The sequence below is a fragment of the Mesorhizobium sp. M0159 genome (assembly GCF_040322295.1).
GTDB lineage: Bacteria > Pseudomonadota > Alphaproteobacteria > Rhizobiales > Rhizobiaceae > Mesorhizobium.
This window is the reverse complement of the sequence record NZ_JAMYTF010000009.1, coordinates 109,577-164,840: the sequence shown is the minus strand read 5'-3', so window position 1 is coordinate 164,840 and position 55,264 is coordinate 109,577. Positions and strand designations below refer to the sequence as shown.

Below are 55,264 nucleotides of genomic sequence, written 5' to 3'. Positions count from 1 at the left end.
GCCAGCGACAGGATGGCGAGGCCGGATACAATCTCACTGATGCCGAGCCTGCCGTCGCGCGTCTCCGGCGAGGCGATCTCATGTCCGAGCGCCGGCGGAATCGGTGCTGAAGCGGGATCGAACAGGCCGAGCGTGAAGGGCGACGCCACGAGCCACAGCCCGATCGCAACGTTGGTCAGCGGCGCCCAGAGCGTTGCGGCCCGGTGGCGTTCGGTTTCCGCCTCGACCTCGTCGTCCGAGCGCTCGAGCGGGCGCTGCAGCCGTTCGGCGGCCTGGTCGAGCTCGGGCGCGGAAGCGGCGACCGCCGACGGTTCAAGCTTGTTCTTCTTGTACCAGTCGGTAGGATCCGCCTTCAGCCGCCGGATCATTTCCGGCAAGGTAGCGGTCAGGCTGTGTCGCGGGTTCCAGCCAAGCAGGCGCCTGGCGCGGGAGATGTCGATCTCGTAGTGATCGTCAGCGTTCTCGATCATCCATGGCTTGATGTCGGTCTCCTGGTCGAGAACCTTCTCCTGCATCCAGGCGCCGAGCTTCGTCACCTCTTTCGGCAGGGACAGGGTCCGCCAGGTCTCGCCGTGCAGGAGCTGCCCGATCTGCTTCTGCATCTCGTCGTAGGACGGCGTCTCTTCTTCGCCGATCAGCAGTACGGTCTCGTTGGGAAGCGCGCTGCGCCGGTCGACGGTGCGGACCACGGCGTCGACGAGATCGTCCAGATGCAGGTAGGGCTGGCCGGTGGTGATGTCGCCGGTGAAAAGATAGGCGGTCGGCATGCGCTCGAAAATGCGGGCGATCTGCTGGGCGATAAAGGCCGCGTGACAATTCTCGTCATAGACGCCCGCCAGTCGCAGGATCGCAACCTTGACGTGGCCGTGCTCTTTCAGGATCAGCGTCTCGGTCTCAGCCTTCGATCTCGGATAGGCCCAGGCCGGATCGATCGGCGATCGCTCGTCGATCCTGGCGCCCTTTGCCGGGCTCGGCGCATGCACCAGCAACGTGCTCGAAAACACGAACTGCTCCGTCTCGAGCCCTCTCAGCGCGTTCAGCAGCCGGCGCGTTCCCTCGACGGTCACCGCGCCGTATTTCGGATTATCCTCGCCGGTCGTGTCGTAATAAGCCGCGAGATGGATCACCGAGGCAACGCGGCCGCCGCTCCGCTCGCGCACCTCGGCCAGTGCCTTCGCCACGCTCGCGTCCGAGGTAAGGTCGATCTCGATCGTCTCGACGCCGGGCAAGGATCGTCTGGCAACATCAAGGCCGATGATGTCGTAGCGCTCCATCAAGCCGCGAGCGATGGCTTGGCCCAGAAACCCGCTGCTGCCTGTGATCAGGACGGTGGGACGGGTTTTGCCGGTCATGGCGAATCTCCTTGGCGATAGCCGGGTAGAAGAAGCCGAATGCTTCGGTCGCACACTCGGAACCATGTTCGTTGAGAACGGTTCCCGATGAGGTAGCACCACAGAATGGGTGCGCGCGGCGATCCGTCAGACCGACGGCCATTCGTGCCGGCGGATTGCGTTCGTGCACAAGTGCAGGACTCCCATTGGTCTACCGGCCGCGAAGGGAAGCGACCAGAATGTCGATCAGCAGCTTGCCGCAGCGACGATCCGGATCGCGGTCGGGATCATAGATCGTCACCTCCATCCCAATCACGCGTGGATCGTTGCACCATGTGCGAAGGGCTTCGACAGCTTCGTCGGGCAAGACACCGCCGGCCTCCGGCGAATCGACAGCCGACATGATCTCGCTGTCCAGCACGTCGACGTCGAAGTGAACGAATACACCCTCGACGTCCTGCCCTGCGACCGCGTCAAGCGCTATGCGTGCCGCATCGGCGAAGCCGCGCCGCCGCACTTCAGCCAAATCCATCCGGTGAACATCGGTGTCGAAGACGGCCTTGGACGTGTAAGTCGCGGGGTCCTGCACATCGCGATAGCCAAACGCGACTACGTCGGCCTCACGGACCAAAGGAGTGTGCTCGCCGAAATCGGTCAGGAGCGTCGGGCCATGGCCGGTCACGAAGGCCAAATCCATGCCCGCGGCTCCCTTTGACGGCGAGGTATCCGGCAATTTGAAATCGGTGTGCCCATCGACGAAGATAAGGCCGTAGCGGCCACGACGCCGTAGCGCGAGCGCAGGGCCAAGCAACACACTGCAATCGCCGCCGAGCATGAGCAGGAACCCTCCCGAGTTCAGCTCCTCGTCGACCGCTTCGGCAAGCGTCTTGGAATACTGGCGCAGGGCCTGGGCATTGCGCACGCCCGTCGCAGGATCCACCTCAGGCCGATAAAGCGGAGCCCGAACCGAGCGCAACGGACCGGCGCCCAAACGGTCGGCGAGACCAAGCGATTGAAGTGCCTCCGGCGCCTTCCACACGCCGGGCTCCGGCTCACCCTCCTGCGGCATCAGCCCAAGATTAGAGGGCGCGCCGAGCAAAGCGATATGTCTCGTCTGCGTGGTGGCTCGCGGCATTGTCGTGCTGGCAGTTGAGGTCATGATCAGAGTTCCCCGCGTTATGGGCGATACGCATCATGCTCAAGAAGCAGGCTGCGCTTTCCTGACCGGTCTCCCGCTGCCCTTGCCGCCGAGTATCTCCGGTCGGTGTCACGCGTCGGGCAGCATTGCGAGCGACGAGTATTGCTCGTTCAGCGCCACCGTGTCGTCAGCGGTGATTTCGAAGTCGATGTTGTCCCGCGGATGCAGGCTCTGGTTCGCCTTGGGCAGCGGCGTTGTCCCGCGCTGCCGGGGCAGAGCTCGATACCGGTCGTTTGGGCCATATCGGATTTCCAGGAGGCGAACTGCCGTCTTTGAACTATGCGTGGTGCGCGCGCGTTCTGGCGGCCTTCTGCGCCGCCGCCTTCCTTCCGCTGGCGCCTTTCGTCTCGGCGGCCTTCTTGGCGGCGGCCGAGCGCTCCTCAGCCGTCCGGCGCGAGGCCGCACGCTTCGCCTGCTGCGCCAGCGCCGCGTGCGACGCCGTGCTCTTCGGCTCGTGCTCGAGCACCTTGGAGACGGCTTTCGAGACCCGCGGGCGGCGTTTCGGCGTGCGTTCACCCTGGCCGGCCTCATAGGCGTATTCGGCGCTTTTGCGCGTGCTCTCCTTCACCTTGCCCTTTTTGGGCGGGGGCAGGTCTACGCCTGCGCGTCTTGCCTCGGAAAGCCCGATGGCGATGGCCTGCTGGGTCGAGCGCGCGCCGTGCTCGCCGCGGCGGATTTTATCGATCTCCTCGTGCACGAACTCGCCGGCCTGTGTGCTCGGCGATTTGCCCTCGCGCTTGTCCTTTCGGGCCTTCTCGATGGTTTTCTTGTCCGGCATTGTCTTTCTCCCACATGCGGGTTGCGACAGCCATTCGGGTTGCAGCTGCGCGCGGTCTTATGAGGATCATAACGCGTTGAGGACGCAAATGATCCCGGCACTGATGATCCAAGCCCCAGCTGTCAGGACGTCGACGCCGATCTGTCCGAAATCAGATGGCGCAAGAACCATCGGCTCGCCAGACCCGCGACTTCGTCCAGGGCGCCGGGCTCCTCGAACAGGTGCGTCGCGCCAGGGACGATGGCGAGCTCCTTCTCGCAGTGGAGCGCCGCCAGCGCCGAGCGGTTGAGCGCGATCACCTGCTTGTCCGCGCCTCCGACGACGAGCAAGGTCGCCGCCCGGACGCGCGGCAGGGCGAGCGCTGCAAGATCGGGCCGGCCACCACGCGAAACTACGGCCGCGGCCTGGTCGGGCCGCTCGGCCGCCGCCACCAGGGCGGCACCGGCGCCCGTGCTCGCGCCGAAATAGCCAAGACGCAACCCCGACGTGTCCGGCGAGGCGCCGAGCCAATCCGTGACGCCGACCAGCCGGTCGGCGAGCAGTCCGATATTGAAGCGCAACTCGGCCGTGACCTGGTCGATCCGCTCCTCTTCGGCCGTCAACAGGTCGATGAGGAAGGTGGCGAGGTTCGCCTCGTTCAGCCTTTCGGCCACGTGGCGGTTGCGCGGGCTGTGGCGGCTGCTTCCGCTGCCGTGGGCGAAGAGCACAAGGCCGCGAGCATCCGGGGGCAACGAAAGATTGCCCTCAAGCGTGACAAGCCCCGCGGGAACATGCACGACGTGCTCGCTATCCCGGTCCATATCCACCTCCGCTATGTCGATCTGGTGCCAGGCGCGGGACCCGCGCTCGCGCGCCCAGCCAATTCCTCTTCGCAAGCGGCAGGCTTGTGGGAAGCCGCAGGCTTGGGCACGGACCTGGCGAGGAGCGCGCGGACCTCTTCATCGCTCGTCTGCGAGAAATCCACGTACCAGCGCCCGACACCCAGCAATGGCTCTGGTGTCGTCGCGCAAACGACCTCGTCGGCGTCCGCCCGCATCGCGTCGCAAGTGTCGGGGCTACCGACGGGAACGGCCGCGACAATATGGGCGGCGTGGTTTTTTCGCAGCGCCTTGATCCCGGCCCGCATGGTCGATCCGGTCGCAAGCCCGTCATCCACGAGGATAATGGTTCGTCCATTCAACTGCGGTGGGGGTCGCCCGTCCCTATAGAGGTGCTCGCGGCGCAGAAGCTCTTTTTCCTCCTTTGCAGCGACCGCGTCGATGACATGTGGCGGGATCGCGAGACCGTTGACGATTTCGTCGTTCAGGACACGTACACCTGAGGGCGCGATCGCCCCCATGGCCAGTTCCTCGTGACCGGGGACGCCGAGCTTGCGCACGACGAAGACGTCGAGCGGTGCCTTGAGTGCCTGCGCGACCTCGTAGCCGACCGGCACGCCGCCTCGGGGCAGCGCCAATACGATCACATCGTCGCGGCCGGCAAAGCGAACGAGTTCCCCGGCGAGTTGCCGCCCGGCCTCGCGGCGATCTGAAAAGATGATAGCCATGACCTTCAATCCGCGTGCATCTGTTTCCCGGTGGATGTTTTTTCACCAGCCTGCGGCCACATTCCGTGGGATGGCTGCGGCACCGGTACCATTTTGGAACTCGCTCGCTGCCTGGACGTTCCAAGAATAGTTTCGATCGCGAGGTGCCGGCACCGGCACGCGGCTCAGCGCGGATCGGGAAGATCGAAGATAGTGATCCGTACATGCCTCGTCCGGCCAGCTGGCAATCTAGCGATGCGTGGCAGCAGGCGCGTTTGGCGGCTTGTTGCCTCAGCAATCAGGGAAAGGAATATCCCATGCAAGTTCAGGAGATCATGAGCCGTCGGACCGAACTGGTCGGCCCGAACACGACAATCAGGGATGCCGCCCGGAAAATGCGGGCCGACAATCTCGGCGCCCTTCCGGTCGGCGAGAATGACAGGCTGGTCGGCATGGTGACGGACCGCGACATCGTGATGCGCGGCGTCGCCGAGGAGCGCTCAGCCGGCAACACGACCGTTCGCGAGGTCATGTCCGAGCATGTCTATTGGTGCTTCGACGACGCCGATATCACCGATGCGGCGAAGATCATGGCCAAGCATCAGGTGCGTCGTCTTCCGGTGATCAATCACGACAAGCGCCTCGTCGGCGTCATTGCCCTGGCCGACCTCGGGCGGACCGATGAGGAAGCCGCCAAGATCGCTCTCGAAGGCGTTTCCGAGGCGACGGACGATCCCCGGCGCTAGACGCTCGCCTGGGCGGTTGCCGCCGTGCTCGCCGTTCTTCTCCATCTGGGCTGAACGCCGCCTGCTCAGGCAGCCTTCAGTTTGGCAACTATCGCGCTTTCACTTCTATGCGGCGTGTCTTGTCCTTTGCAGCGGGGTTCTTCGGAAGCTCGACAACCAAAACGCCGTTCCTGAAAGTGGCCTGCACCTTGTCGGCATCGATCTCCGCTTCCAGTGGGATGGTCCGCTGAAACCGGCCATAACTGCGTTCGCTGTAGGTGCGGCCGCCTTCGCCTTCCTTGTGCTCCGAACGCTTCTCGCCCGTAATAAAGAGGGTGTTTTCGCGCAGCTTGAGCTCAACGTCCTTCTGCTCGAGCCCCGGCAATTCGGCGGTGACCTTATAGGCTTGGTCTGTTTCATGTACGTCGACGCTCGGCCAAAGATCGCCGGCCGTAGTCGCTTCGGCCATCGGCGCGAAGAAGTCGTCGAACAGGCGGTCAATCTGCCGGTGGAATGACGTGAGCGGGTCGCGCGCGGATGGATAGAGGCTGCGCGATGGCGTCCGGGGCGCCAAATCGTGATGTGCCATGGTTCTTCTCCTGTTTTTTGTGTCTGCATCACTCGTCACCATGTGATCGGCGACGGCAAACAAAACTCGTCCACCCATGAGGATGTTCCGAGTGCCGGCCAAGAAAGGTGGTCGAAAAACAGCGGCAAAAGCCGGCCCGAATTCCCTCATGACGGGACCTCCGACAATAAATGCGCATCAGGACATGCGCGTCGGGGAACAACGGGCAGGTACGGCTGTTTGGTCACATCACCTAGTCGGATTTGAACGGAAGGAGGATTTCGATGAATGCCACCGGACTCGACGTATTCGACAAGACACTGCAGACCACGAACATCTGGCTCGACGAGATCATGGACGAGATTGGACCGGATCGGCAGGTCGCCTGGCACGTTCTCGGAGCGGTGCTGCACGCCCTGCGCGACCGTATGCAGCCGGATCTTGCAGCCCACCTCGGCTCGCAGCTGCCGATCCTGGTGCGCGGCGCCTTCTATGACCAATATCAGCCTTCCAAAGCTCCCGAGAAGATGCGGTCGCTCGACGAGTTTCTGGCCAAGATCAAGGCGGAGCTGGAATTTACCCGTCCGGTCGATTCCAAGGATGCATTCAGGGTCGTGTCCAAGGTGCTCGCCCATCACGTCGGAGAAGGACAGATGCACAAGGTCTGGGAATCCCTGCCAGGCGAGATAAGACGAGTCGCCGAAGCTCAGCAAGCGGCGTGAACGGCGCAGGCGCGGGCTTCTCGGTCGCAACCTCCTTGGGGAAATAGCAATGCCACTCACCCTTATCAGCCCGGCGTTCCGGGCAGGCGGAAGACTTCCCGAAAAATATGCGCGTGACGGCCAGAACGTCTCGCCGCCGCTGAAGTGGTCCGGTGTCCCGGATGGTACCAAGAGCCTTGTTCTTGTCGTGCGGGATCCCGATGCACCAAGCGGGATTTTCGGGCACTGGGCGGTGTTCAACATCCCGCCGGATGCCGGGGGACTAGCCGAGGCCGAAGACGGCAAGCCCGGCCCGTCGGCACTCAGGCAAGGCACCAACGATTTCGGCAATGCGTATTACGATGGTCCGCAGCCGCCTGCAGGGCACGGCGTCCACCATTACCACTTCCTGCTGGCCGCGCTCGATGTGCCGAGCCTCAGCGTACCAGGAAAGGCGGGCGTGCATCAGGTCTGGAAGCAAGCCCAGAAACACGCATTGGAGGAGACGGAGCTGGTCGGAACCTACGAACGGCCGGCGTGACGCGGGCCGTGTCGGTCGCCGCCTTCACAATGTAATCTGGGCAAGCGGTTTTCGGGCAGGGCCGTGGATGACCGAACCGTCGGCGGCGAAGATCGAGCCGTGGCAGGGACAATCCCAGGTGTGGTCCGCATTGTTCCAGGTTACGGTGCAGCCCTTGTGGGTGCAAATCGCCGAAACCGCCTGGAGTGCGCCTTCGGTGTCTCTCCACGCCGCAATCTTTTCGTCTCCCCTGACGATCACGCCACCCATGCCAGGCGCAATGTCGTGGGTGCTCGAGACGATCGATTGACTGCGGCCGTTCTTGTGGAAGTCCTCGGGATAGGGCCGGGCCGGATCGTAGAGTTTTTGCCATGGGCTTGGGCGGCCGCAGATCAGGTCGGCGATCATCGCGCCCACGGCCGTCCCGTTGGTGATGCCCCAGGCGTTGAAGCCCGTGGCAATGTGGAAGCCGGCGGCCTTGGCGGGATCGGGCTCGCCGGCATATGGAATCCTGTCGGCCGTATCATAATCCTCATTGCACCAGCGCCACGCGACGTCGCCGACCGGAAGGTTCTTTCTCGCCCATTTTTCCAGTTCGACAAACCGCCTCGCCACGTCGCCGTCCCAGCCGGTGTTGAACTTGGGGCCGAGCGTGACCAGCAGTGGACCTTCGGCATCACGGCCCGTCCGGATGGAATGCGTCGGGTCGTCGATGCCGATGAACATGCCGTCGACAGTAAGGGGATCATCGATCCGAAAGGCCATGGCGGTGTGGCAGCGCGGTTGCGTCCGGTTCGCCATGCCGACGGGGCTCTTCACCGTCATGTTGGTGGCGACGACGACGTGCCCGGCATCAACGGCGCCGCCATCGGTGACGACGCGCCAGCGGCTTGCCTCGTCGATCGAGGTGGCGCGGCTGTTTTCGAAGATCCGACCGCCACGGGCCGTCACCGCTTCCGCCAGGCCAACCAGATACATCGCCGGGTTGAACTGCGCCTGGTCGGGGAACCGTAATGCCGCGGCCGTTTCGAAAGGCAGCGGCGCGCGGTCGAGGAGATCGGCCTCCAGCCCGACATGGCGCGCGGCCTCCGCCTCGGCCGCGACCTCCGCGCGCCGGCTTTCATCGCAGGTGTAGCTATAGGCGTCCTTGCTCTCGAGATCGCAGGCGATGGCGTACTCGCGAACCCAATCGCGGATCTGTTTGGCGCCGGCGGAATTCGCATCGGCATAGGTCCGCGCCAGGTCCCGGCCGAAGGTGTCGATGAGATGACGATAGATCAGTGCATGCTGCGTGGTGATCTTGGCCGTCGAGCGGCCGGTTACCTGTCCGCCCGTGCGCAGGCCTTCGAGGACGACCACCGACCGGCCCGCCTCGCAAAGCCGAAGCGCCGTCGTTAGCCCGACAATTCCAGCACCCACGACTACGGCGTCCGCACGGATTGGACCTTCGAGCTGGGGATAGTTCGTGGAGGCGGCTGCCGCCACCCAACAGCTTCCCGGTTTTCCCAAGAGAATGGCCATTTCAACCGCGCCCCTTGCGTCTCCATGCACTTCCATCGACAACCGCGCCGGCGGAGGAACGTTCCCGAGCTTGGTCGCTTTCAATCATTGTCTCGCCACCCCGGGTTAGAAAAGCACCGGGAAGGTGCGAGGTGCAGGCCATCACCCAGGTGATCGCCTCGCGGTCGTATTCGTCGCCGGAGCGCCAGTCCTCGAAGAAGGCGTTCAGCCTATCGACACGCCCCGGCCAGATACCGGCGGCCTGCAGGCCGAGCGAAACGCCGTAATTGGTGAAGGCGAACTTGGTATCGCGCAGCCATGGCGCGCGGCTGAAATAACCGGGCGGGTCGACCCACATCGTTTCCAGAGTTCGCAGCGAACGCCTCGTCTGGGCCTCGGCCCACGGCTCGTCGGGAAAGAAATGGGCGAGCCACAGCATCATGCCGAGGCCGAGGTCCTGGTCGATGTCGAGGCTGCGCCAATCGCGCTCCATCAGGTCACGCATCTGCGCGATCTCGGGCGCCAGTTCCTCGTCGTCGAGCATTCGGTAAGAGACGTAGCCGTCATAGGCATCCATGCTGCCGAGGCCGTAGCCGGGGTAAGGACCGCTCAAATCCTCCTGCATCTTCCAGATCACGCCGCGGCCGGGGACCACAAACGCCGGGTGAATGTCCCGCGCCAGCGTAATGCCGCGCTTGCGGTATTCCGGCTTCAGATCGCCGAGACGCGCCAGGGCGAACAGCCACATCGCCAGATAGTGGAAATACTGGCCGTCGCGATCCGCCGCTTCGCCGATCCTCAGTCCGCGCCGGCGGCCGAGCATACGCTCGACATCGGCCACCAGCCGCTCGGCTTCGCCCAGCCAGCGCTCTTCGCCAGTTTCCGCATAAAGCGAGACGTAGAGCACGACCCCGAATGCATCGGTCCACAGATATCGCAAGCCGTTGGGCCAGATGCCTTCGCCGCGCATCCAGTCAGTTTTTGCAGGACATAATCGACGTCACGCAGCATCGTCACGCAGCATCGCGCCAAGCCCCGAACTGGCAGAGCCGGCCCGTGTTCGGTGTCCCGCGATTGTGAGCATGCAGAATTTCGAGCATGTCTCTCCTCGTCCGGTTGATCTATCGCGAAACGATCTGATCGGCGGCGGGTTCCTTGGCCATCTCGGCAAGGACAGATGGCGCGGCATTCCCGGGGCGGCGTAGGCGAGATAACCAAGACTGGTCGAGTGCGATACACCCGCACTCGCAGCCAGGATTGTTTCAAGAAGCGATCTCATGACGACGCGCAAAGGAAGGCAAAAAGGTGACGCCGTTCAAGCGAAAAGCTATCAAATTCGACTGATCCTCGGTGTCGGCAAGCCGCAAATGTGGTCAATTGCCTCCGTACATGACCTTCGGGAGCCAGACGACGATTGAGGGGAACACGATGCACAGTCCCACTCCGATCGCCTGCAGGCACAAGAAGGGGACTGCGGATCGAAAGATCGTCGCCATCGAGATCTCCGGCGGCGCAACGCTCTTCAGATAGAACAGCGAATAGCCGAAAGGCGGGCTAAGGAACGCCATCTGCATGTTGACCATGAAAATGACACCATACCACAGTGGCACGTCTTCAGGAGCCACACCGGCCAGCCCAAACGTGCCGCCGAATTCGAGTGTCTTTAGGATGGGCAGAAATATCGGTACGGTGAGAAGGAGAATGCCCACCCAGTCCAGAAACATGCCCAGGACGAACAGAATGATCATCATCAGAACAAGAACGCCGTAAGGCGCCAAGCCTGTTCCGAGTATCGATTCGGCTACGAAGTTCTGCCCACCTTTCAGGATAAAGAAACCGACGAACATGGTGGCGCCGAAGAATATCCACATGACCATCGCCGTGGCCTTGAGCGTCGCGACACAGGCCTCCCGGATCGTGTCCCAGGTCAGGCGCCGATGTGCGGCGCAGACGATGAAAGCCCCGAACGTACCGATGCCGGCGGCTTCGACCGGCGTGGCAATGCCCACGAAGATGACCCCGAGCACAAGCAGGATCAGCAGTATCGGCATGAACGTCCGGCGCAAAAGCTTGAGTTTTTGGGCGAAGTCAATGCGCTCGTTCGGCGGCAACGCCGGGCCGAGTTTGGGGTCGATGTAACAGCGCGCCGTCACGTAGGCGACATACATCCCGGACAGCAGCAGCCCGGGAAATACCGACCCGATCAAAAGCTCGCCCAGCGACTGCTGCGCCACGACGGCATAGACGATCGCCATGACGGAAGGGGGTATGAGAATGCCAAGGGTCCCGCCAGCAAGAAGCGAGCCGCAGGCGAGCTTGGCGTCGTAGTTGCGGCGCAGCATGGCCGGGAGCGCGATCATGCCCATCGTCACTTCCGTCGCCCCGACGACACCGACCATCGCGGCCAGCAGCGTGCAGGAGATCACCGTGGCCGATGCGAGCCCGCCTTTGAGTCCGCCCAGCCATTTGTAGACGACATCGAACAGCTCCTCGATGATGCCCGCCTTCTCGAGAATCGCGGCCATGAAGATGAAAAGCGGCACCGCCGAGAGCTGATAATCCGTCATGAACGGGAAGACCCGAGACGGCAGCATGTTCAGCATGGCCGAATTGCCGAACAGAAAGAGGAAAAGCACGGCAAGGCTGCCGGTGCAAAAGGCCATCGGTAATCCGAGCAGCAAAAGTACGCCCAGACCCCCGAACATCAATATGCTGAGCCACAGGATCGGAAGCTCGAGGCCCATCGCTCAGCCGACCCTTCCAAATGCAGTGGCGATGTCTCGCATCAGCCGGGATAGGCCCTGAAGCAACAGGAGCGCTGCCCCGATGGGGATCGCGAGCTTTACCGGCCAGTATTGGATGCCCCATTCGGTGAATGAGCGTTCGCCAACAGCCGTGGCATCGCTCGCAAATCGCCATCCTGTGACCAGCATGGTGCCGGTGAACAAGAAGAAGAAGGCCGAGGTGATGATGTCGCAGACAGCACGACCGCGTTCGGAGAGATGGCTGTAGACGATGTCTACCCTGACATGCGTTTCGTCACGGTAGGCATAGGCGCCTGCCAGCATGTACTGGATGCCGAACATAAGAAACATGCTTTCATGTACCCAGTTGGTCGGTGAGTTGAAAACAAAACGGGCCACCACTTCGTAGTAGTACGCCACCACTGCGAGAACCGACCAATACGCGACGAACTCGCCCGTCACGCGTACCAGCCAGTCGACCGGCTGGAACAACGCGAGCGGTTGCTTGACGGGCGTGGCTGGCACATCGACTACGAGCGGATGGTCGGCCGCGGCGCGCTCGATCTCACGGGTGCGGGCGCGCCGCACAAGACCGGGTATTAGAAGGGCGTCGCCTGCGAGAGCGAGACCAAGCAGAAGTCCGGCAATTCGGCCGATGCTGTTGGCGCGCTCGAGCCCATGGGCGGCGGCGCTCAGATTATCGCGCGCCACCGTGGCGTCTGCCTCAGCTTTCGCCAGGCGATCGGCAGCGCCTTCTTTGCTGGCTGCGACATCTGCCTTGGCACGCGGCAACAGCCTTTCGGCGTGTTCGCTCTGGGATCGCGCGAGCGACACTGCCTCACGTCCGTCGCGTACCTGGGCGCTCGTCCAAAGCACTGCAATGAACAGCGGGATAAAAATGAATCCCCACCTGCTCTTCAGATAAAACCGGTGCATGCCGAGGAAGCCTGCAGTGACCAGGAACAGGTAGGCAAGAAAGAGATTTGGACGGCCGGCATCGCGCTGTGCCCGCTCGCGATGGACAAGGAAGACCGCAACGAGCGGGAAAAGCACGAGGCTTGACCAGTATAGCCAGTGCGGCAGCACAAATGTGAGTGAGGGCATCGGCGACTGCCTCTTGCAGGAGAGTGCGCCCGCCCGGACAGGACGGGCGCGGAGAGCCTCAGAGGTTGATCGACAATCCCTGATACATGTCCGGCGTCACATAACCGACGGTCGGGTTCTCCATCACCTCAAGCTGCAGTTTGAAGATGCGCGCCGCGTCCTTATCCTTGTTGGCCCACTCGAACCAGATTGGCACCGCGATTTCCTGGAACTTCTGGAGGTCCTCCGGTCCAAGCCGATTGATTTCAATGCCGGCATCCAGGAATTTCTGCCAGGCCCCCATGTCGGCCTTCTGGATGGCCCCGAAATGGACATTGGAATAGACTTGGATTTCGTCTTCCACGAACTTCTTGAGGTTGTCCGGGAGTTGGTTCCAGACATTCATGTTGACGGCAAAGTCCATCAGGTCGACGGGCTGGTATACGGACATCAGACCGGCTGGGCCCATGGAAATGTACTTGGTCACCTGCTGGAACCCGAGCGCCCAGTTTACCGCCGGCCCAGTGTAGTCGGCTGCATCGATCGTGCCTTTCTCCAGCGCGGAGAACACCTCGCCGCCCGGCAGCAGCGTCGTCTTGGCGCCGGCTTTTGCGAATGTCTCGGCGATCATGCCGCCAGGTACGCGCAGCTTCAGGTCTCTGAAATCCTCGATCGAGCGGATCGGTGTCTTTGAGTGGATGATGTTCGGGCCGTGATGAATGCGGTTGACGTAGTAAAGACCTTGTTTCGCATAAAGGTCGCGCGCGGCCTGCAGACCACCTTTCGAATAGAAAAAGATGTCCCATTCGTGCGGATAGCGTAGCCCCATCGTGTAAGAGGAGAGGAACGCCGCAGCGGGAAGCTTACCGGCCCAGTAAAGTGAAAACGAGTTCATCGCTTCCAGAACGCCGTTCTTCACCCCGTCGAGGAGTTCGAAGTCACCAACGATGTCCTTTGCCTTGAACGGCTGAAATTCGAGTTGGCCTCCGGTCTTTTCCTTGATGGCCGCACACCAGCTCTGGAAAGTTTCAAGTCCGACGCCAGCCGGCCACGAGGTTTGAATTTTCCAGATGATTGTGTCAGCGGCTCCTGCCCTTCGAACCCAGGGAGCGGTAACCGCCGTCGCCGTCAGCCCGGCGACAAGTCCGCTCGACTTCAGGAAGCTTCGCCTTGATTTGGAATGCGATTCTCCGTCCATTGTCTTCCTCCCTGTTCGGCAAGCGGACAAACGATAGGCCCACCGCCGGTCTCAAAAACTGAAAACCAATGACACATCCTTTTTGAGGGATCAGAGCATGCCAGCGCCACGAACGACAGAGAAAGAAACGGCGCAGCATGCAAATAACATAGCGCGACGCAAGCATTTTCAACCACTGCGCGCCCGACCCGTAATATGCTCGTGCGGTTTCAATAAATCCACGGTTTTAGTGGGTTATCGGCTAGTCAACGCGGCGTTCCTTCGGCTTATACGAAGCTCGGTGCGGCTTCCGTCCCTGCTTCTTAAGCCGAAACATTGGCCAGGTTGACCTTGCCCCTCTGATCTAATGCGGTTTGAAGTTCGTTCTGGCCCATCGAGAGGACCAGGACATGAAATGTAGCCGCTTCTCTGAAGATCAGATCATCGGAATTTTGAAGGAACATGAGGCCGGGGTATCGGTTGCCGATCTGTGCCGCAAGCACGGGGTCAGCGACGCCTCGATTTACAACTGGAAGGCCCGCTTCGGCGGGATGGATGTCTCCGAGGCTCGGCGACTGAAGGCTCTGGAGGACGAGAACACGCGGCTGAAGCGGCTCCTGGCCGACGCCATGCTCGACAATGCCGCGTTGAAGGATCTTGTGGGAAAGAAATGGTGACGCCCGCGGCCAAGCGGAAAGCTGTCGCTCGCCTGAAGGAAGGCTTCGGGATGAGCGAACGGCGGGCGGGTAAAGCCATCGGCTGTTGCCGCAAGACGGTTCGCTACGAGACCAACAGGCCGGACGACCGCGAGCTTCGCGAGCGGATGAAGGCGATCGCGCAGGAGCGTTGCCGGTTCGGCTACCGGCGTCTTCTCGTGATGCTGAGGCGGGAGGGCCTGGTCGTGAACCACAAGAAGCTGTTCCGGCTCTATCGGGAGGAGAAGCTCGCCGTTCGCCGCCGTGGCGGCCGCAAACGGGCGATCGGGACCAGGGCGCCGATGGTGGTGCCGCTGAGGCCCGACGAGCGCTGGTCGCTCGACGTCGTATCGGACCAGCTCACAGACGAGCGCCGCTTCCGCATCCTGGCCGTCGTCGACGACTGCACGAGAGAGTGCCTGGCACTCATCGTTGATACGTCTCTCTCGGGCATGCGGGTTGCCCGAGAATTGGACCGGCTCATCACCGAGCGCGGCCGGCCGAGAATGAGCGTCAGCGACAACGGCAGCGAGTTCACCTCGAACGCCATCCTCTCCTGGGCGGATCAGAACCGCATCGAATGGCATTACATTGCGCCCGGCAAGCCGATGCAGAATGGCTTCATCGAGAGCTTCAACGGCCGACTGCGCGATGAACTGCTCAACGAGACGCTGTTTACTTCGCTGGCTCAGGCACGCGTCGCCATCGCCCTGTGGCGCGCCGACTACAACACCGCGCGGCCGCATTCCCAAATCGCCTGGCAGACACCGGCCGAGTTCGCCACCACCTTCAATCTGCGACGGTCGCTCGCGCTGCGCTGTGCCAAAGGCTCCGCGCCAGCGCCCGTCGCTTCACCCGCCCAGCAGGGCACAACCCACGCCGGAAACGAACTCAAAACTGGATAGAAACTGGGGGCAAGGTCACTGCCGAACAGGTAGTCCAACCGCGGGATGCGAGAGCGCCTCAAACTCTGCCTTCGTTAGGTCTTGCTCGGTCTGAAACCACCGCGCCATGAGGACTCCGAGATCTTCGGGGATCCGCAACGCCTTTGCTTGGTCCCGCCCCAACTGCGCCAGGAATGCGCACCATTGATCGTATTCCGTTTTGCCGGTGTCGCTCTTCCACTCAACATAGGCATGCTGGGCCAGAGTCTTAATTTCGTCGGTGGGGATCGGTTCGATGCCGTAACGGTATGCGCCTTGCAGGACCTGATAGCCGAATACAAGCAGTGCGCCGGCCCAGTCCAGCGCACTCCGTCTCAAACGCCGGTTGATGCTGACAGAGAATCCCTCGGTTTCAACCTCATGCCACCAATCGACCGGCATATACAAAACGTCACCTGCATTCAGTACGGCAATCTCTCCATGCAGTTGATTCAACAACGGGAACTGGTCAAAATCGGGATTATTCAAATCCACAAGCGCCCGCCTGGGCTTGTCGGCCGTCTTTTCATGCTGCGGATAGATGAAACTATAATCCCAAGGGGGGAACATTTTTACGGCTTTTGTCCCGTGTAGCTGCACCAGGAATGCGTACCAATGATCATAATGCGCCTTGGCGGTAACCCCTTCGGAAGCAACATAGGGAGACGAGCCAACGAACTCCAGGTCGCTTGGCCAAGGCAATGCCTCCAGAAGACTGCTCGGGACTTTCCCGCCAAACATGTAGTAGCGCTCGTTTGCATCGATCAGTGGTTGCCATTCCCCCTGGCCTAGGATCCGCTCGAACAACTCACGAAAGGTCATTTCGTGTGTCATCCCGCTCTTGCGTAAGACATAGGATGCAGTGGAAACCGTGGTCTCGTCCCCTGGAACCACCGTAACCTGCCCGGTATGCCGCGCCCATTTGGGGTCATCCAATCCCCAACCGTCGGAGGCTGCAACCCAGCCTCGAACAACAAACGGCCGATTTTGTCGGATTGCCGTGGAGATTTGCTTGCTGTCAATCTCCTCGATCGGTTTCATGTTAAGCTTTGGCGTTTCGCGAGCTGATTCAGCGAGTTTGGCGTTGCTGGCCATGGTTCCACCCTTATTGAGATGACCTTAATCAAAGAAATGAAATACAAATTGCGTTTCAGTTGGATGATATGTGGCTGTCGGGAGCGACGTCGTCGTGCATTCGAATGGCAGCGATCCAGACACTTGGTGTTCAATGGCCGTGCTGATCGACGAAAGCCGTCACCTGGCAGCGGGACACGCCGATGGCCTGGCAGAGCTTGGCGCTGTTTCCATTCCTCACCGTGCGCGAGAATGTCGAGTTCGGCCTGCGCATGCGCGCCGTCGACAGGGCCGAGCGGCGGCGATGCGTCGACTGGTGGCCGCGAATCTGGAAGAGGACATAATACTCGATACTCGCCCCAATTATACTTGAACGGGAGCGTAAAAGTCTTTGTCTATTGCTCGTTTCTCTTTATTCACGAAGAGCACGTCCCATAGCGGCATAGACCGGCGCGCTGAGATACTCCCATGCGGACCTCGCTCCAGTTTCGATCATGACCTGTGTGCCCATTCCAGCTTGCAATGCTCCAGGCTTCAAAGACTCCGGCCTCAGAACAATTCGGACTGAATAAAAAGCCTGACCGGTCCGAGGGTCAATTAGCCGGTCAGCTGAAAGAGTGCGAACGTCACCGCTCATCGGTTGCTGGTAACGTCTGTTCACAGCGCTAAGCCACACCGTCGCGTGCAGCCCCACTTTCACCTGATCGACGTCGAGGGGGTCAACGTTTGCCACAACAACGAAGCTATCCTCCTGAGGGACGATGTCCATCAGCGGCTCTCCCGCCGTTACGACCCCTCCGTTCGTGTGGACCTTAAGTCCCACTATGGTGCCTCCGATAGGAGCACGTATCTCGGTACGCGTCGCCACGTCATCAGCAGCGGCCATTCGCTGCTCGTATTCGTATATTTTGGCGCGGGTTTCTCCTAGTGTCTCGACGATATCGGCCGTCGTCGAGGCGCTAAGTTCGGCAATCTTGAATTTCGTCTCCTCCATCTTTTGCTGGGTCGCGCCGATCGACGCTACATACCCGCTTAGGGCACCTCCCACGTCCGCCTTTTCTCTTTCCAAATCTACAAGGCGCGTCCTGACTACCAACTTCCTTTCGTACAGGCTGCGCACATCACCTAATTGCTCCTCGATCAGCTCGAGCTTCCGGGTAGCCGCTACCACTTGCCCTTCAAAACCCTCTATCTCCTTCGCCATGCTTCCGGTTGCTTGCTGCAGCAGGGAGAGCTGCTCTCTGAAGAGGTTTTGACGTGTCCGAAAGACACTCTCCTGCCCGGAAACAGCATCCGCTGCCAATTTGCCGGACGCTTTCAATTCAGGCGGAATTTCGATCGAGTCCTTTCCATCTCTTTCCGCGACCAAGCGCGCTTCCGTAGCCTTCGCCTCGTACCACTGCGCCTTGATTTCATTTGCAGCAGCCGCCGAAGCGGTGTTTTGCAATCGTATCAACACCTGGCCTGGCGACACGCGATCTCCTTCTTGAGCCAATATCTCTGATATGATGCCGCCTTCGAGGTGCTGAACTGTCTTTACGTTTGACGCGACATTCACCACCCCGGTGGCCAAGACCGCACCCTGGATAGGTGCCGCGACAAGCCACATGCCGGTCAGAGTCGAGAAGGCAGCGACAATCGCGAAACCAGAGATCACTAAACGCCTACCAAACGGCGGCGGATCCTCGGCTTGCTGGGTACCAGAGTGTTCGGTGTCACGGGCGAGCGTAGCTATCATTTAACGCTCCGCAATTCAGTTTTCCCGAAGCGAACGGGAGGAACCGAACCTTCGGTGAGCTCAGGCGATCGACTTCCTAGGATCAGCGACCTATCAACTAATCCGGCAAGACGGTTGGTCTGTCCGGATATGGTGACAATTACCGAGCTTCCCGCATCCTTCATAAGCCTAACCGCCGACTCGAGGGTCTTCTTCGAGGCAGCGTCCAAATTGGCGAATGGCTCGTCCAAGACAATAAGTCTCGGCGCGCGAAAGAGCGCGCGGGCAAGGGCTACTCGCTTCCGTTCACTCCCGGACAGGCCGACCGAGTCGTTAAGCAAAGTGTCATAACCCTGGCCCAGACGAATGATAACTTCGTGTATTCCGGCTATTTTTGCTGCGGAAACCACGTCATCGATAGAACTTTGTTGAAAACGTGCAATATTTTCCGCGACGGTTCCCTCAAAAAGTTCAACGTGCTGAGGTAAATAGCCGATGCCTCCAACTCTAACATTATCCGGAAGCCTGGTTATGTCCATGTCTCCCAAGCGGATCTGACCGGTGCGGGGCTTGAGCAAACCAATGAGAAGACGCGAAAGCGTCGTCTTGCCGGTGGCTGCACGTCCTATGACCAGCAGCAATTCCCCAGGAGCCAGAGAAAGCGACAGTTTCCTAAATACGTCTGCTCGCGATCCAGCATGCCTGAATGTAACTTGATCGAGAACTAACGAGCCTTGCGGCGTTCCAGGAAGCAGAGACGGCTCTACGTCCAACGGTTTGGCAAGCTCCGCCTTGATCTTGGAGTATCCCTCCCGCGCTTCCCTGAGGCTTCTGAGCTCCCGAACTGCCTTTTCCACCATTCTGTAAGCAAATCTGGCAATGAGCCGGGCTGCAAATACGCCTCCGAGGGACGCCGAATCGTTCAGGAACAGCCAGATGCCCGATGCCAATAGAACTATGTAAACGCAACGGTTCAGCGCCCGGATCGCTGCATCAAGGCTCGATCCTCTGGCATTAAGCCGCTCCCGCTGCAAAAAGCCATCTACTCTGTTCCTACCCCAGCGACCGGCGATCGCGTCGGCCATTGCGAAGGCGCCGACTACGTCTTTGTGCCTTTCCGCTGAGATCAATACCTCTTTCGCCTGCTTGGCAGCTTCACGTTCAGCTTGGCGGGGCTCTTGTGTGATCTTTTCTTTGAGCAGGCTCATACCTGTCAGCAAAGCCATGCCTGCCAACGCGATCAGGCCGAGAACAGGATGGATCAAGTATACACATAACAGGAAAACGGGAGCCCAGACCACGTCCAGCCAAGCAGCTAGCCCTCGCTCAACAAAGCTGGAGACTTTCTCGATGCTGGTCAGAAGCGGCGGATTGGGGACGCCTGCCGTCAATCCGGCTTTCACGGACTGGCTGGTCAAGTGGTGCTCGATCCAAACGCTCCAGCGGGAAAGCATACGACGACGAATGGCTTCCAGCACGACGCCGGTTACCAGAGCGAGCAAGGCGGCCAAGGTCAGAATAACGAGGGTTTCCACGCTGCGGCTGGAAATGACCCGGTCGAATATTTGTATAAAATAAAGCGGCCCAGCAAATCGGAGCGCATTGATACAGACACCAAAACCCACAACCGCAGCAAGGCCAGGTATCGACCTTCGCCACATTTCGCTGAGGGGGGCGCTGTACCGCCGCCTACCTCGTGTTCTCAGCAAGGACACCGTCTTTCATGCCCGTCCAAGCGGGGCATGCTGGTCGGGGTCCTCGTTGAAAATTCCCGAGAAATTCATGATCATCCCATCCAAATCGTCATGAGGGCTCAAAGCAGGTCCCGCAAGAACATTTGGCTGAAGCCGATTTGCTGCCCAAAGGTGTTCATCGTGATCAACTGCCTCGAACATCGACCAAGCTCCGCTCACGAGGTTGTACATTTGGGTGGCGGACAGGGGAGGGCACCCGAGGGCTTGGACCAGGCTGCCCAGAGATGACTTGAGGGCTCCACGGGTTTTTGCCAGCACTGCCGCTTCAATCAACTCAGCGGGCGCCTGGATCGACATAAATGCGGGGTTCGAGCTTTGCGATAGCAACTCGGGCAAGGTGACCGAGACGCTCCCAAAGGGACTGGGCCATGTCGCCCTGCTGTCACTGGCAGGCCTTCCGGGGCCAGGTGTTTCTCCCAACTCTGCCAGAATCAGTTCGTGCGCGAGCTTCCCCAAAAAATCAATTCGCAGTTGGGAAGAATAGGCTCGACCCTGGTCGAGTGCCGTCATTGGATTTGGGGAATCAGCAATACGCCGTAGATATGGATTATTGCCCTGTCCGTTAGCCAGTTTTTCAGAAGCGCGAGCCTTTAGAACGGGGCTGAGTGCCCCATCCTGGAGCTCCCATGGGGAATAGACATGCAGGCCAGTGGCTTCTTCAGCCTCCCTCACACCGAGCGGCGATCGGCCGATCCTGCCACTAATTGCAAGTACCTTGTGGCCAGCAGCGCGGAGGGTATCAACTCCATACTTTGCTCCCATCGCGTCATAGGAAGCGAAAATCGCGCCAAGAGCCATGCTCCGAAAAGATTCAGCCAGAATTAGCTCGGAAGTTTCCTTCTGCTGCAGCCCATCGGCAATCTCAATAACAGCGACGTCACATCCATTTTCGGCGGCATGGTTCAGTAGGCGGAAAGCACCCTTCTCAATCAACTCTACCGGGGCTAAATACGTCGTTGCAAATCCGGCATCTGTGAAATCAAGAACGATGTCGGCTCCGGCATCCCGCACAATCCAGGTGTCGCCACCCGAGCCAGTTCCTGTAATTTTCAGTGCCGCGACCTTCAGTCCCGCCTTTTTGAACCCTCGGACCAATGACGTTGCCGTCAATGTCTTGCCGGCGTTCATTGACGTCCCAAGCGACAGAACAATCGGCAGGGAAGGGGGTAAATCGTCTGAGCTGACCTTGTAATCCCACACGTTTAGCCGGCGGCCGAACTTGTCGCCAATCAGGCCGAGCGGGGTGATCTTGGTTGGCGCCAGCATGCGAGCATGCCTGGAAAGCTCACATGCCGCGATGCCGCCCCCCGCTACCAAGTCGCACGGCCCCAGATCGGGGCCTATTACCGCCTCGAACTGGTCAGGAGCGTACCTGTTTCCATAACAGAGGATTATCTCATCTCCGCGAAACATGATCGCCTTTCGCCCGCAGATGAGCTCCAGTCTGCTGTGATTGCCGAGTTCATCAACGCGCGCCAAAACAAGATCGCCAGCGACGGGCTGTATAGGTCCGGTAACGAGTGTGCGCATGTGAGATGCGGCGACCCGGCGGGTGGCGAATGCTCGTTTAGCTCTCTTCAGGCGCCCGCGCTTAATTCTTGAAACGGACATGAACCCCCCAACTTACATTTGGATGGCATTTAGAAGTCTTTTCTGTTCTATGTATAAGATTAAGCCCTTTTCTATACTCCTCTCCATTTGCAACCGATTATCCAATAACCAATATGATTGGATAAATATGATTAGATAAATAGCATTAGATGCCCAAAATACATACCCAAGCTGACGACTTTTAACGGCTATTAACACTATAATGTCTGGATCTCTGCCATTCGAATGCATGACGACATCTCCCCGCGAGGCCACATACCATCCAGCTGCATTGTCCGGATCAGGCCGGCGGGAAATCCACTGGTCTTTCAAGAGAATAAGAACGCGACTTCCGGATGCTGCGGCCGTAGCGTTTAGGCTGAACGCGGGGGATCAGAGATAAAGCGTGCTTAAATGTGGTGGAATGCGCCACATCTTCGCCCCTTCACATCGGGTCTTGCCGAAGCCGCTCATGCCCATCGATGCGATGCCCGTTTCGAGATGCATTTGAAGTGGCTGCAGCGGAAGCGTGGTCAGGAAGTCTGTATTGTGGGCGACGGTCGAAAAGCAGGCGGAGCGTGAACATCCGGGGTCAAAAGTGGGGTTATGGTCAGCCTATCTGAAGAGTTGGGACAAATTGAGATTGTCAGTTTTAAGGTGCTATCGGGACTTAATGTGCATAGCACGAACACGGTGGTCAAATTAACCCTGAATATCGGGCGGCTAGCGGTTTCTTGCATCTCCGATTTTACTGCGCTGGCTCACTCAGCGCTGTCCGAAATGTTTCCCGGTTGTGCACAAAACGCTTTGGTCCCTCGCTACATTGCCGACGCAATCCTGTCCGCTGATCTTGAGCTTCGCCGCGCGATGAATTTCTATTCGTTTTCGCCGACGGCGTCGCTAATAGGCGATCCGTCCGAAAGCCATCTTGCAATCATTTGGGAGTCGGATGACCCGCAGATGTCGCGCGCGGCTGCTTCGGCTGTCGTTGAAGCGATAGGTGAGGCGGCGCGAGGCGAGGACGGGGCAGCGAAATACGCTCAGACTCGGGAGCTAAACCTGGAACGGGCGAAGAGACGACGTCTTTCAAATTCGACCGCTGTGCTTGTAGCTGCAGCTAAGAGAAATCACATCCCGTTCGAATTCATTGCCCGTAACCACCTTCGCCTTGGCCAAGGCAAGCGCCAGAAGCAGCTGTTCTCAACGATATCGGGCTCTACATCGTTTGCGTCGGCGAAGGTGGCCTTGGACAAAAGGCTGGGCAACAGACTTTTGGCGCAAGCGGGGATCACAGTACCCCGTCAGATTACCGTTCGCACCAAACCTGAGGCCGTCGCTGCCGCCAAACAGCTGGGTAAGACCGTCGTGGTCAAACCGGTTCAGGGAAATCAGGGTCGGGGAGTCTCGGTTAAACTGCGGGGACGCCGTGCAGTTGAGGCTGCATTCGATATAGCGCACGACGTTACTCAGTCAGAGCGGTTTGGCGTCTTGGTTGAGCAGTTCATCGCCGGCCCGGAATTTCGAGCGACAGTCGTTGACTATCATCTCGTGGCGGCGGTCATGTGTTGCCCGCCCCAAGTCGTTGGCGACGGTGAAAAAACGATAGTTGACCTGATTCATGATTTGAACCGAGAACCCGACAGAGATGGGAGACGTCTTTCTCCTGTAGAGATTGACGATGAGCTGCTACGGCACCTAGCCTTGCGTCGTCTTACGCTGGAGTCCGTCCCAATTTCCGGGCAGCCTTTGGTTCTCCGACCTACCGGCCACCTCGCCCGTGGAGGCGTCCCGGTCGATGTTACAAACTCCGTTCATCCAGATAACATGCAACTGTGCGAGCGCATCGTGAGAGTCATCGGCCTTAACATTGCCGGGATAGATCTCATCATGCCCGATATTGCAAGATCATACAAAGAGGTCGGGTGTACTGTCATCGAGGTAAATGCACGGCCGGGGATCGAGTTTCATCTTTGGCCGCGAGCGGGGACCTCGAGAGATGTGAGTGAGATAATCCTGGCCAATATGTACAATGAGCCGGGCTCTTCGGAAATTGCCACCGTACTCGTCATCGGCGATCGACACACTGGTGCGGTGGCGACAGCAATCGATCATCGGTTCCAGGCGGAAGGGCGAAGAGTTGGTCTCTTGTCGAAAAGAGGCGCTTACATCAACACTGTACCCCAGGAATTTGGGCGGCGGACAACCCCGCAAATGCTGGCCAGAGACCCGTTCCTGGAAGCCCTGGTTTATGCAGCCTCTCCGGACAGACTTTGGGCGAGCGGTCTTTGTCTGGGTGCTTGCCGTGCGGTCTCGATGACTCGAACGGATGCAGACAATGGTACAGTTCTCGAAGATCTCGCTCAGCGAGTGTTGCAGTGCGGCAACCAGGGCTATTTCATTGTCAACAGCGAAGATGAATGGCCCCGCCGTGCGCTGTCGACCTTGCCGACCACACGACTAATATTGGTCAGTTCCGAGCCTGATACTGATACCGACCTACGTCGGCACCTACAGAGTGGTGGTTTGGTTCTAACTTTGAGATGGAGCACTGACGGATCGGGTGCCAAAATGGCGCTTTTGTCGAGATCTGGTGAGCTAGCCGCGGAACCCCTCGCATCTATGTCTCAGTCGCGGCCACAGCAAATAAGGTCTGCCATGCACGCAATGGCAATGTCGTATTTGGCAAAAAAGGATGGCTGGTTCGATGAAGTGGCCCCGTTTCCTTCAGTTCGGCCCGAGACGAACGACGTTCGATAGCAGTGATGAGTTTATCGATTCTGCTCAAGCTAAGGAGAGTAAGGTTATGAACACTGTTTCGCCGACTGCAACACCGAGTGTTTCGCTAAGTGATGCGGCGACACTCGTTGCTTTGACTTTGAAACGCACCACAAACAAAGCGGGACAGCCGCGAACCCGTGCAAGAATGTCGTACAAGACATTCAGGCGCCTGACTGGACGGCGTGTCGGCGGGGCGGCGTTCGTGAGAGGCTTCACGGAGGAATTGTTGAAACTAGGCTGGCTGATGATCCGTATGCCATCGGCTTACGGCTTCGTGCGCGCCGCCTCCCTCGACAAGTGGCGTCTCATAAAATCAAATATGGTCGCGGAAGAACTTAAGGTGATTAAGGAGGGATCTGCGGCGAAGGCATTGGAGAGTGCTCGGCAAGAGCTCGCTGGATCGGGTGAGAATAACGGTTCAGCAGGCGGCCTCAGTAAGGCAGCTCGAATAAGCGGAGAGAAGAAAAAGCCGGTCGCAAGCATCGGATAGATGTGCCTCGTCAGGAGATTGATTTGTGTAGCCCCCATCAGGGGCAGGCGAATTGAGGCCAAAACGCTGCCGGAAGCTGGGCTGCAGACTCGGATCCAGCTTCCCACCATGGAGCGAAAATGCGGCCTCAGAGCATGTTGAAGGACAATCTCCACGCCCTGTAGAGAGTTGGCCTCAGGGCAACCGACGGCATGTCCTTTCGATCAATTTCAGTACCCGCCGGCGAAAGGTTCGCAGGATTGCGGAGCGCAAGACTTGTGAATTCTTGCGTCTCAGCGTTCGCAGAAGAAGCAGTAGCTTTGGGGAAAAAGATGGCGACTGGATCTGTTTACGTCTGGGAGCGTTGCGATTCAGATTTTACTGGCGGCCGGGTGCATTCAACCGAGGTCGAACTGCCTTATCTTTGCCAAAACACGGGGAGGCAAGGGCTGCGTGGGCGGTACGTGGACGTAATCGGTCATCCAGCCACGGATGTTCACTGGCCCACGGGTGAGATGGGCGAAGCACTGCCCGACAAACAAGGTAACTATGTTTTCAAGCCTTTCGGCGGCGGAATTCTTGGTGAACAGGAAAGTTGTGAGGCCGCGGCACGCTTCGGCCAGGTCAACGTCTACTACCACGTCTCCTTGATAGCTCATCGAGTGAACGAAGTGCTGCGTTCACTCGGCGAGGGCCCGTTGCCGAAGGTCAGAGCGATCGTTAATGCGCACCAGCCGAAACAAGGGGGAGTTAACGGGGATCTGCTTAGGTTGGTGCCGGTCAAAGGGACCAAATACCGATATCCAGCAAGAATCGAAAATCTCGATGATTTTTCGATCCCCCTCTGTGGGGAATTGCTGTTCGGCCCGGGGCGTGCAGTCACAGCGGAAGGGTGGCTTCCACGAATTTCAGGCGGTGCTTATCTGTGCGACCCCTCGCACAATGCCAGTTTCATATATCAGGCATTCGGGTTTCACGTTGTGCGCCATACCGCTGACATCCAAGCTGACAGGCTGCATGCACCGCGCGCCAGTTTCAGTAGGCCTGGTCCCCTTGAGTACGCCTTGAGCGCATACTTTGCGGCCGCGATGCTGTCGACTCCCTACGTATGGTGTTGGCACCTCCGTCATGATGCCGAGTTCGTACCATCGGATACTCTTGCCAATGATTCGCGTATGGACGACGCCGAGTTGCCACCGCCGGAGGCGCTGGTCGCGCAAGTCATAGCGGCGACAATGTGGGACCTACACAAGGCTTTTCCGGGAGACGAACTTACTTGTATTTCGTTAGTTGTAGCTGCCCTTTTGGCGCTGGGACGACTTTCTGATAGCCCGTATGCTCCTTCCGGAATTCGAACGCGTGCCCTCAGGTCACTTCCGGAGAACTTTGCCTCGTGTTTGCTTCATGCAGACCGAATGAGATTCAGCAGCCGTTACGAAACACTGATCCGAAGCGTTTTTGAGAAACGTGGGATCGGCTTTAGTTCTTCAGCGGTTGAGACATTGTTGGCACCCTCCGTTCAGCCACCCCTCTACCGCCTCAGTGAATCGGAAGAAGTCCGGCGCCATGTTGTAAAAATTCGCGAGAAGTTTTCAGAGGTCATAATTCCGGATGACATCGATCTCATCGACCCGGACCAACTTGAACAGTTCCTCTCTTCGTCCGCCAGCGCTCCGTACCATTTGGCGGCGGTCGGAGATGTGATGACCGGGATGCGGATGCGTCATCGTATCCGCAGGTTTGGCCCAGACTATGCCTTCGCCTGGGTCAGGCCGATCTTTAGACGCTGCGCTTTGATAACGGGAAACCTTGAGGGGCCGTTCTCCACCATCTCTGAGAAAGCAGGTACCACTCGGAACTACTCATACAAAGTGGACCCCAAGTCAGCCTCTGTCTTACGTCGTGCAGGCTTCGCTGCCATGACTGTCGCGAATAACCACATTCAAGACTGCGGTCGGGGTGGCGTGGTTGAGACGCTAGCCACGTTAGAGCGACAGTATATCCAACCGTACGGTGGTGGTAGGAACCAGAGCTCTGCTTACCACCCGGCGATTTTTGATGGCGCAGATATCCGCATCGGACTTCTCGGATATTACTGGAACCGTCGAACAGCGGCTCGTGGCGAACTTCCAGGCTCCGCACAAGATGTGCCCGAATTCGTCGAGCGTGATCTGGCCCAACTTCGTCCACTGGTCGATCGGATCGCCGTGATGGTACATTGGGGTTTGCCATACCAGCGCCAACCTACCGAGCAAGACCGCATGAAAGCACGGCTATTTATCGACCTGGGTGCGGACGCAGTCATCGGCCATCATCCCCACATCCTTCAGCCGATCGAGATTTATAATGGTCGGCCGATATTATACAGTGTCGGCAATTTTGCATTTGGGTCCGGAAACAGCAAAGGGGAGTCCATTCTGCCTTGCTTCCACTTTGGTGCGAAGCAGATCCGTTTAGATATTTATCCAGTTTACGCTCAAAACAGAGATCCGCGCCTCGACTACCAACCAAAGATAATGGGAGGAGCAGCCGGTCGCGCGACAATCGATCGGTTGCTGGCGTTGTCGCCTGGACTCGCCGATGTTGTCGTAGCCGTTCAAGACAGATGCCTTAGATTGGCCATCCCTGCACTGGCGTGAGGCTCCGAAGCTCATGCGTATGCCGTACGCGGATTTGCACTGGGTTCCTCGATCGCAATGGCGGCGCGAGCGATACGTGCCGACAAAACAAGGAGCCGATACCCTGTCACGCAGGACGCTGAGGTGCCGCGGAGGCGTCGCTTGCGAACATTGCGAGGACCAGACGTGGAGGAACGAACTCTTTACTGCTCAGCCGGTTTTGATTTGTTTAGCTGCCGCTAATGGGATATGTCATCCCTGCGGGATCGTCCATGGGAGCGACAGGTGCGATTTCTAATCCGTCTGTTAGGGGCAGTCGTCTTAGGCTGTAGTCTGACGTATTCAGGCCAAGTACTTGCCTGGAAGGTCGGCAAAGGTACGACCTCAGCAACTATTAACGGCATAAAGTTGACGGTATACACCTATCATCCGAAGAACTGTGCCAATCCATCGATCCTGTTCGTGTTCCATGGACTAAGCCGAACCGCCGAATCCTACCGAGACTACGCGCAGCCTCTTGCGGATCGAAATTGCCTGATAGTTATGGCGCCGCTTTTCGACCTGGAAAGGTTCCCAGGCTGGAGCTATCAGCGGGGAGGCATTGTCAACTCGGGCACAATTCAACCTCGGGACAGGTGGACTGTCTGGTACGTGAAGGGCTTGGTAAACTGGGCGAGGGCCCGAGAGGGGCTGCCGACTGCGCAGTATTACCTTTTTGGGCACTCGGCGGGAGGTCAATTCATGTCGCGTGTTGCAGCATTTGCCTTGTCGGATGCCAAGAGAGTGGTCGTAGCCAATCCGTCGACCTACGTATTGCCCTCGCTAGCAGAGGCGGCAGCCTACGGGCTGGGATGTCTCTCCTCGGGTTGCGTCTATACGCCGGATCAAGCCTCTCAGGAGTTGAAGGCCTATCTGGCTTTGCCTCTAACAATCTATCTTGGAGAAGACGACACTGGCGATGTCGATCTAAACGAAAGCGCAGCTGCTATGCGCCAAGGAGAGACGCGTTTGGATCGGGGGCAGTTCACTTTTGAGCTGGCGCAAGCTGTCGCGACCGCTAACGGGTGGCCTTTCAATTGGCGTCTCGTGATTTTGCCGGGTGTCGGACATTCGGCACGCGACTTGTTGCAGTCTGACCAGGCTCAGCAAGTCTTCGGCCTTAAGTAAAGAATTAGCACATCGCTGACTTCAAGGTCTGCCGCGTTTCACTCAGCTCAATGAGCAGCGAGACAGCTTGCATCGCCTTTTTGCCGAGCGTGAATTGCCGCTGCGTTTTGTTGTTCTAATTTAGTAAATTCTAAACCATCTTCGGTCTAAGTTGCTCTTAAGAGAGGGCTTCTGGATGCGGAGACTGAAAGATCTGCCGCCCGAAAAACGGGGGAACTTTGCCGTCGCGATGGCCTTAATGGTGGTGCCACTGGGCTTGGCCCTCGGCCTTAGCATTGACTTTACCAACGCCGCTTCCTGGAGATCCAAGCTGCAGGAGATAGCCGATTCGGCGGCTCTTGTTGCTGTCGAGAGCGATGGAGGAAACGAAGCAGCCGTCCAGGCCGCGAAGAATTGGGCGCTGGCCAATGGCTCCTTCGTGACCGGCGCTGTCGTTGGGGTGAGCATCACCACTCCTTCTGCTGGGACGCGAGAGGCGGCGGTTGAAATCTCAGCTGGAATGCCAACCGCTTTCATGAGTCTTGCTGGAATTCGGAGCATTAACCTTCACGCGGCGGCAACGGCCCGAAAAGCCGCGCCGGATTATTGCTTCTATGTCCTCGATCCTGCCTCAAATGGAGCGCTGACGGTAATGGGTTCCGGGGGGCTTTCGGTGCCAAACTGCGGTATCCAAGTGAATTCCTCCAGTCCAAGGGCACTGAGGCACGTTGGAACCGGAAAGATTGTCGCCAGAAAAATCTCTATAGTGGGCAATTACCAAGGCGGCGGTTACACCATCATCCCGAAAACCAACCAACCCGAACTTGCAGACCCCCTTGTCGATCTACCGCAGCCCGTTCCACCGAACGGCTGCGACTACAGTGATCAGATGCTGACCGATGTTACCATTCCGGCCGGCCGGGTGTTCTGTGGAAACATTGACCTCGATGGAAATGTCGTTCTTTCTCCCGGAGTTCACTATTTTCAGAACGCAACAGTGAGCATCGGCAGCCATGTGAATCTCTCGGGCGACGAAGTCACGATATTCGTTGACTCCGAGTCAAGCATTATTCAGTCAGCAGGCAAAGGTGGCGTAAGGATTTCGGCTCCCACGAGTGGCATTTACGCTGGCATCGCTATCTTCGGGTCACGCACAGTTACGCCCTCTGTGCCCACGGTCTCATTGTCCGGAAACAAAAACTACTTAATTGAAGGGGCTATCTACCTGCCCCATCATCGTTTTCGGATGAGAGGGACAACAGACCTGAAGTCGACTGCCAACTCAGGTTGGATTGTTGCGTGGCAATTTTTCTATAGTGGCAACTCGAGTGTGGCCCTGGACTGGTATGGTGCGACTCCGCCGAAAGGCCTTGGAGACTTAGGAATAGTGCTCCTTCGCTGAAGCAATACTGATGTCAGTGCTCGGCACAGGGCTAATCTTTGTTGTTGCTGCATTGGGCTCGGACCAACCAACCATTCCCGGCGGCTGCCGTTATATGCATGGCCGAAATGACCGAGCGGGCATGACTGTGCGCAGCTCTTCGGTTGGCGGCGTCCAGCCGGCGCTACCCTGGTCACCCGGAGGCAGCACAGATCGAATCAGGCGGCGAAGCACAATTTTCCGCCAAGTGCCTGAGACTGTTTGGTAGTGGAACCAGTCATGGGCGGAGCTGATCTCCGGTCAATTTTTCTGCTTTGGTCCAAAAAAACAGCGAAATTCGACGAATCTCAACGTTTCGGGCACTCCTCAAACACCGATGCTATATCGCGGCGGACTAGCGTCCAAATTGCCGGCGCAAGCGAGTTACAACTTCATGCAGACCCATGGCATTCGAAGCTTTCACAAGAAGGCGGTCCTTCGCGCGCAGGATAGTGGCGAGCTCGGGCAACACATCGTCTGCTGTCGCGAAGTGTGGGCCGAGGAGGTACTCCGGCAGGGCACGACGGAGATATGTCATCTGCGTCCCAACCGTGATCACCATATCCAGATCGGCCGCGAGAACGGGTTCCGCCAGACCGGCGTGAAATTCGGCCGATCGTGGCCCGAGTTCCCGCATGTCGCCAAGAAGGGCAAGCTTTCGGCCCCCACTTGCGCGCTTCCCCTCAGCGAGTGCCGCCAGCACGGCGGCCACCGATGTCGGATTCGCGTTGTAGGCCTCATCGACGACATGGATCTCGCCGGACGCGAGGGCGATGCGTATGACTTCGCCACGTCCGTGGATGGCCTGCACCTCCCCGAGCGCATTGGTCGCAGCTCCCAGATCAAGGCCGAGCGAATCGACAGCCGCCAGCGCGCTGAGGCTGTTGACTGCCATGTGCCGCCCTGGATTACCTAGCTTGTAGGCGAAATCCCGGCCCTTCAGGACCGCACGCACCAGTTGATCTTCGTGCGAATAGTCCACGAGCCGGTAGTCGGCCTTAGCATGTCCACCGAAGGACACGACCTTCGCCCCGAACGACAGCGCGCTGGCTCGGAGATATTCGAAATGCTCGGAATCCCGAGGCATGATCGCAGTGCCGCCCTCAGCGACATCGTACAGGCGGGCTTTCAACTTGGCGATGGCCTCACGCGAGCCGTACTCTTCGAGATGGGCGTCGCCGATCGTCGTGATAAGAGCGACATGCGGCTTGAGCGCAGATACCTCAAGGAGCCGCCGAAAAAAGCCAATCGACACCTCGACAGCGTGGATGCCATCAGGGGGAAGGTTGGCGATCAGGCCGAGCACGCCGGAGACGGTATTGAAGTTTTCGCCCGGAAAAGGTGGATAACCAGCTGCGGTGAGAATGACGTTGATCATCGCCGTGGTGCTCGTCTTGCCGACGCTGCCGCCAACCGCGATCAGGCGTCCGCCGTAAGCAGACCGCGCTCGCTCGGCGAGATACTTCATGGCGACGCGGACCGAAGCCACCCGGAGCAACGGCAAGCCTTCGAAGTTGGGCCGGTACTCTCGGTCCGCGAGGAGCGCGAGCCCCTGTCGCCTGAAGCGCCTGATCTTCCTGGGGTGTACTCCGTAACGGTAGGTGCCAACGCGCGGGATGACGAGCGCGCCGGGGCCGATCAGTGCGTCGCAGAAGGCTATGCAGTCGGTCGTCCAGGCTTCCGGCAACTCGCCTTCCCATATGCCTCCGGTGATCTCCGCAAGCTCAGCCTTCGTCCAAGGGTGCATTTCTCCCCCTGTCCTGCCGATCGACCCGAATCACGTTAACCCGCGCCCCGGCCACCTTGAATAGGTGGCCGTCCGACATCCCTGTCCTGTGGTTCGATCACTTTCAGCCAATTCCGCTCAATGTGCAATGGTTCCGGGTACCACCTGAGACCTTTGCCGGGTTCAAAGCGGCCTTCGCCAAGCCCGCTACTTTAACGACCACATCCGCAATCACTTTTGAGATCGTCTGGTTGGGACCGATCACGATCTTGGATGAGCGAAACCATCTGTTCGAACGCTAGTCACCTATTCATCGAGTTCAACGGCTCATGGTCGGGGAGACAGTGATGCAGCACCTCGCCAAGGTTTCGCTTGTCGAACGTCTGGCCACAAACGGGGCAGAACTCGAAATATCCTGCTTCGTCGTTGGCCGGCGGCCCGTGGCGCTTGCCCTTGATGCCGGTTGCGGGGTTGTTGGTTCGATCTCGTCTCACGTTGGTCGCCACCGCACGTAACTTTCATGGGGACGGGCCGACAGCCGATCGGGGGTTCCAGCGGGCCGCCGGGCCTACCGGCTGCCAGTGGCGTTGCCGGGTAGAGTCAATTGTAGGCCATTTCATGCGTCATTACTAATACAATAAAATGATAGCGTTCCGTTCCTCTAGCCGCCAGACCGGGCGCGTCCATTCCCCCTATGATGCGGACTTTGGTGGACAATCCGCCCTAAGGGGACGGATGGACACACGAGTCGAGTTCGACCTCGTGATCGATGATGCCGATGTTCGCATTCTTACTCGCCGCGGTCTCGATTGAACGACGAAGTAGCGAGACCTTTCGGCGCCGCCAAGGAGACGTCGACGCTGACGGTCGGTAGCGGCTGTCGTCCGTCGTCTCGGTGCGTCGAAAAACGGGCAAGTTGATTGGGAACAACGATTACCTACCTCGATTTAGGCATCGTAGCGCCGCGCTTCGCAGCGGTTTTGGGCCGCTTCGCCCTGGAATATGTGTGCCCAAAGTCTGAAGGTCTGCGAAATTCGCCGTACTTATTTCGCAAAAATCCTGCAAAAAAAGTGCGGCGATTTCGCGCTAAGTGCTTGAAAAACGTGGTGATCCCGACAGGAATCGAACCTGTGACCTACAGATTAGGAATCTGCCGCTCTATCCTACTGAGCTACGGGACCATCGCGCCCGACACATAACCGCTTCGGGACGTTTCGCCAAGAGGCAGCTAGGCCGCTCGCTTGGGTTCGACCGCGAACGGGCTCAGGCCCAGCCAGGTCTGCATTTTACGGGCGATATCCTGGTCTCCCGTCAAGATGACTTTCGTCCCTGCCTTCTCGACGGTGATCAGCCCCATCCAGATTTCGGTCATGGTGTGCAGGTCGGTCGAGACGTAGAGATCGACATCGAAGCCCGGGTCGTACCAGCAGAGGTCGACCTCGCCGTGCTTCTCGACGATCAGCCACCATGACCGTTTCGAGGCGGGGAGCTCCTGATATAGAAATTGTATCACCGTGCGGCCGTCGGGCAGCGGCGACGCGTTGAGATTGCGCCGCATGTCCCACATCAGCAGCGACGGATCGAGGTTCTTCAGCGACAGCCGCGACTCGACCCATTTCTGCCCCCAAAAGCCCATCGCCTCGACAACGGAACGCAGATCCCTGCCTGCCTCGGTCATCCGGTATTCGAAGATGCCTTTCTCGCCGCGCACCTCCTTGCGCTCGACGATCCCGGCCAGCTCGAGCTCCTTGAGGCGTTGCGACAGAAGGGTCGGCGACATTTTGCGGACGCCGCGGCGCAGATCGTTGAAACGGGTCGAGCCTGCCACCAATTCGCGAAGCAGAACCATGGTCCAGCGGGTGCACAGCACCTCCGCGGCCATCGATAACGGGCAGAACTGTTTGTATCCGGACTGGGTCACGACGTTGCCTTCCCCTCAAACTCAGCCGGGACCATAGGCCTTTCCCGGCGGCGCGGCGAGTACAGAAACTGTACCGGCCCAGTGTGGTGGATTTGAAGTTCCTGCTTTCTGGGTGGCATCAGCGTTAGGAACTTCAAATCCAAAACCACACTGGAAATCCAAGCATTTGCTGGTGTGGCTTTTGAATCCGAAATTCGCTCGCTGCGTTGCTCCAAAGCGAATGCGAATTTCGGATTCGCCACACCAGTACAGATCGCGGACTGGCTGGCGCCGGCCTTGCCGTGCGAGCCCTTGGCCGCTGCACGGGATACCCCTGTGCACGACCAGGAGACATGACCCATGACCGCTTACGTTATCGCAGACATCAAGGTGAGGGACCCGAAGTGGATGCCGGCCTATGCCGCGTCAGTCCACGACCTCGTTCACAAGCACGGCGGCAGATATCTGTCGCGCAGCGGCAATGTGAAGACGCTCGAAGGCAAGCCGCTCGACACGACGCTGATTGCCTTGATGGCGTTCCCGACCGAGGCCGCGGCGCGCGCCTTCACCGACGATCCTGCCTACGCGCCGTTCGTTTCGGCCCGTCAGGGCGGCAGCGACAGCCGTTTCCAGCTGATCGACAACTCCGATCTGGCCGGAACCATCCCGTATCTGCCGAAGGGATGATCTTCCCCTGCATTCGTCGCATCGGGATAGGGATCTCCCAGCAACAACAGCCACAGCGCCCACCTGCCGGACCTCCTTACTTCCGGCGGCCGGCCGGGCTGTGCTTTTCAAGAAGAATGGAATGACTATGACAATCAACTTTCGCAATAGAGTTCTCGCTGCCGCGGCGCTGCTGTCGGCCTGCACTGCGCTGGCGCAGGCGCATCAGGCAGCGCCCGCGTCCGGTCCCAATCCGCTGGCCGACAAGGTACGCGCGGCCAACAGCCGCTTCGAGAATGTGGCGGCGGCGACCGCTGAGGGCTATGCGCCCATTCCTTGCGCCAGCGGCATCACCGGCGGCGCAATGGGCATCCATTACGTCAATCCGGGCTACCTCAAGGACGACGCGGTCGATGTCGCCAAGCCTGAAGCCGTCATGTACGAGCCGATGGCCGACGGCATGCTAAAACTGATCGCGGTCGAATACATCACCTCGAAAGGCCCGGCCTCGCTCGACGGACATCTGTTCAACTTCAACAGTGCGCCCAATCGCTATGGCCTCGGTCCGTTCTACGAGCTGCATGTCTGGGCCTGGAAGGGCAACCCGACCGGCGCGTTCGCCGATATGAACCCGAACGTGTCGTGTGAACCGACGACTGCTGCCAGCCAGTAAGCAGCCGAGCCAGGCGGCGCCAACGCCGCCTGGCCGCGCTGAATTGCGGGGCAGCCGGCAACGGGCGCAAAGACGGCTCAGATAGCGGAACTTTCGGGATGCCGGCGCGCTTTAGTGTCCCGAAGGAGAGACCGCATGAGCGCGACCAAAGAGTTCTTTGAAACCTGGCTGCAGGAGAATGTCGGCAATCTGCCGGCCGAGAGCGAGGTGAGCGTCGCCGTCCTGGCGCAGCAATTCGAACAGGATGCCGACGCTGCCGGCTATGGCCACGAGGTTCGCGAAGACGAGCTCGGCAATATCCAGGAGGCGATCGAGGCAGCCCTGACGAAGGCGAGGACAGGCGAAGAGCCGCAGGCTGCCGACGACAATGAGCTGGCGCCGGTCATGGAGGCGCTGGAGGTCGAGGATCCGAAGAGCGGACCGTAGCGGTTGCGGCTCTTCCCTTCCACGCTACATGACCGGGCATAATGGATGCCAAACACCTCACACTCGGCGTCGTGATCGGCGTGGCTATCGGCGTCGTGTTGGACAACATTGTTGCGGGCATCGGTATAGGTATTGCTCTGGGCATTGCCTTCGGCCTTGCCCGGAAGTCGTCCGGCCGGAAGTGACCAGCAGAGCATGTCCTGCCCGGTTTTGCCGCCCAGAGGTGCGGCGGTTGCCGCACCGCCGATGCCGAACGGCTACGCCGCCAGCGCCGTTTCCGCCAGCTTCACCCAATAGCTCATGCCGTGCGGGATGACCTCGTCGTTGAAGTCGTAGGCTGGGTTGTGCAGGCCGGCGGTATCGCCATTGCCGATGAAGATGAAGGCGCCCGGCCGCGCTTCAAGCATGTAGGAGAAATCCTCGCCGCCCATCACCGGCTGGATCGCGCGGTGCACATGGCTGTCGCCGGCGACGTCGGCCGCGATGTCGCTGGCAAAGACCGTCTCTTCCGGATGGTTGAAGGTGACGGGGTAATTGGCATTGTAATCAACCTCGATTGTCGCGCCGAAGGCAGCGCCCAGGCCTTGGCAAAGCGCGCGGATGCGCTCTTCGGCCTTCTTGGCGACCTCCTTCTTCAGCGTGCGTACGGTGCCGGCGATCTCGGCCGTCTCGGGAATGACGTTATAGGCGTCGCCGGCGTGGAATTTCGTCACCGAGACGACCACCGCCTCGACCGGATCGGTGCTGCGCGAGGCGATCGTCTGCAATGCGCCGACAAGCTGGCTGGTGATGACGATCGGGTCGATGGTGCCGTGCGGCATCGCCGCGTGGCCGCCCCGGCCCTTGACGGTGATGGTGAATTCGGCGGTCGCCGCCATGATTGGACCCGGCCTGATGGCGAACTGACCGACCGGCAGGCCCGGCATGTTGTGCATGCCGAACACCTTGGAGATACCGAAGCGCTCCATCATACCGTCCTTGACCATCTCGTTGCCGCCGCCGCCGCCCTCTTCGGCCGGCTGGAAGATGACCGCGACGGAGCCGGCGAAATTGCGCGTTTCGGCGAGGTATTTGGCGGCACCCAACAGCATCGCGGTGTGGCCGTCATGACCGCAGGCGTGCATCTTGCCGGGGACGGTCGAAGCATAGGATTTGCCGGTGATCTCGTTGAGCGGCAGGGCATCCATGTCGGCGCGCAGGCCGATGGTCGAGCCTTCGCCGTGGCGGCCGCGGATGATGCCGACGACGCCGGTCTTGCCCAAACCCGTCACGATATCGTCGCAGCCGAAAGCCTTCAGCTTCTCGGTGACGAAAGCGGCGGTCTTGAAGACGTCGAAATTCAGCTCCGGCGTCTGGTGCAAATGGCGGCGCCAGCCGGTCACCTCGTCCTGCATTTCGGCGGCTCGGTTCAGGATCGGCATGATGGTTCCATTTCGCTGTTGGAGCAGGCGGTCTTGGCCTGCTGCTTTGCAATTGTGCCTGCTGCCTTGCAACCATGCACGCTGCTTTGCATTGTGCTGCTGCTTCCACATTGTGATCGGCAGCACTTTGCCATGTTGACGTCACATAGAGTAAATAGCACCGCGACTGTGGTCCGGGAACAGAGGGCCGGACCATTATCCTGGCGATCGTGTAACGAAATCTTACGGAGCCAGGTGGGACTGCGGCAAGAGGCTATTTCGGTTTTCATGATGCGCTACAGGCATTTCCTCAAACTGTTGGTGGCGGGCACGGTGGTGCTTGCGGCGCTGGCCGGGCCTGCCTTGGCCAATCCGACAATCCTGTTCGACCTGAACAGCGGCAAGATCCTGCAGCACCAGGAGGCGTTCAGGCGCTGGTACCCGGCTTCGCTGACCAAGCTGATGACCGCCTATGTGGCGTTTCGGGCGATTGCCGCGGGCGAGGTCCAGCTCGATTCGCCGATCAAGGTAACGAAACATTCTGCCGGCGAGCCGCCGAGCAAAATGGGCTTCAACCCGGGCTCGGTGATGCGGTTGGACAATGCGCTGAAGATGATGCTGGTCAAATCGGCCAACGATATCGCCATGGCGGTCGGCGAGAATATCGGCGGTTCGCAAGCGGCTTTCGCCGAACGCATGAACGCCGAAGCGCAGAGGCTCGGCATGAGCGGGTCCCATTTCGTCAATCCGAACGGGCTCTATTCGCCGGACCAGTATACGACAGCGCGCGATCTCGCTTTGCTGGTGATGGCGATTCGCAAGGAATTTCCGCAATATGCCCCCTGGTTCTCGATCGAAGGCCTTGCCGTCGGCAAGAAGGCGATCTCCAACTACAACCTGCTGATCGGCCGCTATCCGGGTGCCGACGGCATGAAGACGGGTTTCGTCTGCTCGTCCGGCTTCAACATGATCGGCTCGGCGACCCGCAACGGCCGCACCCTGGTCGCCGTAGTGCTCGGCGAGCAATCGGCCATTACCCGCGCCGAGGCGGCGGCAAAATTGCTCGACCAGGGCTTTGCAACGCCGGCGCCGAGCTGGCTGACGGTAGCGGCGCTGCCCGCCTATGGCGACACCATGTCGGCCAACGACATGAATGACGAAATCTGCAAGAAGAAGCCGGTCGAGGAGCAGTCGGAAACCGCACCCGCCGTCGGCGACAAGGGCAAGGACGTGCCGAAATCGCCCTATCAGGAAAAGCTCGACCATGTACCGACGCTGATCGCCGTCGGCCTCGGCGGCGCCACGGGACCGAAGCCGAAGGCGATGCTCGACGCCTCCGGGCAGGAATATGCCGACGTGCCGCTGCCGACATGGCGGCCGGACCGGGCGCCGCCGGCCGGCGCCGAGCCAGTTGTGGCCGGATCCGCCACCGCCGCGCAGGTCCAGCAGCCGGCCAAGGCGCTGAACTAGCCGCATGGCCGGTTTCCCGATCCCCGTTTCGGTGCTCACCGGCTTTCTCGGTGCCGGCAAGACGACGCTGCTCAATCGGCTGCTCCGGGATCCGGCGCTCGCCGACACCGCCGTCATCATCAACGAGTTCGGCGAGATGGCGATCGACCATCTCCTGGTCGAGCAGGCCTCCGACGGCATCATCCAGCTCTCCGACGGCTGTCTCTGCTGCACGCTGCGCGGCGAGCTGGTCGACACGCTGGCTGACCTCGTCGACCGCCTGCAGACCGGCCGCATCGACCGGCTTGCCCGCGTCATCGTCGAAACCACCGGGCTCGCCGATCCCGCCCCCGTACTGCAGTCGATCATGGCACACCCGGCCCTGGTCCAGGCCTTCCGGCTCGACGGCGTCATCACCCTGGTCGATGCCGTCAACGGCAATGCGACGCTCGATGCGCATGTCGAGGCGGTGAAGCAGGTGGCCGTCGCCGATCGCATCGTGCTCAGCAAGGCCGACCTGACCACGGATGCAGGCGATGTCGAGGCGTTGCGGGCGCGGCTCAGGCAGCTCAACCCGGGCGCCGTGGTGCTCGACGCCGGCGAGGCAAGCACCGCGACCCTGTTCGATAGCGGCCTCTACAATCCGGCCACCAAATCCGTCGATGTGCAGCGTTGGCTCGGCGAAGAAGCCGGCCACGACCATGACCACGGCGGGCATGACCACGGCGGGCATGATCACGACGGGCATGACCATGCCGACCATGATCACCATGACCACAGGCACGATTCCCGCGTGCGTTCGTATTCGCTGGTTCATGACGGGCCGGTGCCGTTTTCGGCAATCGAGATGTTCCTCGATCTGTTGCGCTCGGCGCATGGCGAGCGCCTTTTGCGGATGAAAGGCGTCATCGAGCTTGCAGAAGACCCGTCGCGGCCGCTGGTTATCCATGGCGTGCAGAAGATCCTGCATCCGCCGGTGCAACTGCCGGCCTGGCCGGACAGCCAGCGCGGCACAAGGCTGGTGCTGATCACGCTCGACATGCCCGAAGACTATGTTCGCCGGCTGTTCGCCGCCTTCACCAACCGGCCGTCGATCGACACGCCGGATCGCGTAGCACTGGAAAGCAACCCGCTGGCTATTGCCGGATCGTGATCTCCCCCCTTGAGGGGGAGATGTCGCCGAAGGCGACAGAGGGGGTCGCCTCGGCTGGCGCGACGCCCTGTGGGACGAGAGAAAAGGTTGGCGCTTCACGCGCGGCAACCCCCTCTGGCCTGCCGGCCATCTCCCCCTCAAGGGGGGAGATTATCCCGCTCAGCCGCTTTCGCCAGAACGAGCTAAGTCGAGACTCAGCCGATCCCGCACTCGACCAGGAAGCGGTGGCCGCCCGATATCGCCGTCGTCTCGATCAGCCGATGGCCGGTCTCGGCGCAGAAGGCGGGAATGTCGATGACGGCGAGCGGATCGGTGGTTTCGAGCCACAGCCGGCTGCCCGGCTGCATTGCGGCCAGGCGCTTTTTTGCCTTGAGCACCGGCAACGGGCAGTTCAAGCCTTTGAGGTCGTAGACGGCGGCGGGGCTAGTTGAGGGCCCGTGTTCCTGGCCCCCATCTTCTTGCTCAAGCATGAAGTTCAGCCGCCAAACATGCCGAGCAGCTTTTTCTTCAACCTTGTCGCCGTGCTTTCGGCGTCCGCAGCCTGCGTTTCGACTGCCGGGGCGGCGTCCGATGGCGCTACGGTGGCGGTGGCGACAGGCATCTCGGCGGCGGTCTTGGCAGCTTCCTTTTCGGCGAGCGCCTGGGCTTTGGCAGCTTCCTTCTCGGCCAAGGCCTGTGCCTTGGCTGCCTCTTTCGCGGCCTTGGCCGCTTCTATGGCGGCAAGCCTTTGTTCCTCGGCCTTCTGCTTGGCGGCCTTTTCGGCATCGAGCGCCGCCATCTTGCGGCCCGCCGGCGAATCGATGCGGCCCATGCGCGCCGTTTCGGCCACGGTGCCGTCCGGGTTGAGCGAGGGCGGCTCGATCGGCACGCGTTCGCCGCGCGCACGCCGTTTCGACCAGTCGGAAACGATGCTGGCTTCCTTGATCCCGGCGATGGTCGGCTTGGGTGCCGGCACGCTGGCCTTGACGGCGCCGTTGAAGGCCGCCTCATAGGTGCTTTGATAGGCGTTGATGGCGCTCTTCAGCGAATCGGGCTGGGTGGTCGCAGGGCAAGCGCCGGTCGGATTAAAGGTCGAGCCGTCGGCCGCAACCTGGTTGAAGACGTAGCGCTTCTCGCAGACGTCGACTTTCGGCGGCACCTTGGTAACCTCGAAATTGTCGTAGCCGACCTTCAGCATCTTCCAGAATTCGTAGTTCGGATCGTTGCGATAGCGCGCCATGTTGGCTGCGGTCATGCGGAACGGAAAAGCCTGGATCTGGAACTCGGTCTGGCCGCCCTGGAAGGCGTCGCGGCCGAAAGCGTAAATCTGCTCGATCTGCGCGTCGGTCATCGAATAGCAGCCAGACGACGAGCAGGCGCCATGGACCATCAGGTTGGAACCCGTGCGGCCATTGGCGCGGTCATAGGCGTTCGGGTAGCCGATATTGAAGGACAGGTGGTAATTCGACCGCGGGTTCATCTGTGCCGGGCGGACCGTGTAAAAGCCTTCCGGCGCCTGGCGGTCGCCTTCGGTGAATTTTGGCCCGAGCTTGCCCGACCATTTGCAGATGTCGTAGCTGGCGACCAGGTCGTAGCGGCCGTTGGTCTTGGCCTTCCAGATTTCGAGCTTGCCTTCTTCCTTGAAGATGCGGGCCATCACCGAGGAGGTGCGGACCATGCCCTTGGCCTTCATCTCGGCCAGGATCTTGTCCGGCAGCGGCTTGTTGGCTTGCGGCGCAAAATCCTTCATCGAAGCATCATTGCAGCCGGCGACGCCGATCGCAGCGATCAGAACTCCGGTGCGGGCAAGCTTGGCAAACATGGATATGGCTATCGTCTTCATCTCTGCGCCGCGGATGCCGCGGCTGCTAAACTGACCGCTGACGGACCCTAAGCCCGTTAACCTTGAAAATTCCTTACCGCAATCATGCTGGCGCGTCCCCTTACGGCAACCCCACTGAGCCGAATGCAGCGGCATTTTTGTGGCGAAACTGGTTCACGCCGCCACATTTCGGGCCGCGTGCCTGCGTTGGTTACAGATTGCGGCCCATCGCCAGGTATTTCTCGCGGCGATGCTCGCGGAAGTCGGTGTTGGCGCCGGAGAATTCCTTCATCGTCCTGGCGATGAGGTCGCCGGTGGCGGCAATCACCGTTTCGGGGGCGCGATGGGCACCGCCGAGCGGCTCGGCGACGATGGCGTCGATGATCTTCAGCTCCAGCAGGTCCTGCGCCGTGATCTTCATGTTGGTCGCAGCATCCTTGGACCGCGTGGTGTCGCGCCACAGAATCGAGGCGGCGCCCTCCGGCGAGATCACCGAATAGATGGCGTGTTCGAGCATGTAGACGCGGTTGGCGGTGGCAATCGCTATGGCGCCGCCCGAGCCGCCTTCGCCGATCACCACCGAGATCGACGGCACCTTCAGGCCAAGGCAGGCCGAAGTCGAGCGGGCGATGGCTTCCGCCTGGCCGCGCTCTTCGGCGTTGACGCCGGGATAGGCGCCGGCCGTGTCGACCAGCGTCAGCAGCGGGATCTGGAAGCGGTCGGCGAGTTCCATCAGCCGCACCGTCTTGCGGTAGCCCTCCGGCCGCACCGAGCCGAAATTATGCTTCAGCCGGCTTGTCGTATCGGAACCCTTCTCCTGGCCGATGATTGCCACCGGCTCGCCACGGAAGCGGGCGAAGCCGCCGACGATCGCCTGATCCTCGCCGAAATTGCGGTCGCCGGCGAGCGGCGTGAAATCGGTAAGCAGACCCTTGATGTAGTCGATGCAATGCGGCCTGTCCGGATGGCGCGCCACCTGCACCTTCTGCCACGGCGTCAGCGCCTTGTAGGCGTCGCGCAGCGCATCGCGCGAGCGCTTCTCGAGACGGGCGATCTCATCGCCGACATCGACCGCCTCGCCGTTCTCGGCAAGCTTCTTCAGCTCAAGGATCTTGCCTTCGAGATCCTGCACAGGCTTTTCGAAATCGAGGTAATTGTACATTCTTGGGCGGACCGGCAAGTCGGAAGGCAATGACTGACGCAAGCCTGAAAATGCAGGCTGGGCGCGGTGGAACGTCGTTCTCACATAGCGGCATGACGCCTAGTCGGCAAGCGGATGATGATCGTTGACCAGACGCACCAGCCGCTCCTCCAGCACATGCGTGTAGATCTGCGTCGTTGAAATATCGGCATGGCCAAGCAACTGCTGCACGGCCCTGAGATCAGCGCCGTTCTGCAGCAGATGGCTGGCGAAAGCATGGCGCAGCACATGCGGCGATATCTTCGCCGTGGCAATGCCGGCCCGAGCGCCAAGCCCTTTCAGCTCGCGGGCAAAGACCTGTCTCGAGAGATAGCCGCTGTCGGAGGCAGCCGGAAACAGGAACGGGCTGTCGGCAAGAGCCGGCACCGCCCCCCGTGCGGCAAGCCATGTCCGCATCGCGGTGCGCGCCTTGGCCGACAGCGGCACCATGCGCTCCTTGTTGCCCTTGCCTCGCACCATGAAGAAGCGGTCGTCGCGCTGTGCCACCGTCACGGGAAGGCCGACCAGCTCCGAAACGCGCAAGCCGGTGGCGTAGAGCACCTCGACCAGCGCGTGCAGGCGCAGCGCCGCCAGCCTGTCGCCGTCATGCATGGAGGGGTCCACCGCCTCCTGCGCCGCGCGGTCGAGCAGCCGGCCGGTATCGGCCTCGCTCATCGTCTTAGGCAGCGGCCGGCCTTTCCTCGGACTGTCCAGCGTGCCGGTCGGATCGTCACCCCGCAGGCCTTCGGCGTAGAGGAACTTGAAGAACTGCCGGATCGCCGACAATTTGCGCGCCTGCGAGGTGGCGGCAAAGCCGCGCGCGGCGATGTCGTCGAGATAGGCACGGATGTCGGCGCTGGTGGCAGCGGCAAGCCCACCGCCGATCCCGACGGAAGCGTCTTCGAGGTCGCGGCGATAGGAGGAAAGCGTGTTTTCGGCGGCGCCGCGCTCGGCGCTCATCATCTCCAGGAAGGCTTCGATGCGGGCGGCGCTGTTCATTTTTTGGGATTGAGCTTTTCCGGAGGGATACGCACGCTCATTTCCGCCTTCCTCGGCTCGACGAACATGACCAGGGCGAACATCGCGCCATAGACAATGCCGGCCAGAATCGCGAGCGTCACGACAAAGCGAAACAGTGTTGGCATTAATTTTCGCCCGTCGTCTTATTCTGCATTTCCAACCCTGTGCCCTTATGAGACGCCAATCCGGCCAATTCAAGGGTGAAGCCCATAGTCCCGGTTGCGCCGCGCTTGACGCAAACAGGCTTTTGATGTCGATACGCCGCCAAAGAGGCCTAGAAGCATGAACGCGCTACCAGCAAATCCTCCGGGCGAGAGCCATGCCGCGCTGCTCGGCCGGCTGGGCGGCCGTTCCATCGTCTTTGTCGGGCTGATGGGCGCCGGCAAGACGGCGATCGGCCGCAAGGTGGCGGCGATGCTGGCACTGCCCTTCATCGACAGCGACCAGGAGATCGAAACTGTTTCGCGCATGAGCGTCCCGGACCTGTTCGAGCGCTATGGCGAGGCGGAGTTCCGAGCACTGGAGCAGCGCGTCATCCTGCGTGTGCTGGAGCACGGGCCGCAGGTGCTGTCGACCGGCGGCGGCGCCTTCATGAACGCGCAGACGCGCGAGGCGATCGCCAGCCATGGCGTTTCGGTTTGGCTGAAAGCCGAGATCGGTCTGTTGATGGAGCGCGTTTCCAAGAAACAGAACCGGCCGCTGCTGAAAAGCGCCGATCCGCGCGCCGTGCTGGAACGGTTGATGGCGGAACGCTACCCGGTTTACGCCGCGGCCGATGTCATCGTGCCGACCCGCGACGACCGCAAGGAGATCATTGCCGCCGAAGTGGTGGACGCGCTGCGCGGCCATTTCGGCGTTGCCGATATTGACGAGGTGCGGTCGTGAGCGCTGATGCAACGGTCTCTGTCGAAGTCGGGCTTGGCGAGCGTGCCTACGATATTTTGATCGGTCCCGGCCTGCTGTCACGCGCCGGCGCCGAGATTTCGCGCCGTCTGCCGGGGACGCGGGCGGCGGTCGTCACCGACGAAAACGTCGCGGCCGCGCATCTCGCGACGCTTGCGGCCGGCCTGGCAAGCGGTGGCATCCAACATGCCGTCATCACGTTGCCGCCAGGCGAAAAGACCAAGAGCTTTGCGCATCTCGAAGAGGTGGTCGACGGCGTGCTGGCCGCCAAGCTGGAGCGCGGCGACGTCGTCATCGCGCTCGGCGGCGGCGTCGTCGGCGACCTCGCCGGCTTTGCCGCCGGCATCGCGCGGCGCGGCATGAACTTCGTGCAGGTTCCGACCTCGCTGCTGGCGCAAGTCGATTCCTCCGTCGGCGGCAAGACCGGCATCAACAGCAAGCGCGGCAAGAACCTGGTCGGGGTATTCCACCAGCCCAGGCTGGTGCTGGCCGACACCGAAGTGCTCGACACGCTGCCGATCCGCGAGTTTCGCGCCGGCTATGCCGAACTGGCCAAATACGGGCTGATCGACCGGCCCGAGTTTTTCGCCTGGCTGGAAGAAAACTGGCGTCAAGTGTTTGCCGGCGGGCCGGAGCGGGCTGCGGCCATCGCCGAGGCCTGTCGTGCCAAGGCCGACGTCGTTGCCCGCGACGAGTTCGAGACCGGCGACCGCGCGTTGCTCAATCTCGGCCACACCTTCGGTCATGCGCTGGAGGCGGCGACCGGCTATGACGGCGCAAGGCTCGTGCATGGCGAGGGCGTCGCCATCGGCATGGCGCTGGCGCACCGCTTTTCGTCAAGGCTCAATTTGGCGAGCCCCGACGACGCGGCGCGTGTCGAGGCGCATCTTCGCGCCGTCGGTCTGCCCTGGCGCATGGCCGACATTCCAGGCGAACTGCCCGACGCCGAGACGCTGTTCTCCTTCATCACCCAGGACAAGAAGGTGTCGCGCGGCGCGCTGACCTTCATCCTGACGCGCGGCATCGGCCAGGCCTTTATCGCCCGGGATGTGCCGGCCTCGGAAGTGCTGGCGTTCCTCCGGGAGAACCATCCGGGTCGGCAGGAAAGCCGCCCGGGATGAGCCAGGCCGGCTGGATCGCGGCTGCCGTGCTCGCCGGCCTCGGCCTGCTGGGCTTCGTCTTGCGCCGGCGCCTGCTCGCCGCCTTCGGCTACGAGCTGCAACGCATCGAGCCGCAGCGCTCGGCGCGCGAGGAACTGCGCGGCGCCGTCGACGATTTCCGCCGCGACGGCCAGGTGGTGCGCGAGGACCGCGCCCGCATCGGCGGCCTGTTCGACCTCGAGGAGCTCGAAGTGTCGGACGTCATGGTCCACCGCACGAATATGCGCTCCGTCAACGCTGACGACCCGCCCGAAGCGGTGGTTCGCGAGATCCTGCAGAGCCCGCACACCCGCATGCCGTTATGGAAGGGTTCGCTCGACAACATTGTCGGCGTGCTGCACGCGAAGGATCTGCTGCGCGCGCTGAACGAGGTCGGCAACGATTTTTCCAGGATCGACGTGATGAAGATCGCGTCGAAACCGTGGTTCGTGCCCGACACCACGACGCTTCAGGAGCAGCTCAATGCCTTCCTGCGCCGCAAGGCGCATTTCGCCATCGTCGTCGACGAATATGGCGAGGTCGAAGGGCTGGTGACGCTGGAAGACATCATCGAGGAGATCGTCGGCGAGATCGCCGACGAGCACGACATCGACATCCAGGGCGTCAAGCAGGAGGCCGACGGCTCCGTCGTCGTCGACGGCACGGTGCCGATCCGCGACCTTAACCGGGCGCTCGACTGGAACCTGCCGGACGAGGAAGCCACCACCATCGCCGGCCTTGTCATCCACGAGGCGCAGTCGATCCCGGACGAAAAGCAGGCCTTTACGTTTCACGGCAAGCGCTTCGTCGTCATGAAGCGCGACAAGAACCGTATCGCGCGGCTGAGGATCAAGCCGGCGATGCTTGGAGAATGACAGTGCGCACCTTGTGGCAGCCGTGGGCAGTCAGGAGTTGATGACGATCGATCGGCGAAGCCTGCTTCTGGCGTCGATGGCGGCGCTGCTGCCGGGACAGGCGGCGGCATTGCGGCCGCGTTCGCCGTCGCCCGAAACCTTCGACTATGGGCCGGCCAAGCTCGATATCTATTCCCGCGATGGCGCAAGCGGCCTGCCGGTCGTCTTCTTCGTCCATGGCGGCGCCTGGCGGGTCGGCAACCGCAACAATGTCAATTCCAAGCCTGGTTTCCTGCTCGACAATGGCTTCGGCTTCGTCTCGATCGACTACCGGATGCTGCCTGAAGCCGACGTCGCCACCCAGGCGGCAGATGTCGAACTGGCCTATCGTTACGTCCGCGCCAACATCGCCAGGCATGGCGGCGATCCGGACCGGATCGTCGCCATGGGCCATTCGGCCGGCTGCCATCTCGTCGCATTGACCGGGCTGCGCGGCGGCCTGCCCGGCGTCGCGGCGCTGGTTCTCGACGACACCAGGGCCTACGACCTGGAGGCACTGGCCAGGAGCGGCGGCATGGCAGGGGTCTATGCCCGCGCCTTTCCCGATCGGGCGCAGTGGCGCGCGCTGTCGCCTGTCACCTATGTGGAAGGCCGCAAGCACCCGCCGACCTTCATCGCCCATTCGCGCGCGAAAGCCCGCGCGGCGGACGCGCAGGCCTTCGCCGGGCGTCTGCGCGCCACCGGAACCAGGGTCACACTGTTCGACGGCAGCGCCTATTCGCACATGTCGATCAATCGCGACTTCGGCACCGAAGGCGATGCATTGACCGCAGCGGTGATGGCCTTCCTGAGGGCGAGCCTCGGCTGAAATTTACCAGCGGGTCTTTTCACCGGGCGCCACCGGCTCGATCGCCAGGGCGTGGACGCCGGATTTCAACTCCTCGGCCAGCAGATCGTTGACTGCGCGGTGACGCTCGACGCGGCTCATGCCGGCAAAGGCTGGCGCGACGATGCGGACGCGGAAATGCGTCTCGCCAGTGCCGTCGAAGGTGGCGTGATGGCCGGAATCCACATGATGATGCCCGGCATGGAGATGGCTTTCGTTGATGACGTCCAGCCGTTCCGGCGAAAACGCCTTTTTCAGCTTATCTTCCATCGTTGCCTGTATGGACATCGCCGCTTCCCTTCACCACATCTATGTCATCGCACAAAATTCGCAATTCGCCGGTTTTATGCCGCGATTCAGCGGCTAGGGCGATCATCGCGAAAATGTCAATTCTTGTTTCGCATCAGCGAACAGCCCATAAATGGGTGAGATGAAGCCGTACCCAAAATATTTCGAGAAGATTCGCATCCGCCCGGAGAAGGACGCGGAGCTGAAGTCGCGTTCGCCGATCTGCCAGTGGGATGGCTGCAAGGAGGCCGGTACCCACCGTGCCCCGGTCGGACGGATGAAGGAAGGCGAGTATTTCCAGTTCTGCTTCGATCACGTGCGCGAGTACAACAAAGGCTTCAATTATTTCTCGGGCGTTCCCGATACCGAGATCGCCCGCTTCCAGAAGGAAGCCATGACCGGCCACCGGCCGACCTGGAAAATGGGCGTCAACGGTGCCTCGACACGCTCCTCGCCCGACTTCGCCCAGGCGCGTTCCGGTCGCGCCGGCTACTACAATCGCATGCGCGATCCGTTCGACCTGTTCAAAGGCCCGAAAGACCCGCGCGAAGCACGCGAGCGCAAGGCCAAGCCGCTTGAGGCCAAGGCACTGGAAACGCTTGGCCTTGATACAAAGGCAACTGGCAAGGATATCAAGGCGCGCTATAAGGAACTTGTGAAACGCCACCACCCGGATGCGAATGGCGGCGACAGAGGTTCGGAAGACCGGTTCCGCGATGTGCTCCAGGCGTATCGCGTGCTCAAGCAGGCAGGTTTGTGCTGAGCGACCATACGGTTCGTGTCGCTTTCCAACTTTCATAAGGTTGGAAAAGGCTCTAAGACCGCCCCCGAACAAAATCGATTGCCGGCGAAACGCGGCGTTTCGCTTGTGGAGACGTTGATAGAGATGAACAAGGTCGATCGCGACATCGCCAACCTGCCCGACACCACGGTGTCGGTGAAGGAGACATTCGGCTTCGACTCCAAGATGGTGGTGCCGGCCTATGCGGTGACGAGCGAGCACGTTCCCGACATCGATCCGGACTACCTGTTCGACAAGAACACGACCATGGCGATCCTCGCCGGCTTTGCCTACAACCGTCGGGTCATGGTGTCGGGCTATCACGGCACCGGCAAGTCGACGCATATCGAGCAGGTCGCCGCCCGCCTCAACTGGCCCTGCGTGCGTGTCAATCTCGACAGCCATGTCAGCCGCATCGACCTCGTCGGCAAGGACGCCATCGTGGTCAAGGACGGGCTGCAGATCACCGAATTCCGCGACGGCATCCTGCCCTGGGCCTATCAGCACAATGTCGCGCTGTGCTTCGACGAGTACGATGCCGGCCGCCCGGACGTGATGTTCGTCATCCAGCGCGTGCTGGAATCGTCGGGCCGGCTGACGCTGCTCGACCAGAGCCGGGTGATCCGCCCGCACCCGGCCTTCCGGCTGTTTTCGACCGCCAACACGGTTGGGCTGGGCGACACCACCGGCCTCTACCACGGCACCCAGCAGATCAACCAGGCGCAGATGGACCGCTGGTCGATCGTTACCACGCTGAACTATTTGCCGCACGACAATGAAGTGAACATCGTGCTGGCCAAGGCCAAGCATTATCGCGACGGCAAGGGCAAGGAGATCGTCAACAAGATGGTCCGTGTCGCCGACATGACGCGCTCGGCCTTCATCAACGGCGATTTGTCGACCGTTATGAGCCCGCGCACGGTCATCACCTGGGCCGAGAATGCCGAAATCTTCGGCAATATCGGCATGGCGTTCCGGCTGACCTTCCTCAACAAATGCGACGAGCTGGAACGCTCGCTGGTGGCCGAGTTCTATCAGCGCGCCTTCGGCGAAGATCTGCCGGAGAGCGCGGCGAACGTTGTGCTGGGCTAAGCAGAGTCTCGATGGCGGGTCCGGGCGACAACACGCGAAACAAATCCAAGACCGGCGCTGAGAACGACAGCTTCAAGCGCGCCGTCACCGTTTGCATGCGCGCGATTGCCGGTGACAAGGATCTCGAGGTCGGCTTCGCCAAGGACCGGCCGGCGCTGGCCGGCAGCCGCGCCCGACTGCCCGAACTGCCGAAGAAGGCATCGAAGGCGGACATCGCCATCACCCGCGGGCTCGGCGATTCCATGGCGCTGAAGCGCGCCTGCCACGATGCGCGCATCCACACCAGGCTGGCGCCGGAAGGCAAGCAGGCCCGCGCCATCTACGACGCGGTCGAGCAGGCCCGGGTGGAGGCGATCGGCAGCCGCGCCATGCAGGGCGTCGCCGACAATATCGGCTCGATGCTGGAGGACAAATACGCCAGGGCCAACCTCGTCGACGTCAAGGACAAGGCCGACGCGCCGATCGAGGAAGCGCTGGCGCTGATGGTGCGCGAAAAGCTGACCGGCCGCACTGTGCCGAAAAGCGGCGAACGGCTGGTCGATCTCTGGCGCCCCTGGGTCGAGGAAAAGGCCAGCGCCGACCTCGACGGGCTATCGGCAAAGCTGGATGACCAGCAGGCGTTCGCCCGCGTGGTGCGCGAGATGCTCGCCTCCATGGAAATGGCCGAGGAGCTCGGCGATGACCAGGAGACGGAAGACTCCGAGGACAACGACGAAAACCAGCCGCAAGGCGAGGAGCAGAGCGAGGAGGGCGGCGAAGACGATTCCGGCTCCGAGCAGTCGCAGTCGGAGGATACCGAGGCATCGTCCGACGACGAGCAATCGGCCGAGACGGAAGCATCCGACGCCACCGCCGAGGATCTCTCCGACGATGACGACGCCGATGCGGAGACGCCCGGCGAGGCGCGCCGCAACGACAATCCCTTCACCAATCTGCCGAAAGAGATCGACTACAAGGTCTTCACCACGGCCTTCGACGAGACCGTAGGCGCGGAGGAACTGTGCGAGGAGGAGGAGCTCGACCGGCTGCGCGCCTTTCTTGACAAGCAGCTCGCCAATCTTTCCGGCGTCGTCGGGCGGCTGGCCAACCGGCTGCAGCGCCGCCTGATGGCGCAGCAGAACCGCTCCTGGGATTTCGACCTCGAAGAAGGCTATCTCGATCCGGCACGGCTGGTGCGCGTCGTCATCGACCCGATGCAGCCTTTGTCCTTCAAGCAGGAGCGCGATACCAAATTCCGCGACACGGTGGTGTCGCTGGTGCTCGACAATTCGGGTTCTATGCGCGGCCGGCCGATCACGGTCGCCGCGACCTGCGCCGACATCCTGGCGCGCACGCTGGAACGCTGCGGCGTCTCGGTCGAAATCCTCGGCTTCACCACCCGCGCCTGGAAGGGCGGACAGGCGCGCGAGAAATGGCTGAAGGAAGGCAAGCCGCCGAACCCCGGCCGGCTCAACGATCTGCGCCACATCATCTACAAATCCGCCGACCATCCGTGGCGGCGGGCGCGCCGCAATCTCGGCCTGATGATGCGCGAGGGCCTGCTCAAGGAAAACATCGACGGCGAGGCGCTGCTGTGGGCGCACAACCGGCTGATCGCGCGGCCCGAGCAGCGCAAGATCCTGATGATGATCTCGGACGGCGCGCCGGTCGATGATTCGACGCTGTCGGTCAATCCGGGCAATTATCTCGAGCGGCATCTGCGCGCCATCATCGAGCTCATCGAGACGCGCTCGCCGGTCGAGCTTTTGGCCATCGGCATCGGCCACGACGTCACCCGCTACTATCGCCGCGCCGTCACCATCGTCGATGCCGAAGAACTGGCCGGCGCCATGACCGAGCAGCTGGCCTCGCTGTTCGCCGAGGAAACCGTGCGCGACACGCGGCGCGGCGGCATGCGGCGCGCCGGATGATTTTTTCCCGCGGCGGCTTTTGGCAGAAGCTTTTGGCCGCCATTGCGTTGTTCGGCATCACTTTGGCCCCGGCTGTCGCTGCCGGGCCGGCCTCGGTCGAGCCGGCCGAAATCTCGGCCCGGCCCATAACCCAGTTTCGCATCGGCAATGACGAAAAACAGTTCGGGCCGCTCGAATTCATCGGCGGGCTCGAAATGACCTCGCCGACGCGCGATTTCGGCGCGCTGTCGGCGCTTCGGTTCCTCAAGCCAGGCAGCGATTTCATCGGCGTCGCCGACACCGGCTTCTGGTTCTTCGGGACCCTCGTTCACGATGCCGACAAGCGGCCTTCCGGCATCCAGAATTTTCGCATGCAGCAGATGGTCGATGCGGCCGGCCAGCCGATCGACGAGAAATGGGCGGTCGATGCCGAAGGCCTCGCGGTCAAGGACGGCATTGCCACGGTCGGTTTCGAGCGCGATCACCGTATCGCCGAGTTCAAGATTGACCCGGACGACATGAAGGCGCCGTTCAGGCAATTGGACTTCCTTATCCCGGCCTGGGAACTCCGCCGCAATCGCGGCTTCGAGACCGTCACCCGCGCCCATCCTCACGGGCAGCACGCGGGCGGGCTGGTCGTGGTGTCGGAAAAGAGCCTCGACAAGGCCGGCAACATCTTTGCCGCGATCATCGAAGGGCCGCACAAGGGCGTCTTCACCGTCAAGCGCAATGGCGATTTCGACATCACCGACGGCGCCTTCCTGCCGGACGGCGACCTGTTGCTTCTGGAGCGCAGTTTTTCGATGGCCGGCGGCGTCAAGATGCGGCTGCGGCGCATCTATGGCGAAAGCGTCGAGAAGGGCGCCGTCGCCGACGGGCCGGTGCTGCTCGAAGCCGACATGGGCTACCAGATCGACAACATGGAAGCGCTCGACGTCTGGACCCGCGACGATGGCGCGCTGATCGTGTCGCTGATGTCCGACGACAACCACTCGATCCTGCAGCGCAATCTTTACCTGGAATTTGTGCTGCACGAGGATTGACGCGAGACCGGCCTGCTGGCTGACAGCATCGCTGGCGTTTCCGCGCCGTTTTGAAGCGCAGGCAATTTCCCTTGTAATTTCCCCTGGCAATGACCCGCGTCGCGGGTTTTCCAGCCGGCTCTCACCATCTGCAAAAATACTTTAGCCGTGACTTGACAATTTGTGTCATCGGCGAAATACTCAAGTCCATGCTTAAGTATTCCGAGATCGACAGCATCCTGCGGGCTCTTGCCGAGCCGACGCGCCGGGCAATCCTGGAAAGGCTGAGCCGCGGGCCGGCCACCGTCAGCCAGTTGGCGGAGCCGTTCGGCATGACCTTCGCCGCTGTGCTCCAGCATCTTCAGGCGCTGGAAGCGTGCGGGCTGATCCGCAGCGAAAAAATCGGACGCGTGCGCACCTGCCGGATCGAGCCCGGCGGGCTAGCCCCGCTCGCCGACTGGATCGCCGCGCGCCGCACGCCGGCCGAACGCCAGCTCGACCGTCTCGGCCAGATTCTGGCGGAGACTGACCAAACGAACGCAACACTCCACGACCAGGAAAAGGACGACAAGAAATGAACCAGATTGCCCCGGTTAACGACGAGCACTCCGTCATCCATTCAAGCTTCACGATCGAGCGGACCTACCCGCAATCGCCCGAACGCGTCTTCCTCGCCTTTGCCGACAAGGCGACGGTGCGGCGCTGGCGCGTCGAAGGCGACGGCTTCACCATCGCCGAATTCACCTTCGATTTCCGTGTCGGCGGCGGCGAGGTTTCGCGGTTCAGCTACCAGGGCGGCCCGGAGATCAGGCTCGATGCGCAGTTCCAGGATATCGTCCCTGACCGGCGCATCGTATTTTCCTACCGGATGGCGGTCGGGCCGCAGCCGCTGTCGGCGTCGCTCACCACGGTCGAGCTTGCCCCTTCCGGCGACGGCACCCGCCTGACCTATACCGAACAGAGTGCCTTCTTCGATGGTGTCGATTCAGCGCAAGGGCGCGAGGAGGGCACGCGCGGGCTGCTGCAGGCACTTGCCGCCGAGCTTCAGAAGGCGAAGTAGAGGTCCGTGGGCGTACCGGGCGGCGTCCAACAAGGCCCGCCCGGATTGCGAGGTGGCCTATTGCCCCTTGCTCGCGAGCCAGACGACGTGACGGGCGCCGCGCTTGCCGTGAGCCCGCACCTTGACCTCCTCGACCGTGAAGCCGGCCTGCTTGAGCCTTCGGGTGAAACCTGCGTCAGGGCCCTGCGACCAGACCGCCAGCACACCGCCGGGCTTGAGAGCTGCTCTCGCGCTGATCAGGCCGGCTGCGCTGTAGAGCGCATCGTTGGCCTTGTAGACGATGCCCTCGGGGCCGTTGTCGACATCGAGCAGGATCGCGTCCCAGGCCGATGCTTGCGAACGGATGAGCTGACCGACATCGGTCTCACGAATGCCGACACGCCGGTCGTCAAGGCAGCCGCCGAACAGCTCGGCCATCGGGCCGCGCGCCCAAATCACGACCGCCGGCACCAGTTCGGCAACGGCGACCTGCGCATCGTCGCCGAGCTCGGCCAGCGCCGCGCGCAAGGTAAAGCCCATGCCGAGGCCGCCGATCAGGATGTTTGGGGTCCGGCGGCCGGCAATCCTTTGACAGGACAGTTTCGCCAGCGCCTCTTCGGAACCGCTGAGCCGGCTGTTCATCAGCTCGTTGGCGCCAAGCATGATCGAGAATTCGCCGCCGCGCCGTTTCAGGCGGAGTTCCTGTCCGCCGTCAGGCGTTTTTGCCGAGTCCAGTTGAAGCCAGGGGATCATGCTTGATAGTCTTTGAGCATGATCTTGTCCGAAAACCGGTTCCCACTTTTCGCTAACGCGGACCTTTGGTTCGGGATCATGCTGCCAGTGCCGGCTGGCTCCAGCGGGCGGCAAGCAGCCGGTAGGGGATCAGCGCCACCACCGCTATGACCAGCTTGACGCCGAGATCGCCGAGCGCCCAGGAAATCCAGCGCATCGTCTCGACCGGCAGCACGCCCATCAGCGGTGCGGTTTCCAGCGCAAAGCCGTCGTTGGGCCCGGCGAAGGCGAACGCCGCCGCGAAGGCGACGGTGAAAAACACCACCGTATCGAAAACGGAGCCGACCAGCGTGCCGACGATCGGCGCGCGCCACCAGCTCTGCCGGCGCAGCCGGTTGAACACGGTGACGTCGAGCAACTGCGCGGTGAGAAAGGCCGCACCCGACGCCGCGGCAATGCGCACCAGCCGGTCGGCGGCGGTCTCGAATTCGATCAGGCCGTGGCGAAACAGCAGCGGTGGGATGACGATCGAGCAGACCACCGCTGTCATGAAGCCGACAAAGACGATCCTGCGCGCCACCGCCGGCCCATAACGGCGATTGGCGAGATCGGTGACCAGGAAGGAGAACGGATAGGTGAAGGCGCCCCAGGTCAGGATGTCGGCCAGCGACAACCCGCCGATTGAACCCTGCATCGGGAACTGCACAAGGATGTTCGAGGCCACGACGACGAGCGCCATGGCCGCCACGAAGGGCAGGTACCGCGAGAGGAAAGTCATTTTTTTATCCTGGGTAATGGAACCAGCGGAACGCGATCCGGAACCCGGTCACGCCCTGGAAGGCGGCTGCCGCCGAAAAACTCAGGCGGCCGGCTGTTCGGCGAGCTTCTTGGCGATCTGCTTCTTCAACAGGCGGGCGCGCTGCGACAATTCCTTGGCATCGGCCTTGGCCAGGAAGGCATCGAGGCCGCCGCGATGCTCGACCGAACGCAGCGCGTTGGCCGAAATGCGCAGGCGCACATTCTGGTTCAGCGCTTCCGAGATCAGCGTCACATTGACGAGATTGGGCAGGAAGCGACGCTTGGTCTTGTTGTTGGCGTGGCTCACATTGTTGCCGGACATGACTGCCTTGGCAGTGAGTTCGCAGGTGCGGGACATGGTTCTAACCTTCGGTTCTCGGTCCTGGCCAAACATTCGACCCGCGCCGGGTGGC

At 61.0% G+C, this 55,264-nt stretch carries 54 protein-coding genes and 1 tRNA gene (1 of these 55 only partly in view); 27 read left to right on the top strand and 28 right to left on the bottom strand.

Annotated elements, in window-relative coordinates:
* The 5 genes from NKJ32_RS12835 to NKJ32_RS12815 form a co-directional block, all read right to left on the bottom strand.
* Positions 1-1,352, bottom strand: partial view of an NAD-dependent epimerase/dehydratase family protein gene (locus NKJ32_RS12835; RefSeq protein ID WP_352570618.1) — the 5' portion only. Its footprint begins 1,180 nt before the window's first position; 1,352 of the gene's 2,532 nt are visible here — the first part of the coding sequence; the start codon lies at positions 1,350-1,352; its stop codon lies beyond the left edge, outside the window.
* A gap of 190 nt (positions 1,353-1,542) precedes the next feature.
* Entirely contained in the window at positions 1,543-2,490 is a 948-nt protein-coding gene (locus NKJ32_RS12830; RefSeq protein ID WP_352827728.1) for an arginase family protein, read from the bottom strand.
* A 316-nt stretch (positions 2,491-2,806) separates the two neighbouring features.
* Positions 2,807-3,307, bottom strand: coding sequence for a DUF6496 domain-containing protein (locus NKJ32_RS12825; RefSeq protein WP_352480832.1), 501 nt, complete (start codon positions 3,305-3,307; stop codon positions 2,807-2,809).
* 122 nt (positions 3,308-3,429) lie between these two features.
* Positions 3,430-4,107, bottom strand: a complete 678-nt coding sequence (locus tag NKJ32_RS12820; RefSeq protein ID WP_352570616.1) for a dienelactone hydrolase family protein — start codon at positions 4,105-4,107, stop codon at positions 3,430-3,432.
* A gap of 11 nt (positions 4,108-4,118) precedes the next feature.
* Positions 4,119-4,853, bottom strand: a complete 735-nt coding sequence (locus NKJ32_RS12815) for a phosphoribosyltransferase (protein WP_352570615.1) — start codon at positions 4,851-4,853, stop codon at positions 4,119-4,121.
* A 296-nt stretch (positions 4,854-5,149) separates the two neighbouring features.
* Between NKJ32_RS12815 and NKJ32_RS12810 the strand changes: the two genes are divergently transcribed.
* Positions 5,150-5,578, top strand: coding sequence for a CBS domain-containing protein (locus NKJ32_RS12810; protein ID WP_023677862.1), 429 nt, complete (start codon positions 5,150-5,152; stop codon positions 5,576-5,578).
* Positions 5,579-5,666: 88 nt separating this feature from the next.
* On the opposite strand, the gene NKJ32_RS12805 is transcribed toward NKJ32_RS12810, so the two are convergent.
* A complete protein-coding gene (locus NKJ32_RS12805) occupies positions 5,667-6,296 on the bottom strand; it encodes an Hsp20/alpha crystallin family protein (protein WP_352570614.1) in 630 nt (209 codons plus the stop codon).
* Between the two features lie 113 nt (positions 6,297-6,409).
* Here NKJ32_RS12805 and NKJ32_RS12800 point away from each other — a divergent pair, with 113 nt between their 5' ends.
* Together NKJ32_RS12800 and NKJ32_RS12795 are read left to right on the top strand one after the other, a co-directional pair.
* Complete coding sequence (locus tag NKJ32_RS12800) at positions 6,410-6,847, top strand: DUF2267 domain-containing protein (protein WP_023677864.1); 438 nt, start codon at positions 6,410-6,412, stop codon at positions 6,845-6,847.
* Positions 6,848-6,896: 49 nt separating this feature from the next.
* Complete coding sequence (locus NKJ32_RS12795; RefSeq protein ID WP_352570612.1) at positions 6,897-7,367, top strand: YbhB/YbcL family Raf kinase inhibitor-like protein; 471 nt, start codon at positions 6,897-6,899, stop codon at positions 7,365-7,367.
* Positions 7,368-7,391: 24 nt separating this feature from the next.
* Here the strand turns inward: NKJ32_RS12795 and NKJ32_RS12790 are convergent, their stop codons facing one another.
* Together NKJ32_RS12790 and NKJ32_RS12785 are read right to left on the bottom strand one after the other, a co-directional pair.
* Positions 7,392-8,867, bottom strand: coding sequence for an FAD-dependent oxidoreductase (locus NKJ32_RS12790; RefSeq protein ID WP_352570611.1), 1,476 nt, complete (start codon positions 8,865-8,867; stop codon positions 7,392-7,394).
* Position 8,868: 1 nt separating this feature from the next.
* The gene (locus NKJ32_RS12785; protein ID WP_352827723.1) at positions 8,869-9,816 is read right to left on the bottom strand and encodes a hypothetical protein; all 948 of its coding nucleotides are present in this window, start codon (positions 9,814-9,816) and stop codon (positions 8,869-8,871) included.
* Positions 9,817-9,928: 112 nt separating this feature from the next.
* Here NKJ32_RS12785 and NKJ32_RS12780 point away from each other — a divergent pair, with 112 nt between their 5' ends.
* A complete protein-coding gene (locus NKJ32_RS12780; RefSeq protein WP_352570610.1) occupies positions 9,929-10,051 on the top strand; it encodes a hypothetical protein in 123 nt (40 codons plus the stop codon).
* Between the two features lie 168 nt (positions 10,052-10,219).
* On the opposite strand, the gene NKJ32_RS12775 is transcribed toward NKJ32_RS12780, so the two are convergent.
* The 3 genes from NKJ32_RS12775 to dctP form a co-directional block, all read right to left on the bottom strand.
* On the bottom strand, positions 10,220-11,551 hold the full coding sequence (locus NKJ32_RS12775; RefSeq protein ID WP_352827743.1) for a TRAP transporter large permease: 1,332 nt from the start codon (positions 11,549-11,551) through the stop codon (positions 10,220-10,222).
* A 42-nt stretch (positions 11,552-11,593) separates the two neighbouring features.
* Positions 11,594-12,643, bottom strand: coding sequence for a TRAP transporter small permease subunit (locus NKJ32_RS12770; protein WP_352570609.1), 1,050 nt, complete (start codon positions 12,641-12,643; stop codon positions 11,594-11,596).
* Positions 12,644-12,752: 109 nt separating this feature from the next.
* Entirely contained in the window at positions 12,753-13,871 is a 1,119-nt protein-coding gene (dctP, locus tag NKJ32_RS12765) for a TRAP transporter substrate-binding protein DctP (RefSeq protein ID WP_352570608.1), read from the bottom strand.
* A gap of 389 nt (positions 13,872-14,260) precedes the next feature.
* On the opposite strand from dctP, the gene NKJ32_RS12760 reads away from it, so the two are divergent.
* Positions 14,261-15,450 (top strand): IS3 family transposase gene (locus NKJ32_RS12760; RefSeq protein ID WP_352570607.1). Its coding sequence is split into 2 segments (ribosomal slippage): positions 14,261-14,510 and positions 14,510-15,450, totalling 1,191 coding nucleotides; the frame shifts between segments, so codons are not numbered across the junction.
* A gap of 15 nt (positions 15,451-15,465) precedes the next feature.
* Here the strand turns inward: NKJ32_RS12760 and NKJ32_RS12755 are convergent.
* Positions 15,466-16,563: a cupin-like domain-containing protein gene (locus NKJ32_RS12755; protein WP_352570606.1), complete on the bottom strand. Its 1,098-nt coding sequence runs from the start codon at positions 16,561-16,563 to the stop codon at positions 15,466-15,468.
* A 182-nt stretch (positions 16,564-16,745) separates the two neighbouring features.
* On the opposite strand from NKJ32_RS12755, the gene NKJ32_RS12750 reads away from it, so the two are divergent.
* Positions 16,746-16,886: a hypothetical protein gene (locus NKJ32_RS12750; protein WP_352570605.1), complete on the top strand. Its 141-nt coding sequence runs from the start codon at positions 16,746-16,748 to the stop codon at positions 16,884-16,886.
* Between the two features lie 68 nt (positions 16,887-16,954).
* Here NKJ32_RS12750 and NKJ32_RS12745 read toward each other — a convergent pair whose 3' ends face one another.
* From NKJ32_RS12745 to NKJ32_RS12735, 3 genes are read right to left on the bottom strand one after another with little or no spacing between them, the layout of a single operon-like run.
* The gene (locus tag NKJ32_RS12745) at positions 16,955-18,280 is read right to left on the bottom strand and encodes an HlyD family type I secretion periplasmic adaptor subunit (RefSeq protein ID WP_352570604.1); all 1,326 of its coding nucleotides are present in this window, start codon (positions 18,278-18,280) and stop codon (positions 16,955-16,957) included.
* Complete coding sequence (locus NKJ32_RS12740; protein ID WP_352754714.1) at positions 18,277-19,920, bottom strand: ATP-binding cassette domain-containing protein; 1,644 nt, start codon at positions 19,918-19,920, stop codon at positions 18,277-18,279. Before NKJ32_RS12740 ends, NKJ32_RS12745 begins: the two co-directional genes overlap by 4 nt.
* A 60-nt stretch (positions 19,921-19,980) precedes the next feature.
* On the bottom strand, positions 19,981-21,279 hold the full coding sequence (locus tag NKJ32_RS12735) for a hypothetical protein (protein ID WP_352827718.1): 1,299 nt from the start codon (positions 21,277-21,279) through the stop codon (positions 19,981-19,983).
* Positions 21,280-22,209: 930 nt separating this feature from the next.
* On the opposite strand from NKJ32_RS12735, the gene NKJ32_RS12730 reads away from it, so the two are divergent.
* From NKJ32_RS12730 to NKJ32_RS12710, 5 genes are all read left to right on the top strand, one after another.
* Positions 22,210-24,360: an ATP-grasp domain-containing protein gene (locus NKJ32_RS12730; protein WP_352827715.1), complete on the top strand. Its 2,151-nt coding sequence runs from the start codon at positions 22,210-22,212 to the stop codon at positions 24,358-24,360.
* A gap of 46 nt (positions 24,361-24,406) precedes the next feature.
* Positions 24,407-24,871, top strand: a complete 465-nt coding sequence (locus tag NKJ32_RS12725; RefSeq protein ID WP_352570600.1) for a hypothetical protein — start codon at positions 24,407-24,409, stop codon at positions 24,869-24,871.
* A 311-nt stretch (positions 24,872-25,182) separates the two neighbouring features.
* Positions 25,183-27,489 (top strand): CapA family protein, encoded by a 2,307-nt coding sequence (locus NKJ32_RS12720; protein WP_352827712.1) that lies wholly within the window; start codon positions 25,183-25,185, stop codon positions 27,487-27,489.
* Between the two features lie 720 nt (positions 27,490-28,209).
* A complete protein-coding gene (locus tag NKJ32_RS12715) occupies positions 28,210-28,635 on the top strand; it encodes a hypothetical protein (protein WP_352451186.1) in 426 nt (141 codons plus the stop codon).
* Between the two features lie 175 nt (positions 28,636-28,810).
* Positions 28,811-30,016, top strand: a complete 1,206-nt coding sequence (locus NKJ32_RS12710) for a TadE/TadG family type IV pilus assembly protein (RefSeq protein ID WP_352574895.1) — start codon at positions 28,811-28,813, stop codon at positions 30,014-30,016.
* Between the two features lie 373 nt (positions 30,017-30,389).
* Here NKJ32_RS12710 and NKJ32_RS12705 read toward each other — a convergent pair whose 3' ends face one another.
* The 3 genes from NKJ32_RS12705 to NKJ32_RS12695 all read right to left on the bottom strand — a co-directional run bounded on the left by NKJ32_RS12705 (position 30,390) and on the right by NKJ32_RS12695 (position 33,681).
* Positions 30,390-31,781: a UDP-N-acetylmuramoyl-tripeptide--D-alanyl-D-alanine ligase gene (locus NKJ32_RS12705; protein WP_352827710.1), complete on the bottom strand. Its 1,392-nt coding sequence runs from the start codon at positions 31,779-31,781 to the stop codon at positions 30,390-30,392.
* A 1,083-nt stretch (positions 31,782-32,864) separates the two neighbouring features.
* Positions 32,865-32,941: transfer RNA gene (locus NKJ32_RS12700), tRNA-Arg, on the bottom strand.
* Positions 32,942-32,988: 47 nt separating this feature from the next.
* Positions 32,989-33,681, bottom strand: coding sequence for a winged helix-turn-helix transcriptional regulator (locus NKJ32_RS12695; protein WP_352827707.1), 693 nt, complete (start codon positions 33,679-33,681; stop codon positions 32,989-32,991).
* 339 nt (positions 33,682-34,020) lie between these two features.
* Between NKJ32_RS12695 and NKJ32_RS12690 the strand changes: the two genes are divergently transcribed.
* From NKJ32_RS12690 to NKJ32_RS12675, 4 genes are all read left to right on the top strand, one after another.
* The gene (locus NKJ32_RS12690; RefSeq protein WP_023677873.1) at positions 34,021-34,347 is read left to right on the top strand and encodes a DUF1330 domain-containing protein; all 327 of its coding nucleotides are present in this window, start codon (positions 34,021-34,023) and stop codon (positions 34,345-34,347) included.
* A 121-nt stretch (positions 34,348-34,468) separates the two neighbouring features.
* Positions 34,469-34,999, top strand: a complete 531-nt coding sequence (locus NKJ32_RS12685; RefSeq protein ID WP_352827704.1) for a hypothetical protein — start codon at positions 34,469-34,471, stop codon at positions 34,997-34,999.
* 135 nt (positions 35,000-35,134) lie between these two features.
* Positions 35,135-35,425, top strand: coding sequence for a hypothetical protein (locus NKJ32_RS12680; protein WP_352451191.1), 291 nt, complete (start codon positions 35,135-35,137; stop codon positions 35,423-35,425).
* 41 nt (positions 35,426-35,466) lie between these two features.
* On the top strand, positions 35,467-35,610 hold the full coding sequence (locus NKJ32_RS12675; RefSeq protein ID WP_198023575.1) for a glycine zipper domain-containing protein: 144 nt from the start codon (positions 35,467-35,469) through the stop codon (positions 35,608-35,610).
* A 72-nt stretch (positions 35,611-35,682) separates the two neighbouring features.
* Here NKJ32_RS12675 and NKJ32_RS12670 read toward each other — a convergent pair whose 3' ends face one another.
* Positions 35,683-36,846 (bottom strand): M20 aminoacylase family protein, encoded by a 1,164-nt coding sequence (locus NKJ32_RS12670; RefSeq protein ID WP_352827701.1) that lies wholly within the window; start codon positions 36,844-36,846, stop codon positions 35,683-35,685.
* A gap of 270 nt (positions 36,847-37,116) precedes the next feature.
* On the opposite strand from NKJ32_RS12670, the gene NKJ32_RS12665 reads away from it, so the two are divergent.
* Entirely contained in the window at positions 37,117-38,295 is a 1,179-nt protein-coding gene (locus NKJ32_RS12665; protein WP_352457638.1) for a D-alanyl-D-alanine carboxypeptidase family protein, read from the top strand.
* Between the two features lie 4 nt (positions 38,296-38,299).
* A complete protein-coding gene (locus NKJ32_RS12660; RefSeq protein WP_352827698.1) occupies positions 38,300-39,427 on the top strand; it encodes a CobW family GTP-binding protein in 1,128 nt (375 codons plus the stop codon).
* Positions 39,428-39,621: 194 nt separating this feature from the next.
* Here NKJ32_RS12660 and NKJ32_RS12655 read toward each other — a convergent pair whose 3' ends face one another.
* The 5 genes from NKJ32_RS12655 to NKJ32_RS12635 all read right to left on the bottom strand — a co-directional run bounded on the left by NKJ32_RS12655 (position 39,622) and on the right by NKJ32_RS12635 (position 43,553).
* Complete coding sequence (locus tag NKJ32_RS12655; protein ID WP_023677880.1) at positions 39,622-39,897, bottom strand: sulfurtransferase TusA family protein; 276 nt, start codon at positions 39,895-39,897, stop codon at positions 39,622-39,624.
* Positions 39,898-39,902: 5 nt separating this feature from the next.
* On the bottom strand, positions 39,903-41,228 hold the full coding sequence (locus NKJ32_RS12650) for a L,D-transpeptidase family protein (RefSeq protein ID WP_352754711.1): 1,326 nt from the start codon (positions 41,226-41,228) through the stop codon (positions 39,903-39,905).
* Positions 41,229-41,439: 211 nt separating this feature from the next.
* Positions 41,440-42,390, bottom strand: coding sequence for an acetyl-CoA carboxylase carboxyltransferase subunit alpha (locus tag NKJ32_RS12645; RefSeq protein ID WP_352754595.1), 951 nt, complete (start codon positions 42,388-42,390; stop codon positions 41,440-41,442).
* 99 nt (positions 42,391-42,489) lie between these two features.
* Positions 42,490-43,407, bottom strand: coding sequence for a site-specific tyrosine recombinase XerD (locus NKJ32_RS12640; protein WP_352634069.1), 918 nt, complete (start codon positions 43,405-43,407; stop codon positions 42,490-42,492).
* The gene (locus NKJ32_RS12635) at positions 43,404-43,553 is read right to left on the bottom strand and encodes a hypothetical protein (RefSeq protein ID WP_023677884.1); all 150 of its coding nucleotides are present in this window, start codon (positions 43,551-43,553) and stop codon (positions 43,404-43,406) included. Before NKJ32_RS12635 ends, NKJ32_RS12640 begins: the two co-directional genes overlap by 4 nt.
* 157 nt (positions 43,554-43,710) lie before the next feature.
* Between NKJ32_RS12635 and NKJ32_RS12630 the strand changes: the two genes are divergently transcribed.
* The 4 genes from NKJ32_RS12630 to NKJ32_RS12615 are packed head-to-tail and all read left to right on the top strand — an operon-like array spanning position 43,711 to position 47,192.
* Positions 43,711-44,313 carry a shikimate kinase gene (locus tag NKJ32_RS12630; RefSeq protein ID WP_352754594.1) on the top strand — a complete coding sequence of 201 codons (603 nt, stop codon included), beginning with the start codon at positions 43,711-43,713 and terminating at the stop codon, positions 44,311-44,313.
* Positions 44,310-45,452: a 3-dehydroquinate synthase gene (gene aroB / locus NKJ32_RS12625; protein ID WP_352570590.1), complete on the top strand. Its 1,143-nt coding sequence runs from the start codon at positions 44,310-44,312 to the stop codon at positions 45,450-45,452. The genes NKJ32_RS12630 and aroB overlap by 4 nt, the downstream gene beginning before the upstream one ends.
* Positions 45,449-46,345 carry an HlyC/CorC family transporter gene (locus NKJ32_RS12620; RefSeq protein WP_023677887.1) on the top strand — a complete coding sequence of 299 codons (897 nt, stop codon included), beginning with the start codon at positions 45,449-45,451 and terminating at the stop codon, positions 46,343-46,345. Before aroB ends, NKJ32_RS12620 begins: the two co-directional genes overlap by 4 nt.
* Before the next feature lie 40 nt (positions 46,346-46,385).
* Positions 46,386-47,192 (top strand): alpha/beta hydrolase, encoded by an 807-nt coding sequence (locus NKJ32_RS12615; protein ID WP_352570589.1) that lies wholly within the window; start codon positions 46,386-46,388, stop codon positions 47,190-47,192.
* Between the two features lie 3 nt (positions 47,193-47,195).
* Here the strand turns inward: NKJ32_RS12615 and NKJ32_RS12610 are convergent, their stop codons facing one another.
* On the bottom strand, positions 47,196-47,498 hold the full coding sequence (locus NKJ32_RS12610; RefSeq protein WP_352570588.1) for a BolA family protein: 303 nt from the start codon (positions 47,496-47,498) through the stop codon (positions 47,196-47,198).
* Positions 47,499-47,631: 133 nt separating this feature from the next.
* Between NKJ32_RS12610 and NKJ32_RS12605 the strand changes: the two genes are divergently transcribed.
* The 6 genes from NKJ32_RS12605 (at position 47,632) to NKJ32_RS12580 (ending at position 53,342) form a co-directional block, all read left to right on the top strand.
* Positions 47,632-48,261, top strand: coding sequence for a J domain-containing protein (locus tag NKJ32_RS12605; RefSeq protein ID WP_036238769.1), 630 nt, complete (start codon positions 47,632-47,634; stop codon positions 48,259-48,261).
* A 123-nt stretch (positions 48,262-48,384) separates the two neighbouring features.
* Entirely contained in the window at positions 48,385-49,371 is a 987-nt protein-coding gene (gene cobS / locus NKJ32_RS12600; RefSeq protein ID WP_352451201.1) for a cobaltochelatase subunit CobS, read from the top strand.
* 11 nt (positions 49,372-49,382) lie between these two features.
* Positions 49,383-51,281, top strand: a complete 1,899-nt coding sequence (gene cobT, locus NKJ32_RS12595; RefSeq protein ID WP_352451202.1) for a cobaltochelatase subunit CobT — start codon at positions 49,383-49,385, stop codon at positions 51,279-51,281.
* Positions 51,278-52,303, top strand: coding sequence for an esterase-like activity of phytase family protein (locus tag NKJ32_RS12590; protein ID WP_352754591.1), 1,026 nt, complete (start codon positions 51,278-51,280; stop codon positions 52,301-52,303). Before cobT ends, NKJ32_RS12590 begins: the two co-directional genes overlap by 4 nt.
* A gap of 188 nt (positions 52,304-52,491) precedes the next feature.
* Positions 52,492-52,860 (top strand): ArsR/SmtB family transcription factor, encoded by a 369-nt coding sequence (locus tag NKJ32_RS12585; RefSeq protein ID WP_352754710.1) that lies wholly within the window; start codon positions 52,492-52,494, stop codon positions 52,858-52,860.
* Positions 52,857-53,342, top strand: coding sequence for an SRPBCC family protein (locus NKJ32_RS12580; protein ID WP_352754590.1), 486 nt, complete (start codon positions 52,857-52,859; stop codon positions 53,340-53,342). The genes NKJ32_RS12585 and NKJ32_RS12580 overlap by 4 nt, the downstream gene beginning before the upstream one ends.
* 57 nt (positions 53,343-53,399) lie before the next feature.
* On the opposite strand, the gene NKJ32_RS12575 is transcribed toward NKJ32_RS12580, so the two are convergent.
* The 3 genes from NKJ32_RS12575 to rpmB form a co-directional block, all read right to left on the bottom strand.
* A complete protein-coding gene (locus NKJ32_RS12575; RefSeq protein WP_352754588.1) occupies positions 53,400-54,074 on the bottom strand; it encodes a polyamine aminopropyltransferase in 675 nt (224 codons plus the stop codon).
* A gap of 76 nt (positions 54,075-54,150) precedes the next feature.
* Positions 54,151-54,831 carry a queuosine precursor transporter gene (locus tag NKJ32_RS12570; protein WP_352754587.1) on the bottom strand — a complete coding sequence of 227 codons (681 nt, stop codon included), beginning with the start codon at positions 54,829-54,831 and terminating at the stop codon, positions 54,151-54,153.
* An 81-nt stretch (positions 54,832-54,912) separates the two neighbouring features.
* The gene (gene rpmB / locus NKJ32_RS12565) at positions 54,913-55,209 is read right to left on the bottom strand and encodes a 50S ribosomal protein L28 (protein WP_006328411.1); all 297 of its coding nucleotides are present in this window, start codon (positions 55,207-55,209) and stop codon (positions 54,913-54,915) included.
* Positions 55,210-55,264: the final 55 nt, after the last annotated feature.

Bases quoted from the DNA above. Each gene is read 5' to 3' on its own strand.
- NKJ32_RS12660 (WP_352827698.1), top strand. From the start codon at position 38,300: ATGGCCGGTTTCCCGATCCCCGTTTCGGTGCTCACCGGCTTTCTCGGT.
- NKJ32_RS12635 (WP_023677884.1), bottom strand. From the start codon at position 43,553: ATGCCAACACTGTTTCGCTTTGTCGTGACGCTCGCGATTCTGGCCGGC.
- NKJ32_RS12615 (WP_352570589.1), top strand. From the start codon at position 46,386: ATGACGATCGATCGGCGAAGCCTGCTTCTGGCGTCGATGGCGGCGCTG.
- NKJ32_RS12800 (WP_023677864.1), top strand. From the start codon at position 6,410: ATGAATGCCACCGGACTCGACGTATTCGACAAGACACTGCAGACCACG.
- NKJ32_RS12665 (WP_352457638.1), top strand. From the start codon at position 37,117: ATGCGCTACAGGCATTTCCTCAAACTGTTGGTGGCGGGCACGGTGGTG.
- NKJ32_RS12650 (WP_352754711.1), bottom strand. From the start codon at position 41,228: ATGTTTGCCAAGCTTGCCCGCACCGGAGTTCTGATCGCTGCGATCGGC.
- NKJ32_RS12715 (WP_352451186.1), top strand. From the start codon at position 28,210: ATGTCGCGTGTTGCAGCATTTGCCTTGTCGGATGCCAAGAGAGTGGTC.
- NKJ32_RS12680 (WP_352451191.1), top strand. From the start codon at position 35,135: ATGAGCGCGACCAAAGAGTTCTTTGAAACCTGGCTGCAGGAGAATGTC.
- NKJ32_RS12675 (WP_198023575.1), top strand. From the start codon at position 35,467: ATGGATGCCAAACACCTCACACTCGGCGTCGTGATCGGCGTGGCTATC.
- NKJ32_RS12575 (WP_352754588.1), bottom strand. From the start codon at position 54,074: ATGATCCCCTGGCTTCAACTGGACTCGGCAAAAACGCCTGACGGCGGA.
- NKJ32_RS12605 (WP_036238769.1), top strand. From the start codon at position 47,632: ATGGGTGAGATGAAGCCGTACCCAAAATATTTCGAGAAGATTCGCATC.
- NKJ32_RS12620 (WP_023677887.1), top strand. From the start codon at position 45,449: ATGAGCCAGGCCGGCTGGATCGCGGCTGCCGTGCTCGCCGGCCTCGGC.
- NKJ32_RS12755 (WP_352570606.1), bottom strand. From the start codon at position 16,563: ATGGCCAGCAACGCCAAACTCGCTGAATCAGCTCGCGAAACGCCAAAG.
- NKJ32_RS12745 (WP_352570604.1), bottom strand. From the start codon at position 18,280: ATGATAGCTACGCTCGCCCGTGACACCGAACACTCTGGTACCCAGCAA.
- cobT (WP_352451202.1), top strand. From the start codon at position 49,383: ATGGCGGGTCCGGGCGACAACACGCGAAACAAATCCAAGACCGGCGCT.
- NKJ32_RS12610 (WP_352570588.1), bottom strand. From the start codon at position 47,498: ATGTCCATACAGGCAACGATGGAAGATAAGCTGAAAAAGGCGTTTTCG.
- NKJ32_RS12775 (WP_352827743.1), bottom strand. From the start codon at position 11,551: ATGTTCGGGGGTCTGGGCGTACTTTTGCTGCTCGGATTACCGATGGCC.
- NKJ32_RS12725 (WP_352570600.1), top strand. From the start codon at position 24,407: ATGAACACTGTTTCGCCGACTGCAACACCGAGTGTTTCGCTAAGTGAT.
- NKJ32_RS12790 (WP_352570611.1), bottom strand. From the start codon at position 8,867: ATGGCCATTCTCTTGGGAAAACCGGGAAGCTGTTGGGTGGCGGCAGCC.
- NKJ32_RS12640 (WP_352634069.1), bottom strand. From the start codon at position 43,407: ATGAACAGCGCCGCCCGCATCGAAGCCTTCCTGGAGATGATGAGCGCC.
- dctP (WP_352570608.1), bottom strand. From the start codon at position 13,871: ATGGACGGAGAATCGCATTCCAAATCAAGGCGAAGCTTCCTGAAGTCG.
- NKJ32_RS12730 (WP_352827715.1), top strand. From the start codon at position 22,210: ATGGTCAGCCTATCTGAAGAGTTGGGACAAATTGAGATTGTCAGTTTT.
- NKJ32_RS12720 (WP_352827712.1), top strand. From the start codon at position 25,183: ATGGCGACTGGATCTGTTTACGTCTGGGAGCGTTGCGATTCAGATTTT.
- NKJ32_RS12705 (WP_352827710.1), bottom strand. From the start codon at position 31,781: ATGCACCCTTGGACGAAGGCTGAGCTTGCGGAGATCACCGGAGGCATA.
- NKJ32_RS12585 (WP_352754710.1), top strand. From the start codon at position 52,492: ATGCTTAAGTATTCCGAGATCGACAGCATCCTGCGGGCTCTTGCCGAG.
- NKJ32_RS12830 (WP_352827728.1), bottom strand. From the start codon at position 2,490: ATGACCTCAACTGCCAGCACGACAATGCCGCGAGCCACCACGCAGACG.
- NKJ32_RS12655 (WP_023677880.1), bottom strand. From the start codon at position 39,897: ATGCTTGAGCAAGAAGATGGGGGCCAGGAACACGGGCCCTCAACTAGC.
- NKJ32_RS12735 (WP_352827718.1), bottom strand. From the start codon at position 21,279: ATGCTGGCGCCAACCAAGATCACCCCGCTCGGCCTGATTGGCGACAAG.
- rpmB (WP_006328411.1), bottom strand. From the start codon at position 55,209: ATGTCCCGCACCTGCGAACTCACTGCCAAGGCAGTCATGTCCGGCAAC.
- NKJ32_RS12805 (WP_352570614.1), bottom strand. From the start codon at position 6,296: ATGAGGGAATTCGGGCCGGCTTTTGCCGCTGTTTTTCGACCACCTTTC.
- NKJ32_RS12580 (WP_352754590.1), top strand. From the start codon at position 52,857: ATGAACCAGATTGCCCCGGTTAACGACGAGCACTCCGTCATCCATTCA.
- NKJ32_RS12630 (WP_352754594.1), top strand. From the start codon at position 43,711: ATGAACGCGCTACCAGCAAATCCTCCGGGCGAGAGCCATGCCGCGCTG.
- NKJ32_RS12685 (WP_352827704.1), top strand. From the start codon at position 34,469: ATGACTATGACAATCAACTTTCGCAATAGAGTTCTCGCTGCCGCGGCG.
- NKJ32_RS12670 (WP_352827701.1), bottom strand. From the start codon at position 36,846: ATGCCGATCCTGAACCGAGCCGCCGAAATGCAGGACGAGGTGACCGGC.
- NKJ32_RS12690 (WP_023677873.1), top strand. From the start codon at position 34,021: ATGACCGCTTACGTTATCGCAGACATCAAGGTGAGGGACCCGAAGTGG.
- NKJ32_RS12750 (WP_352570605.1), top strand. From the start codon at position 16,746: ATGGCCTGGCAGAGCTTGGCGCTGTTTCCATTCCTCACCGTGCGCGAG.
- NKJ32_RS12795 (WP_352570612.1), top strand. From the start codon at position 6,897: ATGCCACTCACCCTTATCAGCCCGGCGTTCCGGGCAGGCGGAAGACTT.
- NKJ32_RS12815 (WP_352570615.1), bottom strand. From the start codon at position 4,853: ATGGCTATCATCTTTTCAGATCGCCGCGAGGCCGGGCGGCAACTCGCC.
- NKJ32_RS12825 (WP_352480832.1), bottom strand. From the start codon at position 3,307: ATGCCGGACAAGAAAACCATCGAGAAGGCCCGAAAGGACAAGCGCGAG.
- cobS (WP_352451201.1), top strand. From the start codon at position 48,385: ATGAACAAGGTCGATCGCGACATCGCCAACCTGCCCGACACCACGGTG.
- NKJ32_RS12820 (WP_352570616.1), bottom strand. From the start codon at position 4,107: ATGGACCGGGATAGCGAGCACGTCGTGCATGTTCCCGCGGGGCTTGTC.
- NKJ32_RS12570 (WP_352754587.1), bottom strand. From the start codon at position 54,831: ATGACTTTCCTCTCGCGGTACCTGCCCTTCGTGGCGGCCATGGCGCTC.
- NKJ32_RS12740 (WP_352754714.1), bottom strand. From the start codon at position 19,920: ATGTGGCGAAGGTCGATACCTGGCCTTGCTGCGGTTGTGGGTTTTGGT.
- NKJ32_RS12710 (WP_352574895.1), top strand. From the start codon at position 28,811: ATGCGGAGACTGAAAGATCTGCCGCCCGAAAAACGGGGGAACTTTGCC.
- NKJ32_RS12780 (WP_352570610.1), top strand. From the start codon at position 9,929: ATGCAGAATTTCGAGCATGTCTCTCCTCGTCCGGTTGATCTATCGCGA.
- NKJ32_RS12590 (WP_352754591.1), top strand. From the start codon at position 51,278: ATGATTTTTTCCCGCGGCGGCTTTTGGCAGAAGCTTTTGGCCGCCATT.
- NKJ32_RS12645 (WP_352754595.1), bottom strand. From the start codon at position 42,390: ATGTACAATTACCTCGATTTCGAAAAGCCTGTGCAGGATCTCGAAGGC.
- NKJ32_RS12785 (WP_352827723.1), bottom strand. From the start codon at position 9,816: ATGCGCGGCGAAGGCATCTGGCCCAACGGCTTGCGATATCTGTGGACC.
- NKJ32_RS12810 (WP_023677862.1), top strand. From the start codon at position 5,150: ATGCAAGTTCAGGAGATCATGAGCCGTCGGACCGAACTGGTCGGCCCG.